Source organism: Amycolatopsis sp. NPDC051102 (assembly GCF_040682815.1).
In the GTDB taxonomy this organism is placed as follows: Bacteria; Actinomycetota; Actinomycetes; order Mycobacteriales; family Pseudonocardiaceae; genus Amycolatopsis.
The window spans coordinates 821,558-879,228 of record NZ_JBFBBT010000002.1; the positions used below are offsets into that span (position 1 = coordinate 821,558).

The window sequence follows — 57,671 nt, forward strand, 5'->3', positions numbered from 1 at the left end:
GCCGCCCGCGTGGGCGGGGGGGCGCGCCCCCCCCCACCCCCCCCCCCCCCACGGCGGCTCGCCTCGACGTCCCACGACCCAGGAGGATCTCCCTTGCGCACTGCCGCCCGGCTCGTCCCGACCCGGATTCCCCGGTCACCGGCCGGCGCGGTGCTCGTGCTGCACGGCGGCGGCAGCCGAGGGCGCGCCACGCCGGTCAGCCGCACCCAACCCTCGGTGCTGCGCATGATCCCCGTCGCCCACCGCGTCGCCCGCGCCGGCCACGCGGAGCTGGCCGTGTGGCGGCTGCTGAACTCGGTCCGCGGCTGGGACGGCGCCCGCACCCCGGTCGACGACGTCCGGTGGGCGCTGGACCAGCTGCGGCGGCAGCTGCCGCCCTCGACACCGGTCAGCCTGGTCGGGCACTCGCTCGGCGGCCGGGCGGCGATCCTGAGCGCCGGCGAGGACGACGTGTGCAGCGTCGTCGCGTTGGCGCCCTGGGTGTACGCCCACGACGGGGACGTCGACGCCGCGGGCAAGCGGATCCTGATCGTCCACGGCACGGCGGACCGGGTCGCCGACCCCCGCCGGGCGCTGGCGGCCGCGCAGCGCCTCGCCCGCACCGCGCGCGTCGGCGTGATCCAGGTGCGCGACGGCCGTCACGCCATGCTGCGCCGCCACCGCGTGTTCGACGGACTGGCCGCCGCCTTCACGACCGCGACCCTCCTCGGCCGGCCGCCGGCCCATCCCCGCGGCCCGCTGGGCCGGATATTGGACGGAGAGTCATGCGCAGTCGCCTGAAACCACGGAGCACCCGCGCCGCGCCCGGCCGGATCGTGCTCGTCGTCGGCGCTTCCAGCGGGATCGGCTTGGCCACGGCGCTCGCGTTCGCGGCCCGCGCCGACCACCTCGTCCTCGTCTCACGCAGCACCGAAGCCCTCAGCGCCGCCGAAACGGCCTGCCGACGTGCCGGCGCCGCCACGGTGGACGCCGTGTCCGAGGACATCGGCGACCCCGCGGCGGCCGGCCGGCTCGTCGCCCGGATCCTGGACCGGCACGGGCGCATCGACGTCGTCGTGCACACCGCGACGGTGATGGGCTACGGCAGCGTGGAGGAGATGCCGGGCGACGTGTTCACCACCGTCGTCGACACCGCCGTGCACGGCACCCTCCACCTGGCCCGCGCGGTGCTTCCGGTCATGCGCCGCCGGCACGCGGGGACGTTCATCGGGGTCAACTCGCTGCTGGGTTCGGTCACCGTGCCGCGAATGGGTGCCTACGCGGTGGCGAAGTGGGGACAACGCGCCGTGCTGCGCACCCTGCAGCAGGAAACCCGGGACGCGCCCGGGGTGTCGGTCTGCATCGTCAGCCCCGGCAGCATCAACACCCCCATCTACTACCAGGCGGCCAACTACACCGGCCACGCCGTCCGGCCACCGTGGCCGGTCCTCGCCCCGGAACGGGTGGCCGCGGCGATCACGCGGCTGGCGGACCGGCCGCGCCGGCACGTGTCCGTGCCGATCGGCCCGGGCAACCCCCTGGTCATCACCGGATTCCGGCTCCTGCCCCGGCTGTACGACCGCCTGGTCGGACCCCTGCTGAAGCTGGCGGTACTGACCCGCGCACGCCGCCGCCCGACACCGGGAACGGTGCACCACCCGGCGCCGGCGAACGAACGCGTCCACGGCCACTGGCCTGCGCCGCCCGGCGAACCGGTGGAGCTGCCGGACTGAGGGTTGTACACCTCGGAAGAATGCATCCGGATCGTGCTGGTGTACGGCGTCGAAAATAGGACACCGCCGCGGATGCGGATTTCGATGCCACGAAACTGAAGACGATGGCCTACCGGAAATGGGTTTCCATGATGTCCTCCCGGACCGAGACAGCTTTCCCAGCGATCGCTCGATGCCGGGCTGAACTCCGAAGCTAGCCCGCTGCGCCACGGGCCGGCGACGCCGATTCCGGTCCGAAAATCCGTGCAAGAACGCTGGACACCCGGGCGTCGAAGCGCTACAAGCTCAATGTCACGAGCGTCTCCCGCACTCCGTTCAGCGGCTTGCCACGGGCAGCGGATCGAGAGACGGTGGCTGCTCCGGACCCCGACGAAAAACTGCGGAACCGCCATGACGCCCACCACCTCGAAGCCGATCAGGAAGCGGCCGGCCGAACGGTCTGCCGCGTCGCCGCCTTCGGTTTCCGCGCGCGCTCGTGTCGGCTGGCTTCTGCGCGTCAACCGGACACTCGGCACCCGTTCACCGCAGCGGAGTCTCCACGGCTTCGCGCGGAACTTCGCTCCGGACCAGCGCATCGCCCCCAGCACGCTCTCGCGTTGGGAAACCGGGAAGGCCGCCATCCCGCACTGGGTGCCCGCGCGCTACGAAACGGCCCTTTCCTTGCCGCCCATGCTGCTTTCCGCCGCGGCGGACACGTCGTACCGGTACCACACGCCGCCTTCGGTGCTGATCCCGAACTGGGCACAGCGCCGGCGGCCGCCCGTGCCCGGACCGGGATTGGATCGGCTGGTGGACCGGGCGGTCGGCGACGACACGATGACCGCCGGCGACTGGGACCGGCTCATCGAGCTCATCGCCCGGCGGCCTCAGCTCGTGCTCTCCCCCGCCACGACCTGGTCACGGCTGACCGAGCGGTTGCTGACCGAGCTGAGCATCGCCGACGGCGTGCAGTGGATGGTCCGGGCCGAGTCCTACCACCGGCTCATCGCCCACCCCGACGGCCAGCAACCCGCGATCTCCACCGCCACCGCCGCGGCCGACGACAACTCGGCGCAGAGCATGATCGGCCACCTGTCGGTGTTCACGGCCAGCTCGCACCCGGCGGCCAGCACCTCGGTCGTCCGGCACGTCACCGACCCCGCCACGATCCGCACCTTCTACGGAGCCCTGCTGACCAGCGTCAAGAAGCTGCGGTACGGCCACTTCAGCCAGGTACAGGTCCGGTCGTTGATCCCCGTCCTGCTCGAACTGCTGTCCGGGAACCAGGAGGAAGCCGGGCTCGCGGCGCGCATGTTCGCCGCCCTGCCCGGAGACCTGCGCGCCCAGCTGCCCCGGCGAATCCGCACGGCGACCGGCCTCGCCGCGGCTGCCACCGCGGACGAATCCGTCATCCGCCTTTGCGACGGCGTACTGAGCACCGCAGCCGGTGAAGACCCGCTGCCAGCGGATCCCGTGCTCCCGGTACTGGTGCACGAGATGCTGGCCGACCCGGTCTTCGACGTCCGGCTGTGCGCCATGTTCCTGCTGTATGGCAGCCCCTACCGGCCACACCTCGCGGAGGCACTGGCCACCGAACTGATCACGCTGCTGCGGCGTCGCACCGAACGGCTTCGCACGCTCCGCATCCTCGAATCGTTGCGCGTGCTCGGCGGGCCGCCCCAACGCGCACTCGTCGAACGGCTTCTGCTCGCCCGAGACATGCCTGCCGAGATCCACGACATGGCCGCCTACACGCTCGGCCACATCGGCGGCCGAAGCACAGTCACGTTCTACCGCACGGCGTTCTCGCGATACTCGAACGACCGGGTCCGCGGTTCCGCGGCCAGCGACGCCAGCGTCCTCGACCGGCTCATCTACGCCTTCGGAATCCACCACAACGACGAATTGCTCCGCACGGCAGCCGCGAACCAGGCACTGCCGGGCAACGTACGCACTGCAGCGGCGTGGTGGCTCGGCTTGCCACCGCACCTGCGGCACAGCGCGACACTGTGACGACGTCGATCCGCCGCCGCTCGATACCCTTGCTGCTTGTGACATCGAACGACGAAACGCCGCGCCTGTTCCGTCCGCTCCCGGGGCGCACGGTCGACCGCTCGGCGGCCTATCGGTCACTGCTGCTGGAGCTGCTCGACCTGGTCGGCGCCGAGCGCCCGGACACGGACGAGCCGATGTGGCAGCACCGGGCCCGCAGGTCGGTCGGCACCACGGTGAAACGCCGCGCCAAGAGGCGGCGCCCGTGCCCGACGAGTGGTTCGAGCCGTTGCTGCGTGCCGCGGTTCACGAACCGAACCCGAGCTTCAACCGGCAGCTCGTCGAACCCGCCGTTGCGGCCTTCGGTCGCCGTCGCGTGCAACTCGCTCTTCTCGCCTACCTCGATTCCGATGTCACTTCCGACATCGCGGGCGCCGCACGGGCCTGGTACTGGGCCCAGCCCCACCCCACCTACGACCGTGGCTCCAACACCCCCACGGCCGACAGCGTCGCCGAGTACGAGGCGTACGGCGACCTGCGCGAGCGGTACCGCCGGATCGCCCTGCGCCGATTCGTCACCGAGACCGACCTCGACGTCCGGCGGTGCCTCCTCCCGGGCTTGCCGCTGGATGAGCGGCTGTACCCCGCCGAGCTGCACGACCTGGTGAGCCGAGCCGTGCGGATCGCCCGCACGTCGAGCGACGAATACCTTCGCCACCGCGTCGAAATCCAGGTCGCTCGCCGGCCGTGACAGCCGTGGGCGGCCGCGCTTTCTGTCGGTGCCGGCCGATACCTTGGGGCCGTGACGCTTCTGGGGGTTCTCGAAGACGACGAATACCTGCCCGACCACGGCGTGCTGGTGATCCGCGATCGCCACGTCTCCGACGCGGCCGAGCCGTGGGGCAACGAGCTGCTCGGTGAGCTGGCGACCGACGCGTTGTCCGGCACGATCGCCACCGCCGGGGACGGCTGGGTCCACGGGCGCGCCGGCGACCCGTACCAGGCGGTGCGGCTGGAAGCCCACGACGAGCCGCCGCCGGTCGTCCTCGCCGAATGGGAGGACGTCGTCGAGACGCCGTTCCACAGCCGCAGCGGCCGGCTCGCCTTCGCCAGCCTCACCGGCGGCGAGTACGAGGGCACTCTCGACCTGGGCCGGCGCGGGCTGTTCCGAGCCCGGGTGGCCCGTCGCGCGGCCGCGGCCGGGGAAGAAGGCGACGTCTGGCTGCTCCAGTTCTGGCCCTGCGACGGCGATCCGGGGTTGCCGCGCTGGGTGAAGCGGACGCGGCCGGCGGTCGATGCCCCGGATCCCGGCTGGCAGCTGGTCCTGGGCTACCCGGTGATGGAGGTGGCCTACTTCGCCGCCGGCTACGGGCCGCCGCGGCCGGAGTCGTGGCTCGACGAGCCGCTGCGCGGTGACCCGCCGGACGCGGCGATCTGCGCGCAGCTCGGCGTCACACCGCCGCAGTCGCCCCGCGAGGCCATCGAACTGCTCGTCGCGGCCGGTGTGCTCGTTCCCGACGGCACCCGGCACCGGCCGGCCGAGCGGGCGCCCTCCGCGGCCGACCGCCTCGACCTGCCCGGCCGGCTCGCCACCCAGGTCGAGCAGGCCGCCGCCCACGCCCGCTACGCCTGGGTCGCCGCGGACCTCACCCTCGTCGCCGCGTGGGGCCACCCCGCCGCGGTCGACGACCTCGCCGAACGGCTGCTCATTCCCGCCGGCGACGTTCCCGGGCTGCTCGCCTACGCCGCCACCCGGTACGTCGAGCCGGTCGACGGCGGGATCGTGGCGCGGCCCCGCCGGCCGCTGCCGTCATCGTCGGTCCCCGTGGCCGCGGTGCGGCGGCCGGTGCGGGCGGCGAACCCGGTCACGTTCGCGGGTGCACCACCGCGCGCCGGCGTGATCGGCGGCAACGGCGACGTCGTCGTGTGGCGACTGGACGGTCCCGTGGTCCTCGGCCACGTCCCCGACCAGTACCGCTACCGCGCGTACGAGACGCGCACCGGGATCGCGGTGGCCACCTCGTCCGGCCCGGGAGTGCTGGTGCGGTGGGACGGAACCGTCGAGCGGCTGCCCGTCGACCTGGGCACCCACCCGGTGCGCAGCGCCGACGGGCGGTTCCTCGCCGGGACCGAACTCCACGTCGGCCGCCGCTCGTGGGACCGGCCGCACCTGCTGGACCTGGTCACCGGCGAAGTCGCGAGCCTGCCCCCGGCCGACGAGCTGACCCGCCAGGTCCTGGGCGTCCACGACGGCACGGTGTACTACCGGCAGGGCTTCCACGCCGGCAGCCGCGCGTTCCGCTGGCGCCCGGGCACCGATCCGGAACCGCTGACCGCCGATCTCCAGCAGGTGGATCCCCTCTCGGGCGCCACCCTGGCAACCGATGGCGGGCAGACGATCTGGCGCACCCCGGACGGGGACCGGATCGCGGTGCCGGCCGGACGCCGCTACGAACTCGCCCCCGGCGGCCGGCAGCTGTACGCGTTCCGGTACGACCCGCCGTCGGCCTGGCTGCTGGACGCCGGCGCAGGCGAACCGCAGGAGCAGCCGCTCCCCGAAGGCTGCGACACAAGCACGGCCATCCCGGCGGCGCCGTTCTGGGAAACCCCGTCGACGCTGGTGTTCCACCACGAACGCGGCGGCGGCACCCGGCTGGTGCGCTGGCACCTGCGGGCGAACGACTTCGACCACTTCGACCTGCCCGCCCTGACCGGCTACCGGCCCTTCGCCATCCGGCCGATCCTGCGCGCCCCGGAGTGACCTGACGTCCCGCCCACGGGGCGGCCCCGGAACCGGAGCCGCCCCGTGGGGCGCGCAGGTCACCAGCCGACGGCGACCACCAGCCACTGCGGGTCCCCGTGCGAGACGAACGAGGACTGGCCGGCCACGTCGTCGTACGGGAAGCCGTACGCGAGGTGGTTGATGCCGTGGTCGTGCCAGAACTTCGCGTAGTAGTTCGCCGGCGCCGCCTGGTAGTAGCGCGACGGGTCCTGCCACTGCGACTGCGGCAGGTCGGCCGTGTGCCGGTTCAGCGCCGCGCACATGTCGGGGTTGCCGGCCAGCGACCCGGCGCACCCGGTGATGTTCGACGTGGGCTCGTTGACCCCCACCGACTGGGCGTAGGCGGTGAAGTAGTTCGCGTACCGGCCGCCGGCGCGGAAGTCGGGAGCGCTGCCCGGAGCCGGGATCCGGTACGGCGCGTTCACCGTCGCCAGGCCCTTGAACTCGGCGGGCACCTCGGCCTGGAACTTGGCGAACGTGGCCGAGCGGTCCTCCTGGAACGTCGGGTAGTCGTCGCCGACCTGCACGTCGTAGCCGTCGTGCGCGTGCAGCCGCATGGCGAGCTTCAGCGCGAACGCGTCCACCCGGGTGGTGTTGCCGTTGAAGACGTCCGGGCCGACGGTGAACTCGATGAAGTCGGCGTACTGGCCGTTCGGCGTGCCCAGGTAGAAGTACATCCGGCCGGCCGAGTTGGCCGGCATGTCGATGTAGGGCTGCTCGGCGATCGAGTGGGTCTGGCCGCCGAAGTTCCAGTACACCTGGCTGTCCGGGTACTTGCCGTTCGTCCGGTTGAGCACCTTGACCGTGAGCACGTTCCGCGCGGCCGGGATGGTGCTCGTGTCGCCCCAGAACGAATCGGGCGGGACGCCGGCGCCGGGCTGCGTGGTCCCGCCGCCGGTGCCGAAGACCTGGAACTCCCACAGCGAGACGCCGTAGGCGGTGGCCCGCGCGGTCGTGGACAACCGCACGTACCGGCCGGAGCCGGTGACGTTCAGGGTCTGCACACCACCGGTCCCGGTCGTCGTCTGGTACACAGTGGACCAGTCGGATCCGTTGCCGGACAACTGGATCTGGTAGGCCGTGGCGTAGGCCGCCTCCCAGCGCAGCACGACCTGGCTGACGGTCGCCGCACCGCCGAGGTCGATCCGGATCCACTGTGGATCGGCGAACTGCGACGACCAGCGCGTGCCGGTGTTGCCGTCCACCGCGGCCGTCGCCGGGGTGCCGGCGTTCTCGACCGACGACGCGGTGACGGATTTGCCCTGGGAAATCAGTGTGTCGGCGGCGGCCGCCGAGGGGACGGCGAAGCCGAGCGCGGCGACCGCGAGGGCCGCCGCCAGGATCGCCGAGCGGGTACCGGGTCCGCGGCGACGGCGCCGCGGCGGGGCGTTCGTGAACATCGTTTCTCCCTGGCTGGGACGTGGGCGGACCCGCCGCCCGGCCAGGGCACGGCGTGATCCGGCTCGTCGCCTGAACGCCGGGCGGATGCCCACGAGGGCCGGCTGGGACGATCGGTGAAAAGGTTCATACCACCACCCCCGCCCTGTCAACCCTTGACAGACCGGCGCCGCGCGGCGATCCTCGGAACCGGTTTCACCTCGATCCTCTGCGTGGCGCCGCCACCCGCTCAGGGGCCGGCTCGCCAGGAGTCAGCCATGCTCAGCAGCGCCGTTTCCGCCCGGGTCCCTTCGCCGACCCCCTCCGAGGCCACCCTGCGCGCACCACGAGCCCCCGGCCGCGAACGCCGGACGCCGGGCGACGCTCCGGCCGCCTCAGCCGGGTAGGTACCGGGCTGAGCCGAGCCACCGGCGCGAGGTGGTTGGATATCCGCTCACCGGTCTTGTCGGCGGCGAAGAATTTGCGCTACCTTGACTGGGAGCGCTCCCAGTCACGCGTATCCCACGCCTTGCGGCATCGTTCCCGGCGTGCTGCCGGCCGTTTCCGCCGGTGCTGACAAGCGAAGCTGTCTCGCATTCCGTGAGAGAGGAACACCATGCGAGCTACCGCGAGAAGGAATCGCACGGGCCTCCGAGTGATGGGCACAGCCGTGCTGGCGGCCCTGGGCGTCGTGCTCCCGTCCCCGGCGGCCTCGGCCGCCACCGTGGACCCGGCCGCCGCGTACGTCCTGGTCAACCGCAACAGCGGCAAGGCACTGGAAGTGGCCGGCGACGCGACCTACGAGGGCGCCCGGATCACCCAGCGCACGCGCGACAACCGCGCCGCGCAGCAGTGGCAGTTCGTCGATTCCGGCGGCGGCAGCTACCGCATCAAGTCCAAGCTCAGCGGCAAGGTGCTCGGTTTCCCCTCCACCGCCGACCGCGCGGGCCTGGTGCAGAGCACCGACGACGGCCGCTCCGGCCGGCAATTCCGGCTGGCCGATTCCGCCGGCGGCGACGTGCGCCTGCTGAACCGGGCCAGCGGCAAGGCCGTGGACGTGCTGAACTCCGCCACGACCGACGGCGCGCGGGTCGTCCAGCTGCCCGACACCGGCGGCGCCAGCCAGCGGTGGCAGCTGGTCAAGCTCCCCGCCGACACCACGCCACCGACCGTGCCGGGCGACCCCCGCACCTCGAACCTCACGTGCACCGGGGTGGTGCTCTCGTGGACGGCGTCGACCGACGACGTCGGGGTGGCCTTCTACGACGTCTACCACGACGGCCAGCTCATGACCTCGGTGCCGGGCACGGCGCTGTCGGCGGAGCTGACCGTCGTGCCCGGGGCCACCTGGGGTCTGTACGTCAACGCCCGGGACGCCGCGGGCAACGTCTCCCAGGCCAGTACCACGGTCACCATCGCCGTGCCGCAGTGCCAGGCCGACACCGAGCCGCCCACCACCCCCACCGGCGTGACGGCGACCGCGTCGGGCACCACGGTGACCGTGCGCTGGACGGCGGCCACCGACAACGTCGGCGTCACGGGCTACGAGGTGCTCCGCGACGGCGCTGTCGCCGGCTCGACCAGCGGCGCCGCTTCGACGTCGTTCACCGACAGCGCCCTGAGCGCCAACACCCTTTACCAGTACCAGGTGCGGGCGCGCGACGCCCAGGGCAACCGATCGGCCGCGAGCACGCCGATCGCGGTCACCACGGGCTCCGCCTGCGCCACGGCTTTGTGCTCGGTCACCCGGGTCACCACCGAGACCGACCTGCCCTGGGGACTGACCACCCTGCCCGACGGACAGGTGCTCTACAGCCGCCGCGACACCTTCGAAATCGTCCGCCTCGACCCCGCCACCGGCACGAAGACCGTCGTCGGACGGATGCCGGACGTGGCCGGGACCGACGGCGAGGGCGGGGTCCTCGGCATCGCCGTGGCCGCCGGCTTCGCGAGCGATCCGTGGCTGTACGTCATGCACACGACTTCGACCGACAACCGGGTGGTGCGCATCCGCTACACCGGCGGCGTGCTCACCGGCACCCCGGAGGTACTGCTCACCGGCATCCCGCGCAACAAGTACCACAACGGCGGCCGGCTGCGCTTCGGGCCCGACGGCAAGCTCTACATCTCGACCGGCGACGGCCAGAACAGCGCGTGGGCCCAGGACCTCACCGTCCTCGCCGGCAAGGTCCTGCGCATCAACCCCGACGGCAGCATCCCCTCGGACAACCCCTTCGGCACGCCGGTGTGGAGCTACGGCCACCGCAACCCGCAAGGCCTGGCCTTCGACGCACAGGGCCGCCTCTGGGAGCAGGAGTTCGGCAACTCCGTCATGGACGAGACCAACCTGATCGTCCGCGGCGGCAACTACGGGTGGCCCGCCTGCGAGGGCACCACCGGCGACTGCGGGCAAGCCGGCTTCATCGCCCCCAAGCACACCTACCCCGTCGCCGAGGGGTCGTGCAGCGGCATCGCCGTGGTCCGCACCGGTCTCTACATCGCCTGCGAGCGCGGGACGCGGCTGTACCGGGCCGAAATCTCGGGCGACAGCCTCACCGACGTCCAGCAGTACCTCAACGGCACGTACGGGCGGCTGCGCACCGTGGAACCGTCCGCCGACGGCGGGCTGTGGCTGACCACCACGAACTACGGCGACAAGGACAGCATCCCGAACAACAGCAACGAAAGCATCCTCAAGGTCGAGCTCGGCCGCTGAACCGCCGCCGCGGGCCGGTCTTCCCGGCCCGCGGCCGGTCCGCTCACGAAAGGAGAGCCGTGATGGCTCAGCGCAGGACGCCGCGTCACCGTCGCATGTGGACGGTTTCGGCGGCCGCGATCGTCGTCGCGGGCGTGGTGGCGCCGGCGGCGTCCGGCACCACCACGGCCGCACCGTGCACCCCGGGGGCGACCTACGGTCCGCCGTTGCCGGGCCGGACGGTGACGGCCCAGCTCATCCGGGGCGGGTTCACCTTCCTCGAGGGGCCCACCTGGGACCGGCGCACGGGCACCCTGCTGATGTCGGACATGCAGAACCCCACGGGCCTGCAAGGCGTGCAGCCGTCGTCCGTGGTCCGGTACACGCCGCCGGCCGGCTTCGACACGTTCATCGCCGGCTCCGGCAGCAACGGCCTGGCGATCACCGCCGACGGCACGCGGGTGCTCGCGGCCACCCACGACAACCGCACGGTTTCCGCCTACAGCCTGGCCGACCGCAGCCGGACGACCGTCGCCGCCGGCTACCTGGGCCGGGCGTTCAACTCGCCGAACGACCTGACCATCGGCGCGGACGGCACGACCTACTTCACCGACCCCGATTACCAGCGGGGCAATCGCGCCGACGAGCAAGGCGGCCGGACCAGCGTGTTCCGCGTCCACGACGGTGTGGTCAGCCTCGTCGACGACACGCTGCGGCAGCCGAACGGCATCGTCCTGTCCCCCGACGGCAAGACGCTCTACGTGGGCGCCACCGGCGGCGACGTGATCATGAAGTACACCGTCTTCCCCGACGGCACCACGGGCAACCGCACGACGTTCGCGACCATCCGCACCCCCGACGGCGCGACCGTCGACTGCGCGGGCAACCTGTACTGGGTCTCCAACTCCGAAGGGCTCGTCCACGTCTACTCCCCGTCGGGCGCCCAGCTCGGCACGATCTCCGCCGGCCGCCCCAGCACGAACGCGGCGTTCGGCGGACCGGACGGGCAGACGCTGTACATCACCTCGGGAGTGTCCGGCGGCGGGTTCGGCCTCTACCAGACGCACCTCGGCGTGCCTGGCAACCCCTACTGACCGGAGCCGCACTCTTCCGTCCACCGTATTCTTTGTATACATTGCATCCTATGGAGGTCTACGACGAAGTCCGCAGCCTGATCGTGCTCGGCACCTACCCCGCCGGGCGGCCGGTGACCGAGCTGGAGCTGTGCGAACGGCTCGGCGTCAGCCGCACGCCGGTCCGGGAGGCCTTGCGGCGCCTCGAGAGCGACGGCCTGGTGCGGGCCGCGCGGCGCGGTGTGACGGTGGTCGAGCTGGACGCCAAGGCGTTGCGGGACGCTTACCTCGTGCGCGCCGCCCTGGAGGCGCTGACCGCAGAGCTGGCCGCACGCCGGCAGCGGGACGGCGAGCTGTCCCCGGCGAACCTCGCCCGGCTCGCCGAGCACGCCGAGCTGGCCGATCAGGCCACGCGGCACGGGGATCTGGCCGCGGGTGTCCGGCACAACCGGGCGTTCCACCAGTACATCGCCACGCTGGCGGACAACCCGGCGGCACGGGAGGTGCTGGACCGGATCTGGGACCAGATCGTCGTCACCACGCGGGTCTCGCTGACCGCGCCGGCCCGGCCGGTCCTGGTGGACGACGAACACCGCCGGTTGCTCGAAGCCATCACCGGCGGCGATCCGCAGGCGGCCGCCACCCACGCGCGGGAACACGTCCTGGCCACGATGTCCGTCCTCGCCGGGCAAGGAGAAGAAGCATGAGCAAGCAGCACGACTACCGGGTCACGGTCCGCTGGAGCGGGGACACCGGGGCCGGCTACCGCGGCTACGGGCGCGACCACGACGTGCTCGTCGAGGGCAAGCCGGTCCTGAAGGGCAGCGCCGACCCCGCGTTCCGCGGCACGCCCGAGCGGTGGAACCCGGAGGAACTGCTGGTCGCTTCCCTCGCGGAGTGCCACATGCTCACCTTCCTGTCGCTGTGCGCGCGGGCCGGCGTCGTCGTGACCGGCTACGTGGACGCCGCCGGCGGTGTCATGCGGGAGGAACCGGGCCACAGCGGCCGGTTCACCGAGGTCGTGCTGCGCCCCGAGGTGACCGTCGCCGCCCCGGCCACGGCCGAGCGCGTCGAAGCGCTGCACAAGCAGGCGCACGACGGGTGCTTCATCGCCAACTCGGTGAACTTCCCCGTCCGGCACGAGCCGGTCACCTTCAGTTCGTGAGCGCGCTGCGCCCGGGAGTCGAAGCCCAGCGTCAGCGGAGCGCCGCCGGGACCGCGGGGATCGCGGCCGGCGCGGCCCCAGCCGGTGCCCGACTCCAAGCCACGATATGAGTCGCAAACTCAGAATGCGGGCGTGTGTCGCGCCGTCAACAGTGTGCGCCGCGGATAGACTGGGCGGCACACCACGGGCACGGGGCGAGGCGATGGCAGAGGAAGAACGCAGCGGCACGACGCCGGTGCTGGTGCTGCGCAAGTTCAAGCAGATCCTCGAGTCGTTCACGATCGACAACCCCGAGCTGACGCTGCAGCAGATCACCCGGTCGACCGGGCTGCCCGCCAGCACCTGCCAGCGGCTGGTGCACAACCTGGTGCGCGAGGGTTTCCTCGACCGCTACGACGACACCTACCGCGTCGGGCTCGGCCTGGTCCGCTGGGCGGCACCCGGCACGTTCGGCCTCGACCTGGTCCGGCTGACCCGGCCGGCACTGCAGCAGCTGCGCGACGAAACGGGCGAGACCGCGTGCCTGTACGTCCGCGACGGCGCCCACCGCACGGTGATCTCGCTGGCGGAGTCCCGCCACCCGGTGGTCCGGCTGTTCGTCGTCGGCATGGTGATGCCGCTGCACGCGGGCTCGGCCGGCAAGGTGTTCCTGGCGTGGGACAAGCTCGCCGTCAAGGACGCCATCGGGCACGGCCTGGCGCGCTTCACCTCGCGCACGGTCGTCGACATCGACCTGCTTTCCGAACAGCTCGAGCAGATCCGCGAGGCGGGCTACGCGGTGAGCTTCGAGGAACGCGACCTCGGCGCGGCGTCGTTGAGCGCGCCGGTGTTCGGCCTGAACGGCGAAGTCAGCGCGGCGATCGGGATCGGTGCACCCACCCAGCGCATGACGCCGGCGGACGTGCCGAGGCTGGCGCCGATCGTCGTCGAAGCGGGGCGGCGGGCGTCGGAGCGGCTGGGGTACCGGCCGGGCGTGGAGCGCGTCGCCGCGCTCTGATCCATCCGGCGTTCGCGCCGTGCCGGGGCGGAGCCGTGCCCTTGACGCCGCTCTCCAGCGGTCACATCATGGGTTGACGAACCACATAGTGGCGAGTCAAAGGAGACGAGGGATGGCGAACACGCCCGACGCCGCCGTGCCGGACACCGGCACGATCGCGGGCCGGCTCGACCGGCTGCCGATCACCCGCACGCACCGCCGGGCCACCGTCGCCGTCGGGCTCGGGCTGTTCTTCGACTTCTACGAGGTCTTCCTCACCGGTGTGCTCAGCTCCGTGCTCGTCCAGGAGTTCAAGCTGACCAAGGCGGATCTGCCGCCGCTGCTGGCGTCGACGTTCGTGGGCATGTTCTTCGGCGCCCTGCTGCTCGGCCGGCTCGCCGACCGGTTCGGCCGCCGCGGCGCCTTCCTGCTCAACCTCGGGCTGTACTCGTTCTTCTCGCTGCTCGGCGCGTTCAGCGGCAGCGCGCTGATGCTGCTGGCGACGCGGTTCTTCGCGGGCATCGGCCTCGGCGCGGAGCCGCCGCTGGCCGACACCTACCTCACCGACCTGCTCCCGGCTCGAAAGCGCGGCCGGTTCATCGCCTGGGCGTACACGCTCGCCTTCTGCGGCTTCCCGGTCGTCGGCTTCCTCGCCCGCGGGCTCACCGAGCACGAGATCTTCGGCATCGCGGGCTGGCGCTGGCTGTTCGTGCTCGGCGCGCTGGGCGCCGGCGCGGTGTTCCTGCTCCGGCGCGGCCTGCCGGAGTCGCCGCGGTGGCTGGAGTCCGTCGGCCGCACCGAAGAGGGCGAGCACCTGGTGGCCGGCCTCGAAGCCGAGGCTCGCGGCGGCGTCAACGAGAACTTCGCCCCGCCGCGCGGCACCACCCGCAAGCGCGCCGCCGCGCCCGTTCGCGAACTGTTCGACCGGGGGATGCGCCGCCGCACCGGGATGATGGTCGTCTTCCACATCCTGCAGACCCTCGGCTACTACGGCTTCGGCACGCTGGTGCCGCTGGTGCTGGCGGCCAAGGGGTACGCCGTTTCGCAGTCGCTGCTGTTCGCCGCCCTGACCTACCTCGGCTACCCGGTCGGCTCGGCGCTGTCGCTGCCGATCGTGGAACGCGTCGAGCGCAAGTACCTGGTGGTCGGTTCGGTGCTGGCGATGGCGGTGTTCGGCATCGCGTTCGGCTACGCGGGTTCGATGGCGCTGATCCTCGTGTTCGGCTTCCTGTACACGGCGACCAGCAACCTGTTCTCGAACGCCTTCCACATCTACCAGGCCGAGATCTTCCCGACGGCGCTGCGTTCGACGGCCGCGAGCGGCACCTACTCGCTGTCGCGGCTGGCCAGCGGCGCGATGCCGTTCGTGCTGGTGCCGCTGCTGAACTCGCACGGCCCGACGGCGCTGTTCCTGGTCGTGGCGGCCGCGATGGTGGTGGTCGCGGCGGACGTCGCGGTACTCGGCCCGCGCACCACCGGCCGGCGGCTGGAGAGCGTCAACGACGAAGCCGCGCCGCTGCGTCGATGACGCCCATGGCCGTCCTGCGTCATCTCGCGGCGGTGAGCCCGCTGTTCTTCCAAGGGGTGCCCCGGCGTTCGTACTCGAACAGCTCCTCGACCGCGTGCGCGACCCGCGGCCCGAAGTCGCGTTCGAGCAGGTAGAGCCCCAGGTCGAGGCCGGAAGTGACGCCGCCGGCCGTGACGAGGTCGCCGTCGTCGACGACGCGGGCGCGGATGGCGGTGACGCCGGCCGCCGCGAGGGGTTCGATGCCGAGGACGTGCGTGGTCGCCGTGCGGCCCGCCAGCAGCCCGGCCATGGCCAGCGCGAGCGATCCGCCGCAGACCGTCGCGACGGTGACGGCATCGTTGTCCAGGCACTCGCGCAGGAGCGGGGCGGCGCCGGTCGCGAACCGAGCAAGCAGCGCCGGGATGGTGTCGACTTCGCCGGGGTCGCCGTCGGCCGGGGCGGACGCGCCGGGGACCACGACGTAGCCGGGGGCGGACGGGTCCAGCTCGGCGGTGGCGCTGAGGGTGATGCCGGGAATGCCGGAGACGACGTCCCGGGGACCTTCGGCCGACACGAACGCGATGTCGAGCGCGCCGCCCAGGAAGCCGCTCCCGGCCGCCAGGACCTCGTACGGCGCCACGGCGTCGAGCGGGTCGAAGCCGTCGAAGAGCACGAACTGGGCTCGCGAGCGGGGCATGGCCGATCCTTTCGCCGGGGATGATCACCTGCCATGCTCCGCACTTCCCGCGTGGCCGCCCAGTGGCTATCACGACAGAAGGCACCTGGATCTCGCCAGACCGCCTCTGCGGTACTTTTCCCGGTATGTACACGGTTGTGGTGCTCGCCCTCGACGACGTGATCGCGTTCGATCTGGCCACTCCGGTCGAGGTACTCGGGCGGGTCCGGCTGCCGGACGGGCGCCCGGGCTACCGGATCGTCGTGGCCGGCCCGGACCCGGTCGTCGAGGCCGGTCCGCTGCGGATCGGCGTCGGTGCCGGGCTGGCCGAGGTGGACCGGGCGGACCTGGTCATCGTCCCCGGCCGCAACGATCCCGCCCGGGCGGCGCCGCCCGCGGTCGGCGAAGCCCTGCGGGCGGCCGTGGCCAGGGGCACGCGGGTGGCGTCGATCTGCGTCGGCGCGCTGATCCTCGCCGAGTTCGGCCTGCTCGACGGGCAGCGGGCGACCACGCACTGGCTCGCCACCGACGAGTTCGCCCGCCGCCACCCGGCCGTCCACGTCGACGCGGACGCCCTGTTCACCGACAACGGGCAGATCCTGACGTCGGCGGGCGCGTCGGCCGGCCTCGACATGTGCCTGCACATCGTCGAGCGCGACTACGGCGTCGCCGTCGCCGCCGATGCGGCCCGCCTGGCCGTCGCGCCCCTGCAGCGCACCGGCGGGCAGGGCCAGTACATCCTCCGCAACCGCCCGACCTACCAGACCGCGACGCTGGAGAAGGCGCTGGCCTGGATCGAGGAGAACGCCCACCGCCCGCTGACCCTCGCGGACATCGCGGCCGCGGCCGGGATGAGCAGCCGCACCCTCGCCCGGCACTTCCACGCGGAAACCGGGCAGAGCCCGATCCAGTGGCTCACCGGCGTGCGCGTCCGGCACGCCCAAGAGCTCCTCGAGATCACCGACCACACCGTCGAGCGCATCGCGGCGCAGGTCGGGTTCCCGTCGCCGAGCAACTTCCGCACCCAGTTCACCCAGACCGTCGGGGTCAACCCGGGTGCGTACCGGAAGACCTTCCGGCCGGCTCGCGGCGAGCGAACGCCGGGGCCCGTTCCCGCCGGAAGCCCACGCCGACGAGGTACGCCGGGAAGACGTGCAAGGCCGGGAGCCGCAGGAACGCCGTGATGAACGGGCCCGGCGGACCGGCCGGTCCGCCCGACCGGATGGGCCCGGCGAAGTCCCGGTGCATGATCCGCTGCAAGGTCTGCACCAGGAGCGTCGGCAGGGCGCGGCGCTTCCGCACCCGGGCGAGGTCCTTCGCCGTCACCACCCCGCGGCGGAGCGGCCCGGCCAGCAGGCCGGCGGCGGCCACGGCGTCCTGGACGGCCAGGTTGATCCCCATCCCGCCCACCGGCGACATCGCGTGGGCGGCGTCGCCGAGGCACAGCAGCCCCTCGACGTGCCAGCGGCGCAGCCGGTCGAGCCGCACTTCGAGGTGCTTGACGTCGTCCATCGATCCCAGTACCCCGACCCGGTCCGCGCACTCCGGGAGCAGCCCGGCGACCTCGTCCCGGAACGCCTCGATCCCGCGGGCCCGCAGCTGCGCGTCCGTGCCCTTCGCCGCGACGTACCCGATCTGGAAGTAACCCTCCCGCGGGATGACCACCGCGAAACAACCCCGTCCGGCTCGCCGGGTCAACACCCCGTCCTGCTCCTCCTGCCGCCGGGAGAGCCGGAACCACCACGTGTCGAACGGGACGTCGAACTCGGCCACCGGCAGCCCGGACGCCCCCCGCAGCACCGAGCGCCGTCCATCGCAGGCGACCGTCAGGTCGGCCCGGATCTCACCGACGGCGCCGGACGCCGTGCGGTAGGCGACCCCGGCGACCCGGCCACGCTCCCGGACCAGCGACGTCGCTTCGGTGGCCATCCGGAGGTGGAACGCCGGCTCGGCCCGCCCGGCTTCGGCCAGGAGGTCGAGCAGGTCCCACTGGGGCACGATCGCCACATAGGGATGCCGGACACCGAGCCGGCGCAGCTGCCCGAAGTCGCCGATCCGCCGCAGCCCACCGCCGCCGTCCGGCAGGAGCACCTCGGTGACCCGCGACTGCGGCAGCTGCTCGAACCGCTCCCCCAGACCGAGATCGTCGAGCACGTCGAGCGTCGCGGGGTGGACGGTGTCCCCGCGGAAGTCGTGCCGGAAGTCCCCGTGCTTTTCCAGCACGGTGACGTCCACTCCGGCCCGGGCCAGCAGCAGCCCGAGCATCATCCCGGCCGGCCCCCCGCCCACGATGCAACACGTCGTCCGCTCCATTGCCGCTCCCCCTCCGGTGCTGTCCCGTACGACCGAACCGATCAGGGGAGAACATCATTCCGGCGGAACGAGCCGGTGGCGGCCCATCGCTTTCGGTGCGGATCGCTCCGCACCCGGTTCCGCTTCGCCTCGACCGTCGAAGGCTTCGACGGGCGCCTCGCGGGTATCCGCCGATGGCAGGCCGACGGGAAGGGTGCTGGGATGTGTCGTCTGTTCGGGTTGTCCGCCGCGCCGCAGCGGGTGCACGCCACCTTCTGGCTCCTCGAGGCCCCCGACAGCCTCGCCGCGCAGAGCCGGCGCGAACCCGACGGAACCGGCCTGGGGACCTTCGACGCCGACGGGAAGCCGCACGTGTCGAAACAGCCGCTGGCTGCCTACGCCGACGAGAAGTTCGCGTACGAGGCCAAGCAGCGCGAATCGACGACGTTCCTGGCCCACATCCGCTACGCCTCCACCGGCGGTCTCGAGGCCGCCAACACCCACCCCTTCGTCCAGCACGACCGCCTCTTCGCCCACAACGGCGTCATCGGGGACCTGCCCACGCTGGAGAACCGGCTCGGCAGCTACCGCGGCCTCGTCGAAGGCGACACCGACTCCGAACGGTTCTTCGCCCTCGTCACCAAGGAAACCGACGCCCACGACGGCGACGTCGGCGCGGGCATCACCGCCGCCGCCCGCTGGGCCGCCGAGCATCTGCCGATCTACGCGCTCAACCTCGTCCTGACCACGCCGGCCGAACTCTGGGCGCTGCGCTATCCCGGCACCCACGACCTGTTCGTCCTGCACCGCTCCCCCGGTGGCCCGCACGGCGACCGCCACCTCAAGCACTCCAGCGCCGCCGGCCGCATCCGCGCCCGGTCCGGCCCGCTGGCCCGCCACGGCGCCGTCGTCGTCGCCAGCGAACGGATGGACGAGGACCCCGGCTGGCAGAACCTGTCACCCGGGCAGCTGCTGCACGTCGGCGCCGACCGGGTCGTCACCCGCCGGACCGTCCTGGAACACCCGCCGAAGCACCTGCTGACCCTCGACGACCTCGGCGCCCACGCCGCCGCGTCCCAGCAAGGCCGGTGAGGAAGACCGTGGCGCCGGCCGGACACAACGGCGACCCTGCCGGGCCTGGGTTTAGACCCGGCAGGGTCTAGACCCGAAGGAGCCCGTACGGGAGATCCGGATCTACGGTCCCGTTACCCCGCTTTCGTGCGCTGAAACCCGAATTGCTCTCGGCTCCCGTTCGTTGCGTCCCGCAAGTGTGAAGGGCTCGTAGCGGCCGGGCGTCCCGGCGGACTACGTTGGTCGTCGCGATGGTTGAGAAGGCAGCCGTCTTCCGCGGCAACTCGGGGAGACCGGCATGAGCAGTGACCAGGACTGGCAGCGCGACAAAGCGGAGTTCGTCGCCGACTTCGAGTCCCGGCCGCTCGCGCCAGGGCCGCTGGCCCGGCAGTTCGCCGAGCTGACCCGCACCCTGCTCGCCGCCCCCACGGTGGAAGACATCCTGCAACGCGTGCTCGAAGCCACCACGGTGATGGTCCCGGCCGCCGACCTCGCCAGCTTCACCCTGCTCGGCACCGGCGGCCACTTCCACACCCCCGCCGAAACCGACGAGGTCGCCACCGAACTCGACCGGCTGCAGTACCGGTTCCAGGAAGGCCCCTGCGTCGAAGCCGCCGAACCCGGCGGCCCGGCCGTGGCGATCGCCCCGGACCTGACCGCCGAGCCACGCTGGCCCCGCTGGGCACCGGCCGCCACGCAGCTCGGGATGGGCTCCGTGCTCTCCACCGCGCTGATCAGCGGGCCACCCAGCGCCGAGTCCCGCGGCGCGCTCAACGTCTACTCCCGCTCCCGCCACGGTCTGGACGCCGCCGATCGCGACGTCCTGCTGCTGCTGGCCACCCACGCGTCCCTCGCCCTGGCCGCCACCGACGCCGTCACGCGCGCGGAACTGAAGGCCGCCCACCTGCGCAAGGCCATCGACAGCCGGGACGTGATCGGCCAGGCCAAGGGCATCATCATGGCGCGGCGCGGGGTCTCCGCGGACGCCGCCTTCGACGTCCTGCGGCGGACCTCCCAGGACCTCAACGTCAAGCTCGCCGACCTCGCCCGGACGCTCGCCGACCGCCACACCGAGATCGACGTGCCCACCCGCTGAGCTCTCCGCCGGCCGCTGCTTGACCGGCGGAGAGCACCGCGCACCCTGGGGGCGCGAAGGAGTGAGCCCGGTCCGCTTACCCTGCGGCGGGCCGGCCAATCGCCGTCCCGGCAACTCGACGGCGGTTCCCCCGATCGGACGCCCATCCGATGCCCACCGTGCACCGAATGCCGTGCGGTGGACCGGAGGGAAGCAGGCGGCGTGAATCTCAGCAACAACACCGAAGACACCAGCGTCACCGACGGGAGCGGTGGCGCGACGGTCGATCTCACCGGCCGGCCGGATCTGCGCTCCGTGCGAGCGGCGATCCAGGCCGAGCTGGTGCTCACCGCGCCCCCCGACGATCGGTTCGGCGCGGTGCTGCTGGTGCTCGACGAGCTCGTCGGCAACGCCTACCGCCATTCGACGGCACCACGGCTGCTGCGGGTCGGCCGGACGCCCTCGACCGTGTTGATCGAAGTCAGCGACCGCGACGCCGTCGCGGGCGCCGTCCGGCTCCGGCCGGCCGGGTTCGGGCTGCGGTTGATCGGCCAGCTTTCGCTGGACTGGGGTGTCCGCACCGACGCCCACGGCAAAACCGTCTGGGCGCTGGTCCCCCTCGACCTCTGCCCCGGCGGTCCGGATCAGCCGTGAGCTCCGCCGAAACCCCGCTCGCGAAGCCGCTCGTGTAATTCACACGATCAGGGGTACCCGGTCTCTATGACTGTCTGTGCTCCCGACCACGCGCCGGCGAACGACGCGCTGACCGTCCCGACGCCGCGACGGTCGAACGAATACGCCCACTGCGTGCCCCTGTTCGACGAACGCAGCCGCCTGGCCGCCGAAGACCCTCGCCGGACCGCTCTCCGCGCACGGCTGATCACCGAGCACCTGCCGCTCGCCGAGCACATCGCGCGCCGGTTCACCGGCCGCGGCGAACCTTTCGAAGACCTGCTGCAGGTGGCGCGGACGGGGCTGATCCACGCCGTCGATCGCTACGACGCCGACCGCGGCAGCGACTTCGTGTCCTTCGCCGTGCCGACCATCATGGGCGAGGTGCGACGGCACTTTCGCGACGCCGGCTGGTCGATGCGCGTTCCGCGGGCGCTGAAGGACCTGAAGCAGAAGCTGGCCAAGGAAAGCGACGTCCTGGCCCACGAGCTGGGCCGGGCTCCCACGCCCAGCGAGCTCGCCCGCCACCTCGACATGGCCGTCGAGACCGTCCGCGAAGGACTGCTCGCCGCCCACGCCTACCGTGCCGGCTCCATCGACACCCCCACCCGGGGAGCCGAGGACAACCTGACCGTCGCCGACCAGCTCGCCGAGGACGACAGCGGCTTCGAGCGGTTCGAGAACCACATCGCCCTGCGCGCGGCCATGGCCACCTTGGAGCCCCGGGAACGCGCCATCGTCAAGATGCGCTTCGTCGACGAGCTCACCCAAAGCCAGATCGCCCAGCGGGTCGGCATTTCGCAGATGCACGTCTCCCGGCTGCTGGCCAGGTCCCTCGAAAAACTGCGGCAGCACATCGACGCCGAGTGACGAGACGGCCGAGGTCGCTGCGGCCGGCAGGTTCACCGCCTCGGCAACCGGGTAACCACTGTCCACGATCGACTCCGCGTACCGAACGCGGAGTCGCGGACAGGAAGGGCCTGCTTCGATGCCCACCGAACAGCGGACGACCCGGCTGGACGACTCGCTGCGCGTGATCGCGCTCGAAGTCGCCGACGACCTCGCCGAGCTGGCCAGGGTGCGAGCCTGGGCGGACCACCTGCTGCAGGACTTGCCCGAGGACCAGCGGGTCGACGCGCTCATGGTGGTCGACGAGCTGACGTCGAACGCGCTCCGGCACGGGAGCCCGCCCCGCCAGGTCCGCCTGCTGCGCAAACGCGACTGGCTCTCGGTCGAGGTCGACGACACCTGCATCGATCCCGCGTGCCCGCGGCCGCCCTCCCCCAGCGGCGGCCACGGGCTCAAGCTGGTGGCCGCCACAAGCGTGTCCTGGGGTCAGTGGCAGCGGCCCACCGGCAAGACCGTGTGGGCCGAACTCGACCTCAGCCCCACCGCACCCGGACACGCGCGCTGAGCCGTGGCCTCCGCCGGCCGAACCGGCGGAGGCCACGGCATCACCCGGTCATCAGTTCCGCGTCCACTTCTGGTTGCTGCCGCCGCTGCAGGTGGCGAGGTCGATCAGCGTTCCGTTGCCGGTGCCGTTCCCGATCGCGTCCAGGCACAGGCCGGACTGAGTGCCGACGATCGTGCCGTCGGACCTGAGCGTCCACTTCTGGTTGCCGCCGCCGGTGCAGGTCCAGATGATCGCCTTGGTGCCGGGGGTGGTGCCCTGCCCGCTGGCGTCGAGGCAGGCGCTGCCGTAGACCCGCAGCTCGCCGGCGGCGGTCGAGGTCCACTGCTGGTTGGCGCCGCCGTTGCAGTCCCACAGTTCCACCTGGGTGCCCGACGTCTGCGAAGCGTTGGGCACGTCCAGGCAGCGGCCCGAACCGGCGCCGACGACCGTCGACGTCGTGCCGCCGTTCCCGCCGCTGCCCGGGGTGATGGACAGGTTGTCGAACTGCGCCGTCTCGCCCTGGCTGGTGGCGTAGCCGATCTGGCCGGCGCCCCAGGTGGAATCGTTCGCCGAACCGGCGGTCGCGCCGTCGACGACGGCGGTGATGGTGCTGCCGGAGAAGGTGAGCGCGAGGGTGTGCCACCGGTTGGTGCCCAGCGCCGCGATCGTGCCGTGCGCGATGGTGGAGACCGTGCCGTTGGTGTTCGAGCTCAGGATCGACCAGTTGCCGGTGTCGCTCACGCGCAGGTGGTAGGCGTTGAGCCCGGCGGCTCCGGTGTAGCTCTGGCTGCCGGCACGCCCGATCAGCTCGGCGTAGCCGGACTTTTCGAGCAGGACGTCGGAGGAAACGGTGTAGTTGCTCCAGCCGAGCTCGCCGAGCAGCGTGTGCGGGTCGGTGAGCGGGTCCCAGGTGATCGGCGCCTGCGCGCTCATCTGCCGCACGCACTGGCCCGAGCGGCCGCCGCCACAGGCCGCCACCTCGAAGGAACCCTGCCAGTCCTGAAGGTACTTCGCCTCGGTGCCGGTGGCGTCGCTGTCGAAGGAGTCGTTGTAGGGCAGGCTCAGTGCGCCCGACGCCGGGCCGGCCGCAGTGCCCTTGCCCTGCCCGGTCGTGGTGGTGAGCGTGTAGACGTAACCGGGCTGCACGGTCAGGCTGTAGCTGCCGCCGGCCGGGGTGAGGTCGGTGGTGTGCACGAAGTAGTCGGCCGAGTTGCCGGAGTTGACGTTGGTGGCCCACACGTGCACGGCGCCCGTCGACAGGCCACCGGTCGCGGTGAAGTTCAGCGCCTGCGGCCCGCCCGCGTCGATCGTTTCGATGACCGTGCTGTAGTCGGTGTTGTCCGGCGACTTCAGCGAGACGTAACTGCCGTTGTTCCGGTTGCCGCCGAGGTAGCCGCTGGAGCTGTCGAGGTACTTCCAGCCGGGCGCGGTGAACTGGCTCGTCTGGGCCATCACCCAGGCGTTCTTGCCGATCGAGTAATGGCCGGACCACGGCTGTGCGGCCAGCGCGACACCCATGGTCGGCCACGGCAGGTTCGGGGTGATCGCGGCGACGATCGGCCAGTTGAGGTAGGCGGTCATCTTCCCGTCGATGTACCCGCGGTTGAGGCCGCGGGCCATCGCCTGCGCGCCGCCGTTGTAGTCGTCCGAGCCGTTTTCGCTGGCCCACAACGGTTTACCGGACGAAGTGGCGGCCGACGGGACGCTGCAGTTCGACTGGGCCGAGCGGTAGCCGCACGGGTAGTGCGCACCGATGATGCTGATGGCCGAAGCGAAAGCGGAGTTCGAGTTGACGTCGTTGGCGATCGACCAGTCGGAGTCGGCGCCGACGATCTTCACCGCCGAATAGCCGTTGGAGTTGAGTGAGGAACGCAGGTTCTCGTACCAGCCGACGTTGTAACCGCGCTCGTTCCAGCCGCCGAGGTAGTCGATCGCCAGGTTGTGCTGCTTCGCGCAGCCCAGCCAGGTCGTCAGGTAGCCGATCGTGTCGGTGGACCAGAAGTTGCCGCCACCGATCCAGCCGGGCGCTCCCCAGGCCAGCCCGTAGAGCTTGATGTTCGGGTTGCGGGCCTTCGCCTGCTCCGCGAGCCAGAACTCGTAGCCGACGTCGCAGTTGACACTCCCCCGCGTGTGCTCGACGCTCGGCTCCGCGCCGGAGGTGGAGTTGGTGTCTCCGCCGATCTCGATCTTGAGGATCTGCACCGAAGCGCCGTAGCCGGGCTTGAACAGGTAGTCCAGGATCTGGCCGCGCTCCGGCTCCGGGTAGTCGATCAGCAGGCGGGAGTTGCCGCCACCGCCGCTGATCGCCCCCACGCCATCGAAGGTGCGCCCGCCCGAAGAGCCGTTGATCGTGATCGAAGTCGCGGCTTCGGCCGGTGCGGCCGCGAAGGCCACGACACCACCGGTGGCCAGGGCGAGGCAGCCGGCCATGACCGCCGCCGCCCGCCAGCCCCGGGCCAGCCCGCTGAACCTTGACATGAAGAGTTCCTTTCCCGGCAGGGACGGGGTGGTTACGCGGCTAGCCGAGCGTCCATTGCTGGTTGCTCCGGCCGGTGCAGGTCCACAGTTCGACGAGGGTGCCGTTGGCGGTGGCGGCTCCGGTGACGTCCAGGCAGAGCCCGGACTGCGCGCCGGTGACCGTCCCGTCGGCGTTGACGGTCCACTGCTGGTTGGCCTGGCCGTTGCAGGGCCAGATGATCACCTTGGTGCCAGGGCTCGTGCCCTTCCCGCTGGCGTCGAGGCAGTCGCCGCCGTTGTACACGCTGAGCGCGCCCGACGAGTCGTGGGTGAAGGTCTGGTTCGCCCCGCCCGAGCAGTCCCGGATCTGCAGCTGCGTGCCGGCCGTGGTGGTCGAGTTCGGCACGTCCAGGCACTTGCCCGCGCCCACGGCGTGCACCGGCCCGGTCCCGCCGCCGGTGGGCGGCGGGCCGCCCAGCGCCGTCGCGGTGGCGTTGTAGGCGGGCTTGGGCTGGTAGTTGTTGTCGTACATGCTCGCGGCGCCGTAGCCGGGGAAGGTCCCGGGAATCCAGGAATCGGCGTCGCCGACGCCCCACTGCGAGACGCCGGGGCAGCGGGTGACCGCGAGGCAGTCCTTCACCACGGTGGCGTAGTCGTTGGCCTGCTGCTGAAGGCTGCTGCTGGAGGCGGGCAGCTGGATGCGGTCGTCGAGCTCGGTGACGGCGACATCCAGTCCCAGCGCCGCGAAGCGCTGCATGTTCGCCAGCATGGACGAGGGCACCTGGCCGACGATGAAATGGCTTTCCAGGCCGATGCCGCCGAGCGGAACGCCTTGGGACAGCATGGATTGCGCGAGACTGTACAGAGCGTTGCTCTTGGCGTTCTGGCCTTCGATGTTGTAGTCGTTGATGTACAGCACGGCGTTCGGGTCCGCGTTGTGCGCGGTGCGGATCGCGTCGGCGAGGTAGCCGGTGCCCATCGCGCTGGTGAAGGCGTCCTGGCGCAGGCTGCCGTCCTCGTTGAAGGGTTCGTTGATCACGTCCCAGGCGTAGATCTTGCCCTTGTAGTGGTTCACCTCGGTGGTGATGTGGGCTTCCATCGCGCCCTGGACCTGGGTGCGCGGCAGGCTGTTCACCCACCCGGGCAGCTGGGCGTGCCAAACCAGGTTGTGCCCGCGCACGCGCATGTTGTGCGACTGCGCGAAGGACACGACTCTGTCGCCGGGACCGAAGTTGTAGGAACCGTTGCCGGGCTCGGTGGTGTCCCACTTCATCTCGTTGCCCGGGGTCACCATGTCGAACTGGGTGCCGGCGAGCGAGGTGATCGTCGCGTTGTTCACCATGTTGCCGGTCAGCTCGGTGCCGATGTACTTGTGCTGGGCCTCGGCCAGCGCACGCAGGGTCGAGGCCGCGTCGGCGGGCGGTGCCGCGGCCAGCGGCGCGACGGCGAGCGCCAGTGCGACGGCGAGCGTGCGGGTGGTGGGGCGCATGCGACCTCCGATGGCGTCGTGGACATCTCTGCGGGTGGCGCCGTGCGGAAGGCGGCGATGAGCAGGGGTGCGGGCACAGGGCCGGATGCGGTCGTGGGCGGCCGATCCCGGCGTGATCGCTGAGTCAGGTAACTCCCCGGCGGCGATCGGTGTCAAGGGACCGTGAAAGGTGCACGGGCGGAACCGCCCCGCGTCGAACCGGTTCCTCCTCCGCGGAAAGCCCGCCGGTCCGGCGCCGGGTGAAACTTACCTCGGCGTCCAGGCGAAGTCCTGCGGCAGCGCGGTTTTCCGCGATCCGCCAGTTGACCGGTCCCGGCGCACGACGTAACGTCCGCCCGAGCTTGCCGGTCGAACCGGTTCGATCCGGTGGTCGCGTCCCACGCAGGAGGACCCATGAGTACGAGAACCCGGCGCGGCCGGCTGTGGCCGGCGGTGGGTGCGGCGCTGGTGCTGACCTGGTCGCTGCTCACCCCGGCCACCGGCCACGCGGCCGGCGAGGCGTTGTCGGTGAACCTTTCCGCGACGCGTGGACCGGCGACCGGTGTGGGGGAAGGCTTCCTCTACGGCATCACCCAGGACGGCAGCCAGCCGGCCGACTCGCTGCTCCAGCCGTTGGACATCAACGCTTTCCGCGGCGGCGGCTGGTTCTCCGGCGGCTGGATCCGGGACGGCTACCAGAACGGCGCCGCGACCCGCGCCGACCTCGACTCGATCATCGCGCAGGCCAAGCGGCTCACCCGGCCGCCCTACCACGCGCAGTACCAGGTGCTGGTCACCGACATCTACGGCCTCAACGGCGGGCAGCCGTCGAACACGGTGTACCCGTGCGACAACGGCGACTGCTCGAACTGGCTGAAGTTCATCGACGCCACCGTGGGCGCGCTGCAGGCGTCCGGGCTGAAGTTCGCCTACGACATCGACAACGAGCCGGACATCTCGGTGTTCTGGAAGCGGGGGGTGAACAGCCCCCAGTACTTCCAGATGTGGGACACCGCCTACCGGGAGATCCGCCGCATCGCGCCCGGCGCGCAGATCGTCGGGCCGTCGTTCGGGTTCACGCCCCAGCGCAGTCCCGGCGAGTGGCAGACGTGGCTCGCCCACGTCAAGGCGGCCGGGACCGTGCCCGACATGATCACCAACCACAACGAAGGCGACGTCGACGACCCGGTCAGCGTCGGGAACACGCTCACCGGCGACCTGACCGCGGCGGGGATCGGCCCGCTGCCGCTGTCGTCGAACGAGTACCAGCCCGCCGACCGGCAGAGCGCCGGGGTGACCGCGTGGTACCTCGCGCGGTTCGCGCAATCCCGCTACACCAACGCGATGCGCGGCAACTGGGTCTGCTGCGTCACGCCGAACCTCACCGGGATCCTCACGCAGAGCGGCGGGACCTGGCAGCCGACCGGCAACTGGTGGGTGATGCGCGACTACGCCGACCTCACCGGAACGCTGGTCGACACCGCCGGCCAGGTCGGCTCGACGGCGATCTCGGCGGCCGAGGACGCCACCGCCAGGCGTGCGGTGGCGATCATCGGTGACTCCAACGGGTACACCGGCGCCGCGTCCGTGACCTTCAGCGGCTTGGCGTCGGTGCCCTGGCTGGCGAACAACGGCAGCGTGAACGTCACGGTGCACCGCATCCCCGACCAGGCGCCGTTGACCGCACCGCAGGTGGTGTACAACCAGAACGTCGCCGCGGGCGCCTCGATCACCGTGCCGCTCACGTTCCAGGCGTCGCACGACGCGTTCGCCGTCTACCTGACCCCCGGATCGGGTTCCGGCGGCGGGTTCCCCGCCGGCTACCACCGGCTCGTCGCCGCCCACGACAACCTGTGCCTCGACGTCTACGGCAACACCTCGGCCGCGGGCGCGGCGATCGACCAGTGGACCTGCAACGGACAGGCCAACCAGCAATTCCAGTTCGTGCCGGGCAGCGGCGGCTACGGCGAACTGCGGGCGCAGAACTCCGGCCAGGACGTGGCGGTGTCGGGCGGGTCCACCGCCCAAGGCACGCCGGACATCGTCCAGCAGCCCCCGGACACCGCCACCGGCAACCTCTGGCAGCCGGTCCCCCAGTCCGACGGCTCGTACGAATTCCGCAACCAGCACAGCGGGTTGTGCCTGGACGTGCCCAGCGGCGGCAGCAGCGCGGGACAGCAGCTGGACCAGTGGCCGTGCAAGGACGCACCGGGCACGAACCAGGACTTCCTGGTCGGCTGACCGCTCGCCCCGCCGGCGACCGGCGTGGCGAGATCCAGGCGGCTTCTGTCTCGGCAGCCGGTTGCCGGGGACAGCGGGAGTGCGCAGCATGGCGGGTGATCACCTCCGGCGAAAGGATCACCCGTGCCCCACCCGCAAGCCCAGTTCGTGCTCTTCGACGGGCCGGCCCCGTCGACGTGGACTCCTCCGCCGGGGCGCCCCGGCGGCACCGGGGAACGGACGGGCGCGTGAAGGCCTTCCTGCTGTCCGTGCACGTGCTGGCCGCGATCCTGGCCGTGGGGCCGGTCGCGGTGGCCGCGAGCATGTTCCCGCCCGCCGCCCGCGCCGCCCACCTGACGCCGGACGACCCCCGCAAGAGCGCCGTTCCCGGTGTGCTGCACCGGATCACCCGCGTCTACGCGGTCATCGGGATCTTCGTGCCGGTCTTCGGCATCGCCACCGGAGCCGCCCTCGGCGTGCTCGGCGAAACCTGGCTGATCGTCTCGATGGTGCTGACCGCGGCCGCCGCCGCGCTGCTGATCGGCCTGATCCTGCCCGGCCAGCAACGGGTGCTCGGCACCGGCGACCCGGACCGCCGCCTGGCGATGTCCACCGGGCTGTTCAACCTGCTGTGGGCGGCGGTGGTCGTGCTCATGATCGTCCGGCCCGGCTCGACGACCGGGGTCGGCCGGTGAACCCGCGCCGCACCCTGCACGTCCTCGGTTCGGTCGAACTCGGCACGCTGGCACTCCTGCTGCTCAACCTGGTGACCGTCCACCACCGCACGATCTCCGGCGTCCTCGGACCCGTGCACGGTCTGGCCTACACGGCCACGATCATCACGGCGGTCCTCCTGGCCGGCGGCCGCACCCAGGTCTGGCTGCGCGCTTTCGTCCCCGGGATCGGCGGGCTGCTGGCCGCCCGCGCGGTCGGCTCCCGCCCGGTACCGGAGTAGCCGAGTGCGCCTTCAGGGGCGCGACTGATCGCCGGCCGCGGATACACCCGGAACCGCCGAGCAGGCGACGGAGCCGACGATCCGCGACCGCTGCTCGGCTTGGGACTCTGCAGCGAGCGGTGCCGCGACCGTCACCGGCTGAAGCGCCAGCCACTTTCAGCCGCACGCGGGCTGCCGGTAGAGCCCGTCCGGCCCCGGCCGCGCACCCCGATTACCGGTGCCCGGGCGTTGCCGGAGCGTCACCGATGACGGCCTCCGGGAAGCTATTTGCCTTCCTGGGCCAGGATTTCGACCAGCTTGGGCAGCATGCCGAGCGCCCGGGCGCCGGTGATCGGGTCGGTGTGGTCGCGGGAGTGCACGATCTTGCCGTCCCGGACGGTCATCACGCAGATGTAGTGCAGCACGAACCGGTCTCCGGTCGCGACGACCTTGCCGTGGATGTCGTACTCGACCACGACGACCTCGGGATCCCGGGTTTCGTGGATCAGCACGCCGTCGACCTTCTCGTACTCGCGGGCACCGGCGCCCGCCTCGAACCGGGCCCGCAGCTCCTCGGCGCTGGTCTCGCTGCGCTGCGGGAACCCGGGCGGCGCGAACGGCATCTCGATGACGACCGAGTCGCCGTACAGGTCGGCCAGGCCGGCGCCGGCCGGGTCGACGGCCGCGGCGAGGAACCGCTCGACGACTTCCCGCGCGGAGGTCTTGGTCTGTTCGGTCACGCTTGTCTCCAACCTGACGTTCATCGGTGGACTGACGGAGCTCAGACGGAACGGCCGCCCCGTTTGCACGATACGGACTACGCACTCCGATTTCAAGCCGATCCCCGCAGCACTCGTTGACCGTCGTGGTCCGGACTCCGTAGGTTCGGTACCGAACGAGGAGGTCCGGATTGAGCCACCTGGTGCGATTCGCCGACGCGACCGGCAACGTCCGGATCGGCCTGCTCGCCGACGAGCAGCTGCGGCCGCTCGCGGTGGCGTCGATGAGCGACCTGCTGCGCCGGCCCGTGGCGGAGATCCGCGAGCTGGCCGAGGCCGCCGGGGAGCCCGTCCCCTCAGCCGGAGCGCGCCTGCTGCCGCCGCTGGACGGGCGGATGGAGGTGTGGGCCGCCGGGGTGACGTATCTGCGGTCCGAGGAGGCCCGCCGCGAGGAGAGCGCCGACGAGGACGTCTACGCACGGGTGTACCGCGCGGAACGGCCGGAGCTGTTCTTCAAGTCGGCCGCTTGGCGCGTGGTCACCGACGACGAGCCGATCGCCGTCCGCGCCGACTCCGCCAACAACGTGCCGGAGCCGGAACTGGGCCTGCTGCTGACGAGCGGCGGGGAAATCGCCGGGTACGCGGTGGTCGACGACGTCAGCTCCCGCAGCATCGAAGGCGAGAACCCGCTGTACCTCCCGCAGGCCAAGATCTACACCGGTTCGTGCGCGGTGTCGGCGCGGGTGCGGCCGGCGTGGGAGGTGCCGGACCCGCTGTCGCTCGAGCTCCGCATGCGCATCCTGCGGGACGGTCACGAGGTGTTCGCCGGCGAAGCCAGTACCGCTCAGCTCAACCGCGAACCGGCCGGGCTGGTCGAATACCTGTGGCGGGACAACGACTTCCCCGACGGCGCCGTGCTCTCGACGGGCACGTCGGTCGTGCCGGGACTCGATCTCGGGCTGCGGCCGGAAGACGTCGTCGAGATCGAGATCGGCGAGGTCGGATCGCTGCGCTCCCCCGTGGTGCTGGGGGCGGACGAGGTGCGCCGGGTGCTGGCGGCCCGCTGAACGCGCGCCGGACGCGGGTCGCCCGGCGGGGTCATGCTCCGTTTCGATTTCGAATTCGACAATTACCGCGGCCGGACCGCCCGGCCGGGATCACCGGCCGGGCCGTCCTGACTAGGCCACCGAAGCGACTCCGGCTTCGGCAGAACTACACCTGCCGGTTCAGGGCTTCTCGAAGTGCTGGTAGTCGATCGGGGTGTCCCACGAGCCGCCCCAGGTCCAGCCGCGGGAGGTGAACGCGTGCTCGGTGACGTCGCCCGCGTGGATCATGCCCGGCGTGGTCTGCGTGCGGTCGACGTAGGGCGCGCCGTTGGGCGGGTAGACCGCGCCGCTGCCGGAGATGTACGGGTTCTGCACGGTGTTGATGTCGATGGCCCGCCCGTAGGAGTGGTTGGACCAGGCGGTGCCGCCGGTGATCGCGCGGCAGTTGAACGCCGAGGTGTTGTTCGCCGCCATCGACGCGTCGTCGTCGGAGTCGTACTTCTCCACCGTCTCCATCCGCTCGATGGGGAACCGGCCGAAGTACAGGTCGGCGAAGACGCGCGCGACCTCGGCCGCCCGGTCGGCGTTGACGACCAGCTCGCCCCGGTGCACCGCACCGTCGAAGCCGACGAAGTTCAGGCTCACCAGCCGCGGCTGGTCGGGACCGACGGGGCAGCCTTCGTGCCAGCTGGACGCGAGCCGCGCCGCGGTGACCGGCGTGATGATCGCGACGTAGGGTGCCTGCCCGCTCCCGGCCGGCGCGGCGACCTCCACGGTCTGGGCCGTGGCGGCCGGCGCCTGCGTGGCTCCGGCCAGGACCACCGACAGCGTGAACGTGATGACAGCAAGAACTCTGGTTCTCGGATTCGTTGCGAATGGTTCGCTTTCTCTCGAATTTCCTGCGGCGGAGGGAACTGCCGCCGCAGCCGAGCCACCTCGGACGTACCGAACGGCGCTGCGGGCCGCGTCCGAGGTCGACCGTCGGACGGCCCTGCCGAGTGGCTGTCACCGGCACCAGAGCAGTACCGGCGACGCGAAGACCGGCTTGTCCGCCGGCGTGGGTGAGTCAGGTGAGGGGGCGCATCACCTCATGGGCGACCGGCACGCCGTGCTGCGCCACGGCAGGCTTTCGTTGCTCGCCATGCAGTTTTCCGCCTTCCCCGGAAACCCACCGAAGTTACGACGAGCGCCAAAATTGTCACCGCTGCCGTCCCCCAGCCGGGTGATCCACTCGTGCCAGGCCGACCGTGCCAGCGGCGACCGAACCGCGTCAACGGGCCCGAAAACGATTCAGCCCTGCCCGAAACGTCACTTCGCGGGTCCAAAAGCGACAACCTTCCGGCGTCTCGCCGGGGCCTGCGAAAACGGGCGTGCCGAACGGGATTCGCCGGAGTTTCCGGCAGCGGTGCCACAGCCGGCCGGGGTCCCGGCGTCTGACTTGATGTGCCCTTCGAAGAGTTCGCGAAGCTGCCCCAGGCTCGGCGGAAGCCGGTGCGGAGACCACGACAGAGCGTCACCTTGGTGGTGAGCCTCCTCATCGCGACCGGGATCATGCCCGCCGCGCCGGCGTTCGCCGGCGAACCGGCGCGCATACCCGTCCCCGGTCTGGAAGGCACGCGGACCTCGCATGTGGTCCCGGAGGGGACCGACACCGGGCCGGCCGATCCGGCGGCCCAGGTCACCGCCCAGGTGTTCCTCGCGGGTGACACCCGGCGGCTCGCCGGCTACGCACGCGCGGTGTCCGACCCGCGTGATCCCCGCTACGGGCACTACCTGAGCCCCGAGGAGACACGCGACCGCTTCGGGCCGGCCCAGGACCGCATCGACGCGGTCGGCGACTGGCTCCGCGGGACCGGCATGACGATCGTCAGCGCCGGCTCCCGGGCCGTCGTCGCCCGCGGCACGGTCGCGCAGGCGGCCGAGGCGTTCGGCACCCGCTTCCACGACTACACCTACCAGCACATCGCGTTCCGGGCGGCGGTGGACCCGATCACGGTGCCCGCGGCGGTGGGCCGGGACGTCCTGACCGTCACCGGGCTCACCGTCGCGACCGGCTCCCGTCCGTCCGGGCCGCCTCCCGGGACCCGGTCACGCACCGCGGCCCGGGCCGCGGCACCCACCAGCCCCTGCCCGGACCACTACGGCGACACCCCGGCCACGGACCTCCCGCCCGCCTACGGGCACCCCGTGCAATGGGCGCCGTGCGGGTACACGCCGCGTCAGGTGCGCGACGCCTACGGGATCACCGGGACCGGGCTCACCGGCAAGGGCGTGACGATCGGGATCGTCAGCATCGGCAACGAGATCAACGCCCTGCCCGACGCCGATCGCTTCGCGACCGAGCACGGCGAGCCGGCGTTCGCCCCGGGCCAGTTCACCGCCTACGTCCCGGCCGACGCCCGCCCCGAGGAAGCCAGTGGCGAGTTCGCCATGGACGTCCAGGCCGCGCACGCGATCGCGCCCGAGGCGAACATCGCTTTCGTGGTCGGTTCGCCGGCCCGCTACGGCGACGACGTGCTGGACTCGATCGTGCAGATCGTCGACCGGCACCTGGCCGACGTCGTATCGGGATCGATCATCGTCGGCAGCACCCCCGGCTACGCCCCGGACGCCATCACCGCGTACGAACGCGCGTTCCAGGAGGCTGCGGTCGAGGGCATCACGTTCACCTTCGCCAGCGGCGACTCCGGCGGCAGCAGCGAAGACGGCACCCGAACCGTCGAGTACCCGGCGTCCAGCCCGTGGGTGACGGCGGTGGGCGGCACCACCCTCGCCATCGGGCCCGGCAACACCCACCTGTGGGAGGTCGGCTGGGCGACCGACGAAACGTCCCTCTCCGACGACGGCAAGTCGTGGGATCCGGCCCCGCCCGGCTACCAGGGAAAGGCCTCCGGCGGCGGGACCAGCACCGTGTTCCCGCAGCCGTTCTACCAGCGGGGTGTCGTGCCCGCGTCGTTCGCCGGGTCACCGCCGATGCGCACGGTGCCCGACGTCGCCGCCCTGGCGGATCCTGACCTGTGCCTGCTCGTCGGCGAAACCGACTACAACCTCGACGGCAGCCTGTCCTACAAGGTGGGCAACGGGGGTGGGACCAGCCTGTCCTCCCCCGCCTTCGCGGGGCTCGAGGCACTCCTGGTCCAGGAACACGGTCTCCTCGGCTTCGCGAACCCGGCCTTCTACGCCCGGCCCCGGTCGGCCTACCACGCCATCGGCGACAATCCGGCGGGGACACCGCAGACGGTGGCGTTCGCGGTCGAGCACCGCGGGTTCGTCGACTTGATCACCCCGGCGCAGTACGCGGACTCGAACCTGGTCTACGCCCCCGGCTACAACACGGTCACCGGCCTCGGCTCCCCGACCCGGGAACTGATCGACTCCTTCCGCCGTCGGCCGTAGGACGTGGATCGTGGTGCCCGAGCCGCGTGCCCGCGACGAAACCGCCGAGAAGGCCAGCAGCCCGGTGCGGCCTTCTCGGCGGACTTTCCGCAGTATCCGGCGCGCTCTCCAATTGAGCTGGTGTGGCCCGAATGGACGGAGCTCGCTGGTGTCGGGCATCCTGCTCGCTTTCCTTCGGTGGCGGCGACGCCCTGCGCGTCACCCCAGCCGTCGACGACGACGTCCGCGGATTTCACCGCCTCCGGCCCGAAATCACCGGGCTTCGCCGCGGCCGCGGGACTGGGCCGCGCGGCGGGCGCGGGAACCGCCTGCGCGGCCGAAACCACGCCGGTCGTCATGGCGGCCACGGTCACGATGAGCGTAAGAATCCGGGCAAACCGCCCCCGAAAGGCAAAGCCCGCAATTCACGGACATCAACCGCGCTTTAAGAGAGTGGCCATTTCCGGCCGTTACTTGAGCACGCTGACCGCGCGGGCGATGACCAGCAGCGAGGTCAGCAACGCCGCGACGCTCTGCACCGCCATCAGCGCCTTCGCCCGCGACGACAGCGGCATCGTGTCGGTGGGGCTGAACGCCGTCGAGTTGGTCACCGAGACGTACAGGTAGTCCACCAGGGTCGGCACCCAGTCGGAGTTGACGCTGGCGCCCGCGGCGACCTCCTCGACGGTGTCGCCGTTCTCGTCCTGCGAGAACCGGAAGTCGGCCAGCGGGAGGTCGGAGCGCGCGGCCTGGGTGCGCTTCACCGGGCCGCCGCGGTCCAGCTCCCAGTAGGCCAGGCCGAACGCGATCACGTTGGTCAGCCACACCTGCAGCGCCCCCAGCAGCAGGGCCTGGCCGCTGTCGGCCGCCCCGGCGACCAGGTCGTGGATGAGCAGCGCCAGCGCACCCAGGTTGGTGACGCCGATGACCACGACCAGCGCCAGGGACAGCGTCCGGGAAAGCCGGGTCTGCCGGGTGACCCGCCGCGGGTTGATCGCGATCAGCGAGACCAGCAGCACGATCTCCAGCGCGGGCACCAGGAACCGCGGAGCGACCAGCAGCTGTTCCGGCAGCGCCAGGTAGAGGGCGATGGCCACGAGCGTCGCGACGGAGGCCGGCAGCCGCGCCTCACCGCGGCGCTGGTGACGCGGATGACGGGTACGGGCCTCGGGCCGATCGGCTGACATGGCAGCGGCTCCTCGCGCACGGCCGCGGACCGGCCCCTGGTCGTTCGAGGCGCCAGCCTAGCGGCCCCCGTGAACCACCGCCGATCACGCCGGCCGGAGCTACGTGCCGGGTTCTCCGGCGAGTGCCCGGTACACCGGCCGGAGCAACTCGGCGACGTCTTCGCCGCCCACCGTGATCGCGAACGGCGGGGCCTGGTCCAGCAGCGCGCCGGGCGCCGTTCGCGGGCCGTGCAACGGCGCCGCGCCGTCCAGGCCCGGGGCTTGGCCGCCGTCGAAGTAGGTGTCCATGGCCTCGGCCAGGGCCGGGGTCCCGTCGCCGGGATCGAGCGGCTCGGCCGAGATGAGCCGGTTCTTGAGTTCCTCGAGCAGCGCTTCGCGGTCCCGGCCGCGCAGCGCGAGGATGGTGAACGGATCGTCGGCGACCCGCTCCACGAGCGCGGAGAACACCGCGTTCAGGTGACCGCAGGGCACCTCGGCGTCCGGGCAGGTGCAGTCGAGCGAGACCTCCCGCGCCGACGACGGGAACAACGGCAGCCTGAGCGCCTTGAAGGTCTCCTCGACGTCACGGGGCAGCTCGCCGCCGAGCAGCAGGACCGTGAGGGACGCCTTCGCGGCGAGCGCACGGGTGATCACCGCCCAGTCCGCTTTCCCGAACGCCGTCAGCCCGATCCGCACCCGGTGCGGCCCGCCGTCCCGCACCTCGGCGTCGACGCGCCCGGCCCCGATTTCCAGCGACACGACGCTTCCCCGGCCCGGCGCGGGCAGGAGGACGCCGATCGCCGTCAGCGCCCGGATGAACCGGGTCGGCCACCACGGGAGCGGTTCAGTCATCGATCGCCTCCTCCCCCAGCGCGAGCACCCCGCGCAGCGTGTCCGTGGACAGTCCGGTGAGCCACCCTTCGCCCTCGCCGACGACCATTCCGGCCAGCGCGCGTTTCCGGGTGATCAGGGTGTCGATGCGGTCCTCGATGGTGCCCGGGCAGACGAACTTCCGGACCTGGACGTTGCGTCCCTGCCCGATGCGGAACGCCCGGTCGGTGGCCTGGTTCTCCACGGCCGGGTTCCACCAGCGGTCCAGGTGCAGGACCTGGCTCGCCGCGGTCAGGGTGAGCCCGGAGCCGCCCGCTTTGAGCGAGAGCAACAGGATCCGCGGCCCGTCGCCGGCCTGGAACCGGTCCACGATCGCGTCGCGCGCCCCTTTTGCCAAGCCACCGTGCAGGAACGCGACTTCGGTGCCGAGCCGGTCGGTCAGGTGGGGCACGAGCAGGTGGCCGAACTCGGTGTACTGCGTGAAGCACAGCACCCGGTCGCCCGCGGCCAGGATCTCCGCCAGGACCTCTTCGAGGCGGCTGACCTTGCCGGAGCGCTGCCCGAGCGGGGAGCCGTCGTGCAACAGGTGCGCGGGGTGGTTGCAGACCTGCTTGAGCTTCGTGATCGCGGCGAGGACGTTGCCGCGGCGCTTGATGCCCTGGCTGTTCTCGATCTTCGTCATCATCTCGTCGACGACCGCGCGGTACAGCGTGCCCTGTTCGCGGGTGAGCCGGTACTCCTGCCGGATTTCGATCTTCTCCGGCAGCTCGGGGACGATCGCGGGGTCGGTCTTCACCCGGCGCAGCAGGTACGGCTGGGTGAGCCGGCGCAACGCGGCGGCCGTGGCGGTGTCGCCCCGGCGCTCGATCGGGGCCGCGAACCGCTGCCGGAACTCGAACCGGCTGCCGAGCAGTCCCGGGTTGAGCAGGTCCAGCACCGACCACAGGTCCGCCAGCCGGTTCTCCACCGGGGTGCCGGTCAGCGCGAGCCGGTGCCCGGCGGTGAACCGGCGCACGGCCTTGGCCGTCGCGGTGTCGGCGTTCTTGATGGCGTGCGCTTCGTCGAGCACCAGGCGCCGCCAGGTGAACGTCTCGAGTTCGCCGGCGTCCCGGGTGGCGGTGGCGTAGGTGGTGACGACGAGGTCGGCCGCGGCGACCTGCCCGGCGAGCGCGTCCCCGTGCGCGCGGGCGCTGCCGTGGTGGGCGAGGACCCGCAGGCCCGGGGCGAAGGTCGCCGCTTCTCGCTGCCACATCCCCACCAGCGACATCGGGCACAGCACCAGCGTCGGCCGTCGATCGTCGTCGGCCCGCTCGAGTGCCTCGAGCGCCAGGGTCTGGACGGTCTTGCCGAGGCCCATGTCGTCGGCCAGGCACGCACCGAGCCCCAGCGCCGACATGAACGCCAGCCAGGAGACACCCCGCTGCTGGTACGGGCGCAGCGTGGCGCGGAACGACGGCGGCAGCGCGACCGGCCGCAGGGTCTGGTGGACCCGCCCGGCCAGGATGTCCCCGACCCAGCCGCCGGCGCGGACGTCGGTGACCGGGAGCGGTGTCTCCCGCGTGAGCTGGACGAGCTCCAGCAGCTCGGCCGCGGTGGGGCGCCGGTGCGGGTCGCGGCGGAGGTATTCGAGCCCGGCGCGGAGCCGGTCGGGGTCGACGCTGATCCACCGCCCCCGCAGCCGCACCAGCGGCGTCTTCGCCGCCACCAGCCGCGCCAGCTCCTCCTCGCCGAGTTCGTCGTCGCCCACCGCGATCGACCAGCGGAACGCGGCCAGCTCGTCGCGGCCGACCCGGCTGCGGGTGACGACCTGCTCGGCCGGTGTGCTGCGGACCGACAGCCGCAGCCCGAGCCGCCGCCTGCCGTCCCAGGTGGCCGGGAGCTGCACCTCGAACCCGGCTTCGACCAGCCGGTTCGCGCCCGAGGTGAGGAACTGCTCGGCTTCCTCGACAGTCAGGTCGTACTCCGACGGCTGCGTCCTGCGCACGGCCGGCGCCAGCACCGGTTCCACCAGCGCGGCCCGGCCCAGCTCGGCGGCGAACAGCCCCCGCGGGTCCCGGACCAGCCCGTTCGCCTCGCCGGACCAGATCTGCCCCGCCGACAGCAGCAAGCTCGGATCGGCCGTCGCCCGCAGCAGAAACTGCAGCTGCCACTTGGTGCCGTCGCCGGTCTGGTCGTCGGGGTCGTCCGCGTCCGGCTGGCGCAGCGTGCCGACTTCGGCCAGCCGGAAGCACGCGCGGCCGTCGACGACGTCGGTGTCGGCGACCTCGTCCCACTTGGCGACGGCGTCGGCCAGCACACCCAGCTCGTCCAGCGGCAGCTCGACGCGGGCACCGCCGCCCTGCAACGCGGCCAGCCACACCCCGGCCACTCCCCCGCTCCCCCGCAGGTCGACGGGCAGATCGGCGCGAGCCAGCCGGTCACGGACGGCCGCGTCGACGAGGGTGTGGAGGGCATCGGTGACGAGCGCGCGCGGCGAGGCACCGGTGAGCGGCGCGACCTGCTCGGCCCGCCCGACCGGCGGCATGGCCGCGACCAGTGCGTCGAACGCGGCGAAATCCACGCCCTGGAGCACCGGGCGCCACCGGGCCTCCGCCGTGTCGCCCCGGCGGACGAGCGTCGGCAGGACCCGCCCGCGCCGCACCAGATCCGCGGCCAGGCGGGCGACCGCCCGCAGGTAGGTGACCGAAGCGCCGTACGAGGCCGAGCCGTCGAGGTCGTCGAGCTCGGTGGCGTCCACGATCAACGCCGGCACCGACCACGGCCGCAATGACGGCGCCGGGCCACGCCGGTTGCCGCCTGCCGCCGCCTCGGTGGAGGCGAGCGGCCGGTTCGCCCGCGACGGGAGCAGCACCGTCGCCGAGGTGGGCTTGCCGGGATGCAGGGCGGTCAGGTCCGCGCTGGAGACGGCGAACGGGTGCGGAAGGGCGATCCGCGCCGAGCGGCTCGACGTGCCGGCCGGGCCCCGGTCACGCTCGGCCCAGAGCAGCAGACCCCGCCCCGGCGACCACAGAGCGTGCACGACGGGCAAGGTCTGGCGCTCCTTCGTCCGATCCGGGTTCCCCGCGAATCGTCGCACGGCGGACGCGGCGGCGTGCGGCGCCGGTCGAGCTCGGGTGTGCCCGGTCACCTGGGCCGCGACGTGCCGCCATGGGCGATGAGCGCGACGAGCAGGAACGGGACCGCGGCCGGCTGGACGGTCCGGAACGACATCGCGTCGGAGATCACCTGGCCGACGACCGGCGCGAGCACCCCGAGCCCGGCGAGCACGCCGGCGACGAGACCGCGTCCGCCGTGCGCCGTCATTCCCGCCGAACACTTCGGGATCGATTCAGTGAAATTCTGCTAGCCTCGCCCTCGTCTCGCGGCTCAGCGTGGCGCCGCCCCGCTCGACGAACTCACGAGGAGTGCCATGACTGCCATCGTCCGGGTCAAGGGCCGCGAAGTGCTGGACAGCCGCGGGAACCCGACCGTCGAGGTCGACGTCGAACTGGCGGACGGCTCGCTCGGCCGGGCCGCGGTGCCCTCGGGCGCCTCCACCGGCACCCGCGAAGCCGTCGAACTGCGGGACGGGGACAAGGCCCGGTTCCACGGCAAGGGCGTGCGCAAGGCCGTCGACGCGGTCAACACCGAGATCGCCGACGCGATCGTGGGCCTGGACGCCGAAGCCCAGGCGACCGTCGACCGCACGCTGATCGACCTGGACGGCACCGCCAACAAGGCCCGGCTCGGCGCCAACGCCACCCTGGGCGTGTCGCTCGCCGTGGTCAAGGCGGCCGCGGCCGCCAACGGGCTGCCGCTGTACCGGTACGCCGGCGGCGTGTTCGCGCACCTGCTGCCGATGCCGATGATGAACATCATCAACGGCGGCGCGCACGCGGACAACCCGATCGACTTCCAGGAGTTCATGATCGGCCCGGTCGGCGCGGAGACGTTCGCCGACGCGGTACGGATGGGCTCGGAGGTGTTCCACACCCTGCGCAAGTCGCTGCACGACGCCGGGCACAGCACCAACGTCGGCGACGAAGGCGGGTTCGCGCCCCACCTGAGCTCGGCCGACGAGGCACTGGAGTTCGTGCTGCGGGCCATCGAGCAGTCCGGCTACACCCCCGGCGAGGACATCGCCCTGCTGCTCGACCCGGCCGCGTCGGAGTTCTACACCGGCGAGGTCTACGACTACACCGGCGAAGGTCGCAAGCGCAGCGTCGAGGAGCACGTCGCCTACCTCGCCGAGCTCACCGCGCGCTACCCCATCGTGTCCATCGAGGACGGTCTGGCCCAGGACGACTACGCCGGCTGGAAGCAGCTCACCGACACCATCGGCGACCGGGTCCAGCTCGTCGGCGACGACGTCTTCTGCACCAACGTCACCCTCCTGACCGACGGCATCGAGCGCGGGATCGGGAACTCGATCCTGGTCAAGGTCAACCAGATCGGCACCCTCACCGAGACGCTGACCACCGTCGAAACCGCGCACAAGGCGGGCTACTCCGTGGTCATGTCCCACCGCTCCGGCGAAACCGAGGACACCACGATCGCCGACCTCGCGGTCGCCACCAACTGCGGCCAGATCAAGACCGGCTCGCTCTCGCGCGCCGACCGCACCGCCAAGTACAACCAGCTCATCCGCATCGAAGAAGAGCTCGGCGCCGAGGCGCGCTACGCCGGCGCGAGCACGATCAGCGGCCGGCGCTGACACCCACCGCGACCCGGAGGCGGACGGCCGTCTCCGGGCCGCTGGGTGTTCCCTTCTGAGTGATTTTGAGCGATAGTGGTCGAGTCTGGGTTTTACAACGTTGTAAACCGAGGAGGACCGATGCGCCGGCGACTGTCCCGGGGAAGCACCTGGCTGGCCGTCCTGACCCTGTCCGGGCTGATCGGCATCGCTCCGGCGGCCGAAAGCGCACCCGCCGCGGGGACGCACTTCCTCGACCACTCGGCCGCACTCGCCGGGTACGCCGATCCCGCCTGGTACGAGGCGAACATCCCGTTCGTGGACCTGCCCGACGCCACGATGCAGAGCGTCTACTACTACCGCTGGCGCGTCTTCAAGGAGCACCTGCGCTACACGAACCCCGCCGACGGCTGGATCTCGACGGAATTCCTCGACTGCTGCGGTTACGCCGCGCCCTACCAGGCGATCAACGCGGCCGCCGGGCACCAGCTGACCGAGGGGCGCTGGCTGCGCGACCCGGGCTACGGCCGGGACTACCTCCGGTTCTGGCTCACCGGCCCCGGCGCGGGCGCCAAGCCCGCGAGCGACGACGTCAACGCCGACACCACCGACTGGGCGCACGAGTACAGCGTCTGGCTGGCCACCGCGGCCTACGGCCAGGCGCAGGTGACCGGCGACTTCGGCCCGCTGCGCGAACTGCTGCCCGCCCTCGTGCGCCAATACCGCGGCTGGGACAAGCAGTTCTCCGCCGACCTCGGGCTGTACTGGTCGGTCCCGGTGTGGGACGCCATGGAGTACTCCGCTTCCTCCTACGAGTCGCCCCAGCCTTACCACGGCGGCGCCGGTTACCGGCCGACGCTCAACTCCTACCAGTACGGCGACGCCCTCGCGATCAGCCGCATCGCCGGCTCGGTCGGCGACCACTCGCTCGCCACCGAATACGCCCAGCGCGCCGCGAACCTGAAGGCAGCGCTGCAGAAGTGGCTGTGGGACCCGCAACGGGGCTTCTACTACGCGATGCCCCGCGACGACAACCCGGGCCACCGGCTCTCCGGCAGCCGCGAGCAGATCGGCTACCTCCCCTGGATGTTCGGCGCCGCCCAGCCTGCCGACAGCGCCGCGTGGTCCCAGCTGCTCGACCCCGCCGGGTTCGCGAGCGCCTACGGCCCGACCACGGCCGAGCGCCGCAGCCCGTTCTTCATGAAGGAAGCCGGTGCCTGCTGCCGCTGGGACGGGCCGAGCTGGCCCTTCGCCACCGCGCAGACGTTGACCGGCATGGCGAACCTCCTGGACGACTACCCGGCCCAGGCCGCGGTGTCCAAAGAGGACTACGCGGCGGCGCTGGCCAGGTACGCCCGTACCCAGACCAAGAACGGCAAGCCCTACGTCGCCGAGGCCCACGACCCGGACCGGGACACGTGGCTCTACGACGGGCAGAACCACAGCGAGGACTACAACCACTCCACCTACACCGACCTCGTCCTGTCCGGGCTGCTCGGCCTCCGCCCGCAAAGCGACAACACGCTGCGGATCCAGCCCCTCACTCCGTCCACATGGGACCACTTCGCCGCCGAGAACGTCCCGTACCACGGCCACGACGTCACCGTGCTGTGGGACCGCGACGGCACGCACTACGGTCAGGGCGCCGGGATGCGGCTCTACGTCGACGGCCGGCTCGTCCAGAACTCCCCCACGCTGCGCGCCACCACCCTCGACGTCGGCAGCAGTGTGCTGCCCCGGCCGGGCAATCTCGTCAACGACGCCGCGAACCCCCTGCGCACCGGCTATCCCCGGCCGATCACGTCCTACACGTGGCCCGGTGACAACCCGTGGAACGCCCTCGACGGCAAGGTCTGGTACAACGAGGTTCCCGAGAACACCCGCTGGACCAACTACGCCTCGCCGAACCCGAGTGACTTCTACGGCGTCGACTTCGGCGCGCCCACACAGGTCGGCGATATCCGGTGGCACGGCTACGACGACGGCGGCGGCGTCAAGCCGGCCGCGGCCTACCGGCTGGAATACTGGACCGGCTCGGCCTGGCAGGAAGTCCCCGGCCAGGTGCGCCAGCAGGCGAACCCGGTGGGCAACGGCGTCAACCGCGTCACCTTCCCGACGCTGACGACCAGCCGGATCCGGCTCGTGTTCACCAACCCGCCGGGAGCGTTCGTCGGGGTGAGCGAACTGGAATCCTGGACGCCGTCGAGCCGGGACGCCCGGATCACCGCCGGTCCGGCGAACGCCGGCGGCGTCATCACGGTCAGCCGCAGCACGCCGGTGACCGTGACCGTGCGGAACACCACCTGCGGCCCGCTCGTCGCGCCGCGGGTGAGCGTGGCCGTTCCGGACGGCTGGTCGGTCGCGGCCGGCGGCCGCCCGCCCGCCGCGATCGCGCCCGGTCAGAGCGGCACCTGGACCTACACGCTGACCGCGCCGCCCGGGGCCGAGCCGGGCAGTGCCGCGGCGTTGTACGCGACGGCGTCCTACCGCGGCCCCGGCGGTGGCACGGAAACGACGCACCAGCGGCAAAGCCTCCGGATCGCCTACCCGGCCGGTCAGCAGGACCCGGTCGGTGCCTGGCACCTCGACGAGGGCGGCGGAACCGTCGCCCACGACAGCGCGGGAACGCACGACGCCACCCTGACCGGCTCGCCCGCGTGGGTTCCCGGCGCGTCCGGAACGGCCCTGCAGCTCGACGGCTCGGGCCAGTACGCGGCGACCGCCGGCCCGGTCGTGGACACCGCCGGGAACTTCTCGGTCAGCGCCCGGGTCCGGCTGGATCGCACGGGTTCCTGGGCGACGGCGGTCAGCCAGGACGGCGACCCGAGCAGCGGGTTCTACCTCCAGTACTCCGCGGCCGACGACCGGCTGGCGTTCTCCACCAGTTCGGGCCGTGCCCTGTCGGACGTCGCCCCGCAGGCCGGGCGCTGGTACCACCTCGTCGGGGTGCACGACGCCGACGCCGGAACCTACGTCCTCTACGTCGACGGCGTGGCTCAGGCCCGGACGTGGACCCAGGCCACCGGAGACGCCGCCCCCGGCCCGCTGGCGATCGGGCGGGCGGTCTCCGGCGGGCGCCACAGCGACTTCTGGCCGGGCAGCGTCGACGAAGTCCAGGTGTGGAACCGGGTCCTGACCGCAGCCGAAGCCGGCCGGGTGCGGTGACGGCGGTCCGGGCCTGCTCACCGCCTGCAGCCGAGAGTTAATCTTCGATGAGAGTTCGGTACCGCAGCGGAAACCTCAACTAAAGTCACCGTGTGTCATCGCCCCAGGGACGAAGGGACGCCCGGTGCACCTGGTGATCGTCGACGACGAGACGGCCGTGCAGGACTCCCTGTCGCGCACGCTGCGGTTCGAGGGCTACACCGTCTCCATCGCGGGTGACGGCGCCGCCGGGCTCGCCGTGATCCGCGGCGAGAACCCCGACGGCGTGCTGCTCGATGTCACGATGCCGGTGCTCGGCGGCCTGGAGGTGTGCCGGGTCCTGCGCGGGGAAGGCAACACCGTGCCGGTCCTGATGCTGACCGCGCGGACCGCGGTGACCGACCGGGTGGCCGGCCTCGACGCGGGGGCCGACGACTACCTCGTCAAGCCGTTCGCGCTGCAGGAGCTGCTGGCCCGGGTGCGCGCGCTGCTGCGCCGCACCGAGTACCACCTCCCGCCCGCGCCACCCGCGGCCGCGCCGCTGCGGTTCGCGGACGTCACCCTCGACCCGGCGACCCGGGAGGTCTTCCGCGGCGACCGCCCGCTGCACCTGACCCGCACCGAGTTCGCGATGCTCGAGACGTTCCTGCACCACCCGCGGATCGTGCTGACCCGGCCGGTCATGTTCGAGCACGTGTGGGGCTACGACTTCGGGGCCGCGTCCAACGGCCTCGACGTCTACGTCAGCTACCTGCGCCGCAAGCTGGAAGCCGGCGGCGGATCGCGGCTGCTGCACACCGTGCGCGGCGTCGGCTACGTGCTGCGCGAGGAGCCGCTGTGAAGCGGCCACGCTGGCGGAAGCTGTCCCTGCGGGCGCGGCTCGGCGTCCTCGTCGCCACCGCGGTCGCGCTCGCCGTCGTGACGGTCTCGGCGATCTCCTGGGGCATCACCCGGGCCGACCTCTACGACCAGTTCGACGCCCGGCTGCAGTCCTACGCCCAGCTCGCCGCGAAAGCGTCCTCGCCCGAAGAAGCGCTTTCGACCCTGCGCTCGACCACCAAGCCCGGGCCCGACCGGAACAACGGCCTGACCGTCCAGTTCAGCTCGGCCGGCGGCGCCGTCACCGGAATCGCGGGCGCGATCCCGGAACTGCCGTCCCCGCCGCCGCAGGCGCCGTTCTCCCTCAGCCGGGCGGCCAGCGTCCACCTCGACGGGGACCGGTTCCGGATGTGGACGGCCCCGCGGGCCGACGGGGGCACGGTCCAGGTGGCCCAGGACTCCGAAGACGTCGAGGACGCCTTGGGCCGGCTGGGTTTCTGGCTGCTCGCGGTGTCCGCCGCGGGGGTGCTCGGCGCCACGGTGGTGGGCCGCGCGGTCGCCCGCTCGGCGCTGCAGCCGGTCGACGACCTCACCTCGGCCGCCGAAAACGTGGCCCGCACGCAGGAGCTGTCGGCGGCGATCGACGTCACCGCGGCCGGGGAGATCGGGCGGCTGGCGACGTCGTTCAACGCGATGCTCGGCGCGCTGAGCCGCTCCCGCGACGAGCAGCGGCGGCTGGTCGAGGACGCCGGGCACGAGCTGCGGACGCCGTTGACGAGCCTGCGCAACAACATCGAGCTGCTCATCCACGCGGACGCGAACCCCGGCCGGCAGCTGCCGGCCGAGGACCGGTCCCGGCTGCTGACCGACCTCGACACCCAGGCCGTCGAACTGACGGCGTTGATCGGCGAGCTGGTCGACCTGTCCACCGGCGAGCGGCCGACCGAAGCCGAGGAGCGCCTCGCGCTGGCCGACGTCGTCACCGCGGCCGTCGAACGCACCCGGTCGCGGTGGCCGAACGTGGTGTTCGAAGCCGGGCTGGCGGAGGCCGACGTGCTCGCGCGCCCCGCGGCCGTCGAGCGGGCGGTGCTCAACGTGCTGGACAACGCGGCCAAGTGGTCGCCACCGGGCGGAACGGTGCGCGTGACCATGACGGCGGGGAGCGGATCGGTGCGCGTCCGCGTCGACGACGAAGGTCCGGGCGTTCCCGAAGCGGATCTGCCGCACGTGTTCGAGCGGTTCTACCGGGCCGACGCCGCCCGCGCGCTCCCGGGCTCCGGGCTCGGGCTGGCCATCGTCGAGCAGGTCGTCACCCAGCACGGCGGGCAGGCCACGGCCGCCAGCGCCGACGGCGGGGGCGCCCGCTTCGACCTCGTCTTCCCGCTGGCCGCTTCTTAAGGAAACCCAGCGCGATCTTCATCGAACTCTCACGCACGGGCGACACCGTCTGAAGGGTGACTCCACGGACCGCGCTCGCGCCGACACTGACCCTGGTCACGGCCGCGCTCGCGCAGGCGATCATCACGGGCCTGACCATCGGGTTCGCCGGCGACGTGAGCCCCTGGCGCGACCCGGTCAGCGACTACGCCTGGCACCGCGGCGGCCGGCCGCTGTTCACGATCGCCATCCTGCTGCTGCTCGCGTCCGCGGCCGCGCTGGCGATCGCGGCGCAGCTCGCGGCGTTGCCCCGCGACCCGCTGGTGAGCACGCTCTTCGTGCTCTGGACGGCCGGGATCGCGGTGGTCCTCTGCTTCCGCAGCAACGTCAGCGCGGCGGAGCCCACGGTGTCGGGCGGGCTCCACCGAGCGGGCGGAGCGGTGTTGTTCGCCAGCCTCCCGCTCGCGGCCTGGGCGTTGAGCGCCCGGCTCCGGACCGAGCCACCCTGGACGGCCGCGGCACCGGCGCTCCGGCGGGCAGCGATCGCCGGCACACTGACGGCGGCGACGTTCGGCGCGGCACAGGTGATCAGCCGGCTGCCGGCCGGTTTCCTCGAACGGGCCGCCCTGCTGGCGGAGTTCTCGATCATCACCACGACGGCGATCACCCTGCGGCGCGCGGCTTTCGAGGTTGACCCGGCGGCGGCAGCTCGGCAGACCGAAGCCGCGGCGGCGACCGGTGAGACCCGGCGGGCCGCCCGATGACCCTCCCCGCGACCACCCTCCAGAGCGCCACCCACGAGGTCCGCCCGGCGGCTACCACTGAGACTGCCGCGGCGGCCACCGCCACCCGGCGGGCCGCCCGATGACCGCCGTCGCGATGGCCTGTGCCCTGGTGGCCGCCGTGTTGTTCGCCGTCGGCGCGGTCCGGCAGCACGCCGAGGTCGCCGAGCTGGCCGTGGCGGGCACCCCCGGGTTGCGCACCCTCGCCCGGCTGCTGCGGTCCCCGGGCTGGTGGGCGGGTACCGGGCTGGCGGTCGGCGGCAGCCTGCTGCACCTCGTCGCCCTCGCCCTCGCGCCGCTTCCGGTGGTCCAGCCGCTCGGGGTGTTCAGCCTGGTCCTGACCGTCCTTTTCGGACGCCGCGCCCGCAGTCCCCGTGTCGTCGCCGCGGTCGTGCTCGTCGTGGCGGGGGTGGCCGGGTTCGTGGCCCTCGCGGCGTCGGCCACCCCGGCCGTAGCGATCAGCGCCGGGACCGCCGAAGGGGTCGCGGTCACCGGGTTCGCCGTCGCGGCCCTCGCCTGGTTCGCCCGGGCCGGCTGTGCCGTGCTCGCCGCCGCGTCGGCCGTCCTTTTCGGGCTCGGCTCGTCGGTCGTGCACGCGGCCGCGGCCCAATCGCCGGCCACGGCGGCCCTTCTCGGTGGGCAGGCGCTGCTGCTGCTCGGTGCCGGTGGTGTGATCCTGCACCGCGCGTACGCCGCCGGACCCACCGCGGTCGTCGTCGGTACGACGACCGTGCTCGATCCCCTGACCGCCGTCGCCGTGGCCGCGCTGGCCTACGGCGAGGTGCCCCGGCCCGCGGCCGCACTCGCCGCGGTCCTCGCTCTCGCCGGCGTGCGCGTGCTCGCCGGTGCCGTTCCGCAAGCCCACCGAACCGTCGAGGAGAACCCCGTGCACCCGACCGGCCTTCGCGTCCTGATCGGCGCCGACACGTTCCCGCCCAACATCAACGGCGCGGCGTTCTTCGCCGAGCGCCTCGCCCGCGGGCTCGCCAGCCGCGGCCACGACGTCCACGTCGCCTGCCCGTCCGGCGACGGCCCGGCCCGCACCGAGCAGCGCGACGGCTACACGGTCCACCGGATCCGGTCGCACGCCATCCCGTTCCACGGCGGCTACCGCTTCTGCACCCCCGGCAGCGCCCGGACGGCCGCTCGCGAGCTCCTCGACCGGGTCCGCCCGGACGTCGTCCACGTCCAAGCCCACTTCGGCGTCGGCCGCGCGCTGCTCGAAACCGCCGCCGGACGCGACGTCCCGGGCATGGCCACGAACCACTTCATGCCGGACAACCTCCTCGGCTACACGCCGTTCCCGCGGCGGGTGAAGGACGCGCTGGCCCGCTGGGCGTGGAAGGACCTCGTCCGCGTCTACCGCGACGCCCGGATCATCACGACGCCGACCCCGCGGGCGGCGGAGGTCCTCGCGGCGATCGGCCTCGGCCGGCCGGCGCGGGTCGTGTCGTGCGGCATCGACCTCGTCCACTACGCGGCTCCGCCCCGCCCAGCCGACCGGCCGATGTCGGTCCTGTTCGTCGGCCGCCTCGACGCGGAGAAGAACCTCGACCAGCTGCTGCGCGCGCTGGTCCCGCTCCCCCACGTCCGCGCGGACCTCGTCGGCGACGGCACCCGCCGCCAGGAGCTCGAAGACCTCGCCGCCGGGCTGGGCGTGTCCGGCCGCGTGACGTTCCACGGGTTCGTCCCCGACGCCGAGCTCGTCCACCGGTACGCGGCGGCCGACGTGTTCTGCATGCCCGGCACGGCGGAGCTGCAGAGCCTGGCGACGATGGAGGCCATGGCGGCGGGCCTCCCGGTGATCGCGGCCGACGCGCTCGCCCTCCCCCACCTCGTCCACCACGGCGAGAACGGCTACCTGTTCGAGCCGGGGGCGATCACCACGATCTCCCGCTGGATCGCCGACCTGGCCGCGGATCCGGCCGCCCGCGCGCGGATGGGCGAAGCGTCCCGGGCCATCGTCGCGCGGCACGACATCGCGGACGCGCTCGACGCTTTCGAGACGCAGTACCGGATCCTGCTCGGGCTGCCCGCGGCCGCCCCGGTCGGGCAGGTCGCGTAGCCGAACAGCGACCCTCGGCGGGCCGGCGCCGTGCCGAGGGTCACTGTTCGGCGATCCGGCTCCTGGGTAACCCCGGATCGTCGAAAGGACGGACGTGAACGACAACCCCATCTCCACCAACGTCGCCAACCCGAACCGCATCCGGATCCGGACCGAAGCGGACCTCCGCCGCAACGCGCAGCCCGCCGCTCCGGAACCCGAGACGGTGGCCGAAGAACGCTGAGGCACGCCGCCGGCCGGTAGCCTCGGTGGCATGGTGTTCGACTCGGCGCGGTTCGACCTCCGGCCCTACACCGGGTTCGAAACCGATCGCTTCGTGCGGCGGACCTTCTGCAGCTGGGAGCACGCCGGCTGGCGGTCGCTGCTGGTGCAGCGCTTCGAGCACGTCCCGGTCGCCGAGGACATGGCCCTGCCCGGCACCGCGGACCTGCACCTCGTCCTGCCCCTCTCCGGGCGGGCCGAGCTGGAGACGCGCGAGGGCGGCCGCGCGGTCCGCGGCCGCTGGCTGCCGGGCCGGGCCGAGCTGCTCGTCCCGCAGCGGCCCACCGTCCGCAGCTATCGCGGGGACGCCGAAATGCGCAGCGTCCAGGTGCACATCCCCGGCGGCACCGTCGGCTCGGTCGTCGCCGAGCTGGGTGGCGACGGCCCGGACTTCGAGGCCATGGCGGCCTCCGTCGCCGCCGGTGATCCGCTGCTCGAACAGGCGGCCCGGACGCTCGGGGCGCCCGGCAGCGCCGACGACCTGTACGCCGAGACCGCCGCCGCCTTCCTGGCCACGCACCTGGTCACCCGCCACGGCCGGGTGCGCGCCGGCCGGCCACCGGCCCGGGAAGACGCCCGCGTGCGCGCCGCCGTCGCGTACCTGCGCGAGCGGCTGGCCGAGCCGGTCACCCTCGCCGACGTCGCCGCCGAAGTGCACCTGTCGGTCTTCCACCTCGTGCGCGTCTTCCGGGCCGCGACCGGGCAGACCCCGCGCCGGTTCCTCACCGAGCTGCGCGTCGAAGAGGCGAAGCGCCTGCTGCGCACCACGGACCTGGCCCTCGACCGGATCGCGCCGCGGTGCGGGTTCGCCAGTCCCGGCGCCCTTTCCACGGCGTTCGTGCGGCACACCGGGATCCGCCCGTCGGTCTACCGCAATTCCTGACCGCCCCACCGCAATCCGGCGCATGGGCCGCGCCGGAGGCCGGCCCTAACCTGCGTGCATGACCCGGCTTTCCTACGACGTCACCGCCGATTCCGCGGCCCCGCCAGCGGTCCTGTGGGCACTCCTGCTCGACCCGCACAGCTGGCCGGCCTGGTCACGGGTCGACGCACTGGACACCGGACGATCGGCCGGGCTTTCCGCGGACGGCCGCGACGCCGTCGGCGCGGTCCGCGCCTTCCGGACCGGGAAGGTCGTCACCAAGGAACGGATCACCGCGCTGGAGCCGGAGCGCCGGTTCGCCTACGAAGGGGCCGAGAACCCGCAGCTGCGCGACTACCGGGCCGAGGTCGAGCTGACGGCCCTCCCGGGCGGCGGAACGCGCATCCGCTGGCACGGCAGCTACTCGGCGCGCTGGGGGATGCGCTGGTTCCTCCGGTGGTACCTGCGCCGGTTCATGCAGGCCATGGCGGACGGGCTGGCCGCCGCTTCGCCTTCGTGAGCGCTGAGCGGTTTCAGCCGGTGCGCATCGCCGCGCGGGTGGCCCGGCCGGCCAGCTCGGCGAAGGCCGTCCTCAGCTCCGGCGGGCCGACCACGTCGACGTCGCATTCGAACCGCAGCAGGCCCGCGGCCAGCGCCGCCCAGGACCACGAGCCGGTCAGCAGCCTGGTCTTGCCGGAGGCGGCTTCCTCGGCGACGCCGTCCCCGGCGAACGGTGCGACCGCGGTGACCGGCAGGGCCAGGACCACTTCGCCCCGGCACGGCCACGCATCGGCGGTGCCGGAGCCCTTGAACCGGGCGGCGAGGAACGTTGCGACGTCGCCGCCCGGCACCTCCCGCGGGCTGAACCGCGGCCCGTTCGGCACCCGCAGCCGCAGCCGGTCCACGCGGTAGGTGCGCCAGTCCGCCCGGTCCGCGTCCCAGCCGACCAGGTACCACCGTCCGCTTCGGACGACGAGGTGGTGCGGCTGCACCCGGCGCGGTGGCCGGGGCTCGGCATCCGCCGGGCGCGACGGCGAGTCGTAGTCGAACCGCACCTCCTCGGCGGCCCGGATCGCCGAGCTCAACGAGAGCAGGACGTCGGTGCCGACCTGGGTTTCGCGCCCGGCCGCGGTGATCTCCAGCTGGTCGACGCGCTGCCGCAGGCGCGCCGGCATCACCTGGCGGACCGTGGCCAGTGCTCGGGCAGCGGCCTCCTCGATCCCCGCGCCGGTGCCGACCGCGATCCGCAGCGCCACCGCGAGCGCGACCGCCTGCTCCTCGTCGAACAGCAGCGGCGGCATCCGGCCGCCGGCTTCGAGCCGGTAACCGCCCTCCGGGCCCTTGACCGCCTGCACCGGGTAGCCGAGCTCGCGCAGCCGGTCGACGTCGCGGCGCACCGTCCGCTCGCTGACCCCCAGCCGGCCGGCGAGCAGCGCGCCCGGCCAGTCCCGGCGGACCTGCAGCAGGGACAGCAGCGAGAGCAGGCGACCCGAAGTCGCCGTCGACGACGCGATCGGCATGACTTTCATGGTGCCACGAGAAGCGGACGTTCCCTGACCGCTACCGCTGTCATCGTGGCTTTCGTCGCCGGAACCCACCGGCGGCGAAACCACCCGAGAAAGTCTGCGAACCCATGTCGCTCACCGCTGTCGCCCACCTCAACTTCACCGGCCAGGCCCGCCAGGCGCTCGAGTTCTACCAGTCGGTCTTCGGCGGCCAGGCCACCGTCGTCACCTACGGCGACTTCGGCATGCCCGCCGGGCTGCCCGACGCGGCCAAGGTCGTGTTCGGCCAGGTCACCGCGGAACACGGCTTCAGCGTCATGGCCTACGACGTCCCCGGCACCGGCGGACCGGCCACCCCGGCCGCGCCCACGACCCGCCGCGAGAACGGCACCACGATCACGAAGGAGCCGTTCTTCCTGTCGGTCCGCGGCGCGACCGTGGACGAGGTCTCGCCGGTGTGGAAGGGCCTCGCCGAGGGCGCCACCGTCGTCGAAGAGTTCGGCCCGGCGCCGTGGGCACCGGCGTTCGGGATGCTGGTCGACCGCTTCGGCGTCACCTGGATCATCGACGTCGCGGCCGCGCACTGACCCCTTCCCGCACGGCGGTGGGATGCCCCGGCATCCCACCGCATCCCGGCATCCGGAGACTTCCTTTGCAGACCCGCGCCCTCGGCCGCACCGGCATCCGCGTCAGCACGTTCACCCTCGGCACGATGATGTTCGGCCCCTACGGCAACCCCGACCCGGACGCGTGCGCCCGCATCGTCCACCGGGCCCTCGACCACGGCATCACCACCATCGACACCGCCGACGTCTACGGCGGCGACGGGGAAAGCGAGCGGATCGTCGGGAAGGCGATCCGCGGCCGTCGCGACGACGTCGTCCTCGCCACCAAGGGCAACGGCCCGATGGGCCCGGACCGGCGCGGCAACTCGCGGCGCTGGATCATCGCCGCCGTCGAAGGCTCGCTGCGCCGCCTCGGCGTCGACCACCTCGACCTCTACCAGCTCCACCACCCCGAACCGGACACCGACATCGAGGAGCCGCTGAGCGCGCTGACCGACCTGCTGGCCTCGGGCAAGGTGCGGGCCATCGGGCACTCCAACCTGCCGGCGTCGGAGATCGTCGAAGCCCAGTGGGTGACGCAGCGGCGTGGCCTGGCACGCTTCCGCACCGAGCAGCTGCACTACTCGATCCTCAACCGCGGTGCCGAGCGCGAGATCCTGCCCGTCTGCGACCGGTACGGCCTCGGCGTGCTCGTGTGGAGCCCGTTGGCGATGGGCCTGCTCACCGGCAGCTACCGCACGGAAACCGCCTCGGCCGGGCGCCTGCACTGGGCGCCGAAGCACATGACCGACCCCCGCAAGCTCGACGCCGTCGAAGCCCTCGTCCCCCTCGCCGGCCAAGCCGGGATCCCGTTGCGGCACCTCGCTCTGGCCTTCGTCACGGCCCACCCCGAGGTCACCTCGGCGATCATCGGTCCCCGCACCGAAGAGCAGCTGGCCGATCTGCTCGCCGGGGCCGGGACGGCCATCGGGGACGATCTCCTCGACCGGATCGACGAGATCGTCCCGCCCGGCACCGACCTCGGGCCGGTCGACGTGGCCTACGTGCCACCGCACCTCGCGCGGCCGCACCTGCGCCGCCGGCCCGCCCCTCAGACCAGGGACGCCGTCAGCCCGCCGTCGAGGACGTAGTGGCTGCCGGTGATCCAGGTGGCCCGGTCCGAGGCCAGGAACGCCGTCACCTCCGCGATGTCCTGCGGGGTGCCCAGGCGGCCCTGCTTGGCCGCGACGAGGTCGCCGAACGGGACCTGGGTGGCCGCCTCGAAGTCCGGGACCAGGCGCTCCACCATCGCCGTGTCGGCGAAGCCCGGGCAGACCGCGTTGACCCGCACTCCCGCCTGGCGCATCTCGACCGCCGCCACCCGGGTCAGCTGGATCACCGCCGCCTTCGTCGCGCAGTAGGAGCCGAGCAGCGGGCTGCCGCCGATGCCCGCGATCGAGGCGATGTTGACGATGTTCCCCTTCGACTCCACCAGGTGCGGGATCGCCGCCTTCATCGTCACGAACGTGCCACGCACGTTGACCGCGAAGATCTTGTCGAAACTGTCCGTCGGCTGCTGCAGCAGCGGGGACGACACCTCGATCCCGGCGTTGTTGACCAGGACGTCGAGGCCGCCGAGCAGGTCGACCGTCTGCTGGATCGCCGACTGGACCTGGATTTCGTCGGTGACGTCGCAGTTGGCGACGCCGGCCGCGCCGATCTCGTCGGCCGCTTGCTTGGCCGAGAGGGAATCGAGGTCGCTCACGACCACCCGCGCGCCGCGTTCGGTGAACAGCGCCGCAATCGCCTTGCCGATGCCGGCGCCGGAGCCGGTGACGAAGACGCGCTTACCTTCGAGTTCGGACATGCTGGTCCCTTTCACATCGCGTCGATCTTGGGGAGGATTTCTTCCTTGAGGCGCTTCATGTCGTCGAGTGTCTTCGCCACCGGGACGTCCTGGAAGGGCGGCCACAGGAACGGCATGGTCAGCCCGGCTTCCCGGTACCGCTTGAGCTGGTCGGTGATCTGCGCCTGCGAGCCGACGAGCAGGTTGGTGCCCTTGCCCAGCGGGCTCTGGTCCATGTCCTCGTCGGTGATGACGAACCAGATCATGCTGGCGATCTCGAGGTCGTCGACCGACCGCGGGGTGTCCAGTGCTTCGAGCTCGCGCTGGATCTCGATGCGCCACCTCGCGATGTCCTCGGGCGAGTCCTGGATGCCGATCCAGCCGGACAGGCCGTACTTCGCGATCCGGCTCGCCGACCGCTTCGCGTCCTTGAGGCCGCTGAAGAAGATCGGCGGGTGCGGTTTCTGCACCGGTTTCGCGCCGAACCCGCTGCGCTGGAAGTCGGCGAACTCGCCGTGGTACTCGAACAGGTCGTTGGTCCAGATGCCCTGCATGATCTCCAGGGTTTCCCGGACGTGCTTGTGCCGCTTGGGAAAGATGTGCGACGCGCTCGCGGCGGCGAACTCCTCGGGCATCCAGCCGGAGCCGACGGCCACGTTGAGCCGCCCGCCGGACAGGTGGTCGATGGTGGCCAGCTCGGCGGCGAGCACACCGGGCGAGCGGTAGGGCGTGTCGATGATGCTCATCCCGATCCGCACCTTGGACGTCTTCGCCGCGAGCCACGGGATGAGCGGCATGCCCTGGAGGAACTTGCCCCGCGAGCTGACCGGCAGGCCCTTGGGGAAGCCCTCGATCATGCCGAAGGCGTACTGCATCTCCTGGGTGTCCGACGTCTCCGGGACGATGATCCGGTCGAGCGTCCAGACGGAGTCGAAGTCGAGGTCCTCGGCCAGTGCGGCGAGGTCCCCGAGTTCCTGCACGGTGACCTCGTCCCGGAAGTTCGGCAGGTAGAGCGCGAGTTTCATGGTGTTCCCTTTCAGCCGGCGGTGAGGGTCGTGCGGATTTCGGCCTTGAGGACCTTGCCGACGGTCGAGCGGGGCAGGTCGGGCCAGACTTCGATCTGCTTCGGCGCTTTCACGCTGCCGATGCGGTCCTTGACGAAGGCGATCAGCTCGCCGGGGTCCAGCCGGCGGCCGGGCCGGAGCTGGACCACGGCGGTGACGCGCTCGCCCCACTTGTCGTCGGGCAGGCCGATCACGGCGCAGTCGCGGACCGCGTCGTGGGCCAGCACCGCCTGTTCGACCTCGGCGGAGTAGACGTTGAAGCCGCCGGTGATGACCATGTCCTTGGCGCGGTCGACGATGTGGAGAAAGCCTTCTTCGTCGAGGAATCCGATGTCGCCGGTGTGGTGCCAGCCGTGGGCAGAAGCTTCCGCGGTGGCCTCGGGGTTGCGGTAGTACCCGGCCATCACGAGCGAGCCGCGCACGCAGATTTCGCCGCGTTCCCCCTGTGGCAGGGCGTTGCCGTCGTCGTCCAGGATCGCCACGGTGACCAGCGGCGCAGGCCGGCCGGCGGACGACAAACGTCCGGTGTGGACGGTGCCGTCCGGCCGGCGGTGCTCGGCCGGGGACATCGTCGAGATCATCATCGGCGCCTCGGACTGGCCGAACAGCTGCGCCATCGGCCCGATCCGGTCGAGCGCCTCGGCGAGCCGGGCCGTCGACATCGGGGCGGCGCCGTACCAGAAGCACTGCAGGGACGACAGATCCGTCCCGTCCAGGGCTTCGTGCCCGAGGACCAGGTAGATGAGCGTCGGCGGCAGGAACGTGTGGGTGACGCGGTGCCGTTCGATCAGCTCGAGGAACCGGCCGACGTCGGGTTTGGCCATGATCACGACTTCGCCGCCGCGGGCCAGGACCGGGAAGCACAGGACACCGGCCGCGTGCGTCAGCGGCGCCAGCGCCAGGTAGACCGGGCGTCCCTCGAACGGGTAGCTCATCAGCGTGATGGCCGACATCGCCTCGAGGTTGCGATCGGTGAGCATGACGCCCTTGGGGCGCCCGGTGGTACCTCCCGTCCCGACGAGAGCGACGACGTCGTCGGGCGGGTCGGCCACCGCGGCGGGGTCGTCTTTCGCCTGGTCGAGCCAGTCGCGGAAGCCAGGCGCGAAGCCGTCGCCGTCGCCGAGGCGGACGAGCGTGGTCAGCTTCGGCAGCTGCGGCGCGATCCGGGCGACCAGGTCGTCGAAGGCCGGCTGGTAGATGAGCGTCCCGCAGTCGAACAGGTCGAGCAGCTCGGCGTTCTCCCCCGCCGCGTTGCGCGGGTTGACCGGGCACCAGACCGCCCCGGCGCGGGCGATGCCGAAGACGCAGGTGAACGCGGTCGGGTCGTTGGCCGAGAGGATGCCGACCTTGTCCCCGGGCGCGACGCCCGAGCGCCGCAACGCGCGGGCGACGGCCTCGGTGAGCTCGACGACCTCGCCGTAGGACCGGGAGACCCCGTCGAGGGTCAAGCAGGGCGCCCCGGGGTCCAGGGAGGCGCCTTTTTCCAGGTAGAAGAACAGAGACATCGTCGTCCCTCCCGACTTCGCCGGCGGCTGGTGACGACCATGACCGCCGTTTGGACGAATGTCAAGATTTTCTTGGACGGTTGGTCAGAAAACGGCCGGATGGTATCTTCGAAGCTGTGACCAGCGCACCCGCCGTGAGGCGCCGGACCCCAGCCGACAAGTTCGAGGACCGCCGCCGGGAACTGGCCGACGCGGCGCTCCTGGCCCTGGCCGACCTCGGCTACGCCCGCACCAGCCTGCGCACCATCGCGGAGCACACGAAGTTCTCCCACGGGCTGCTGCACTACTACTTCGCCGACAAGGTCGAGCTGATCACCTACTGCGTTCGGCGCTACAAGGCCGCCTGCGTGCAGCGGTACGAAGGCGGCGTCGGCGACGCGGCCACCCCGGGCGAGCTGGCCGTCGCCTGCGCGGACGGCCTCGCCGCCGCGCTCGGCGAGGCGCCCCTCATGCACCGCATGTGGTACGACCTGCGCACGCAGTCGCTGTTCGAGCCGGCCTTCCGCGACGACGTCGCCGAGATCGACGAAAGCCTGCGCGACATGATCTGGCGCAACGTGAGCGCGTACGC

Annotated in this window: 48 protein-coding genes and 1 pseudogene (1 of these 49 cut by a window edge); 34 read left to right on the forward strand and 15 right to left on the reverse strand. The window is 72.1% G+C overall.

Features of this window, described 5'->3' with window-relative positions; all coding sequences use genetic code 11:
• Positions 1 to 93 precede the first annotated feature (93 nt).
• The 5 genes from AB0M93_RS09790 to AB0M93_RS09810 all read left to right on the forward strand — a co-directional run bounded on the left by AB0M93_RS09790 (position 94) and on the right by AB0M93_RS09810 (position 6,444).
• Positions 94 to 780 carry an alpha/beta hydrolase gene (locus AB0M93_RS09790; RefSeq protein ID WP_364270333.1) on the forward strand — a complete coding sequence of 229 codons (687 nt, stop codon included), beginning with the start codon at positions 94 to 96 and terminating at the stop codon, positions 778 to 780.
• Positions 765 to 1,712 carry an SDR family NAD(P)-dependent oxidoreductase gene (locus AB0M93_RS09795; RefSeq protein WP_364270336.1) on the forward strand — a complete coding sequence of 316 codons (948 nt, stop codon included), beginning with the start codon at positions 765 to 767 and terminating at the stop codon, positions 1,710 to 1,712. The genes AB0M93_RS09790 and AB0M93_RS09795 overlap by 16 nt, the downstream gene beginning before the upstream one ends.
• Before the next feature lie 390 nt (positions 1,713 to 2,102).
• Entirely contained in the window at positions 2,103 to 3,704 is a 1,602-nt protein-coding gene (locus AB0M93_RS09800) for a hypothetical protein (protein ID WP_364270339.1), read from the forward strand.
• A 244-nt stretch (positions 3,705 to 3,948) separates the two neighbouring features.
• The gene (locus tag AB0M93_RS09805; protein WP_364270342.1) at positions 3,949 to 4,434 is read left to right on the forward strand and encodes a hypothetical protein; all 486 of its coding nucleotides are present in this window, start codon (positions 3,949 to 3,951) and stop codon (positions 4,432 to 4,434) included.
• A gap of 51 nt (positions 4,435 to 4,485) precedes the next feature.
• Complete coding sequence (locus AB0M93_RS09810) at positions 4,486 to 6,444, forward strand: hypothetical protein (protein WP_364270345.1); 1,959 nt, start codon at positions 4,486 to 4,488, stop codon at positions 6,442 to 6,444.
• A 59-nt stretch (positions 6,445 to 6,503) separates the two neighbouring features.
• On the opposite strand, the gene AB0M93_RS09815 is transcribed toward AB0M93_RS09810, so the two are convergent.
• Positions 6,504 to 7,865 (reverse strand): beta-1,3-glucanase family protein, encoded by a 1,362-nt coding sequence (locus tag AB0M93_RS09815; protein WP_364270348.1) that lies wholly within the window; start codon positions 7,863 to 7,865, stop codon positions 6,504 to 6,506.
• A 635-nt stretch (positions 7,866 to 8,500) separates the two neighbouring features.
• On the opposite strand from AB0M93_RS09815, the gene AB0M93_RS09820 reads away from it, so the two are divergent.
• From AB0M93_RS09820 to AB0M93_RS09845, 6 genes are all read left to right on the forward strand, one after another.
• The gene (locus AB0M93_RS09820) at positions 8,501 to 10,558 is read left to right on the forward strand and encodes a PQQ-dependent sugar dehydrogenase (protein ID WP_364270351.1); all 2,058 of its coding nucleotides are present in this window, start codon (positions 8,501 to 8,503) and stop codon (positions 10,556 to 10,558) included.
• Positions 10,559 to 10,620: 62 nt separating this feature from the next.
• Entirely contained in the window at positions 10,621 to 11,631 is a 1,011-nt protein-coding gene (locus AB0M93_RS09825) for an SMP-30/gluconolactonase/LRE family protein (RefSeq protein WP_364270354.1), read from the forward strand.
• A gap of 50 nt (positions 11,632 to 11,681) precedes the next feature.
• Positions 11,682 to 12,317, forward strand: coding sequence for a GntR family transcriptional regulator (locus tag AB0M93_RS09830; RefSeq protein ID WP_364270357.1), 636 nt, complete (start codon positions 11,682 to 11,684; stop codon positions 12,315 to 12,317).
• Positions 12,314 to 12,775 (forward strand): OsmC family protein, encoded by a 462-nt coding sequence (locus tag AB0M93_RS09835; protein ID WP_364270360.1) that lies wholly within the window; start codon positions 12,314 to 12,316, stop codon positions 12,773 to 12,775. Before AB0M93_RS09830 ends, AB0M93_RS09835 begins: the two co-directional genes overlap by 4 nt.
• Positions 12,776 to 12,977: 202 nt before the next feature.
• On the forward strand, positions 12,978 to 13,772 hold the full coding sequence (locus AB0M93_RS09840; protein ID WP_364270363.1) for an IclR family transcriptional regulator: 795 nt from the start codon (positions 12,978 to 12,980) through the stop codon (positions 13,770 to 13,772).
• 112 nt (positions 13,773 to 13,884) lie between these two features.
• Positions 13,885 to 15,279, forward strand: a complete 1,395-nt coding sequence (locus AB0M93_RS09845) for an MFS transporter (protein ID WP_364270366.1) — start codon at positions 13,885 to 13,887, stop codon at positions 15,277 to 15,279.
• 19 nt (positions 15,280 to 15,298) lie between these two features.
• On the opposite strand, the gene AB0M93_RS09850 is transcribed toward AB0M93_RS09845, so the two are convergent.
• Positions 15,299 to 15,955 (reverse strand): DJ-1/PfpI family protein, encoded by a 657-nt coding sequence (locus AB0M93_RS09850; protein WP_364270369.1) that lies wholly within the window; start codon positions 15,953 to 15,955, stop codon positions 15,299 to 15,301.
• Positions 15,956 to 16,080: 125 nt separating this feature from the next.
• On the opposite strand from AB0M93_RS09850, the gene AB0M93_RS09855 reads away from it, so the two are divergent.
• Positions 16,081 to 17,118 (forward strand): helix-turn-helix domain-containing protein, encoded by a 1,038-nt coding sequence (locus AB0M93_RS09855; protein WP_364270372.1) that lies wholly within the window; start codon positions 16,081 to 16,083, stop codon positions 17,116 to 17,118.
• Here AB0M93_RS09855 and AB0M93_RS09860 read toward each other — a convergent pair.
• Positions 17,006 to 18,247: pseudogene (locus AB0M93_RS09860) on the reverse strand (FAD-dependent oxidoreductase); the annotation flags it as partial. The gene AB0M93_RS09855 and the pseudogene AB0M93_RS09860 overlap by 113 nt on opposite strands.
• Before the next feature lie 201 nt (positions 18,248 to 18,448).
• Here AB0M93_RS09860 and AB0M93_RS09865 point away from each other — a divergent pair.
• The 5 genes from AB0M93_RS09865 to AB0M93_RS09885 all read left to right on the forward strand — a co-directional run bounded on the left by AB0M93_RS09865 (position 18,449) and on the right by AB0M93_RS09885 (position 22,458).
• A complete protein-coding gene (locus AB0M93_RS09865) occupies positions 18,449 to 19,318 on the forward strand; it encodes a class II glutamine amidotransferase (protein ID WP_364270375.1) in 870 nt (289 codons plus the stop codon).
• 277 nt (positions 19,319 to 19,595) lie between these two features.
• Positions 19,596 to 20,393, forward strand: coding sequence for a GAF and ANTAR domain-containing protein (locus tag AB0M93_RS09870; protein ID WP_364270378.1), 798 nt, complete (start codon positions 19,596 to 19,598; stop codon positions 20,391 to 20,393).
• A gap of 201 nt (positions 20,394 to 20,594) precedes the next feature.
• Complete coding sequence (locus AB0M93_RS09875) at positions 20,595 to 21,026, forward strand: ATP-binding protein (protein WP_364270381.1); 432 nt, start codon at positions 20,595 to 20,597, stop codon at positions 21,024 to 21,026.
• Between the two features lie 66 nt (positions 21,027 to 21,092).
• On the forward strand, positions 21,093 to 21,914 hold the full coding sequence (locus AB0M93_RS09880) for a SigB/SigF/SigG family RNA polymerase sigma factor (protein WP_364270384.1): 822 nt from the start codon (positions 21,093 to 21,095) through the stop codon (positions 21,912 to 21,914).
• 118 nt (positions 21,915 to 22,032) lie between these two features.
• Positions 22,033 to 22,458, forward strand: coding sequence for an ATP-binding protein (locus AB0M93_RS09885; protein WP_364270387.1), 426 nt, complete (start codon positions 22,033 to 22,035; stop codon positions 22,456 to 22,458).
• 51 nt (positions 22,459 to 22,509) lie between these two features.
• Here the strand turns inward: AB0M93_RS09885 and AB0M93_RS09890 are convergent, their stop codons facing one another.
• Positions 22,510 to 24,915: a ricin-type beta-trefoil lectin domain protein gene (locus tag AB0M93_RS09890; protein WP_364270390.1), complete on the reverse strand. Its 2,406-nt coding sequence runs from the start codon at positions 24,913 to 24,915 to the stop codon at positions 22,510 to 22,512.
• A 40-nt stretch (positions 24,916 to 24,955) separates the two neighbouring features.
• Positions 24,956 to 26,383, reverse strand: coding sequence for an endo-1,4-beta-xylanase (locus tag AB0M93_RS09895; RefSeq protein WP_364270393.1), 1,428 nt, complete (start codon positions 26,381 to 26,383; stop codon positions 24,956 to 24,958).
• 393 nt (positions 26,384 to 26,776) lie between these two features.
• On the opposite strand from AB0M93_RS09895, the gene AB0M93_RS09900 reads away from it, so the two are divergent.
• The 3 genes from AB0M93_RS09900 (at position 26,777) to AB0M93_RS09910 (ending at position 29,537) form a co-directional block, all read left to right on the forward strand.
• Positions 26,777 to 28,603, forward strand: coding sequence for an RICIN domain-containing protein (locus AB0M93_RS09900; RefSeq protein ID WP_364270396.1), 1,827 nt, complete (start codon positions 26,777 to 26,779; stop codon positions 28,601 to 28,603).
• 227 nt (positions 28,604 to 28,830) lie between these two features.
• The gene (locus AB0M93_RS09905; protein ID WP_364270398.1) at positions 28,831 to 29,277 is read left to right on the forward strand and encodes a hypothetical protein; all 447 of its coding nucleotides are present in this window, start codon (positions 28,831 to 28,833) and stop codon (positions 29,275 to 29,277) included.
• Positions 29,274 to 29,537 carry a hypothetical protein gene (locus tag AB0M93_RS09910; RefSeq protein ID WP_364270401.1) on the forward strand — a complete coding sequence of 88 codons (264 nt, stop codon included), beginning with the start codon at positions 29,274 to 29,276 and terminating at the stop codon, positions 29,535 to 29,537. Before AB0M93_RS09905 ends, AB0M93_RS09910 begins: the two co-directional genes overlap by 4 nt.
• A 263-nt stretch (positions 29,538 to 29,800) precedes the next feature.
• On the opposite strand, the gene AB0M93_RS09915 is transcribed toward AB0M93_RS09910, so the two are convergent.
• Positions 29,801 to 30,256 carry a nuclear transport factor 2 family protein gene (locus AB0M93_RS09915; protein WP_364270404.1) on the reverse strand — a complete coding sequence of 152 codons (456 nt, stop codon included), beginning with the start codon at positions 30,254 to 30,256 and terminating at the stop codon, positions 29,801 to 29,803.
• 170 nt (positions 30,257 to 30,426) lie between these two features.
• Between AB0M93_RS09915 and AB0M93_RS09920 the strand changes: the two genes are divergently transcribed.
• Positions 30,427 to 31,302, forward strand: coding sequence for a fumarylacetoacetate hydrolase family protein (locus AB0M93_RS09920; protein ID WP_364270405.1), 876 nt, complete (start codon positions 30,427 to 30,429; stop codon positions 31,300 to 31,302).
• Between the two features lie 159 nt (positions 31,303 to 31,461).
• Here the strand turns inward: AB0M93_RS09920 and AB0M93_RS09925 are convergent, their stop codons facing one another.
• Positions 31,462 to 32,103, reverse strand: a complete 642-nt coding sequence (locus tag AB0M93_RS09925) for a M15 family metallopeptidase (protein WP_364270408.1) — start codon at positions 32,101 to 32,103, stop codon at positions 31,462 to 31,464.
• 699 nt (positions 32,104 to 32,802) lie between these two features.
• On the opposite strand from AB0M93_RS09925, the gene AB0M93_RS09930 reads away from it, so the two are divergent.
• Complete coding sequence (locus AB0M93_RS09930) at positions 32,803 to 34,677, forward strand: S53 family peptidase (protein WP_364270411.1); 1,875 nt, start codon at positions 32,803 to 32,805, stop codon at positions 34,675 to 34,677.
• A 449-nt stretch (positions 34,678 to 35,126) separates the two neighbouring features.
• Here AB0M93_RS09930 and AB0M93_RS09935 read toward each other — a convergent pair whose 3' ends face one another.
• The 4 genes from AB0M93_RS09935 to AB0M93_RS09950 all read right to left on the reverse strand — a co-directional run bounded on the left by AB0M93_RS09935 (position 35,127) and on the right by AB0M93_RS09950 (position 39,956).
• The gene (locus AB0M93_RS09935; RefSeq protein ID WP_364270414.1) at positions 35,127 to 35,843 is read right to left on the reverse strand and encodes a hypothetical protein; all 717 of its coding nucleotides are present in this window, start codon (positions 35,841 to 35,843) and stop codon (positions 35,127 to 35,129) included.
• Positions 35,844 to 35,942: 99 nt separating this feature from the next.
• Complete coding sequence (locus tag AB0M93_RS09940) at positions 35,943 to 36,674, reverse strand: hypothetical protein (protein ID WP_364270417.1); 732 nt, start codon at positions 36,672 to 36,674, stop codon at positions 35,943 to 35,945.
• Positions 36,667 to 39,681, reverse strand: coding sequence for a DEAD/DEAH box helicase (locus AB0M93_RS09945; RefSeq protein ID WP_364270420.1), 3,015 nt, complete (start codon positions 39,679 to 39,681; stop codon positions 36,667 to 36,669). Before AB0M93_RS09945 ends, AB0M93_RS09940 begins: the two co-directional genes overlap by 8 nt.
• A gap of 95 nt (positions 39,682 to 39,776) precedes the next feature.
• Entirely contained in the window at positions 39,777 to 39,956 is a 180-nt protein-coding gene (locus AB0M93_RS09950) for a hypothetical protein (protein WP_364270423.1), read from the reverse strand.
• A gap of 106 nt (positions 39,957 to 40,062) precedes the next feature.
• Between AB0M93_RS09950 and eno the strand changes: the two genes are divergently transcribed.
• The 9 genes from eno (at position 40,063) to AB0M93_RS09995 (ending at position 51,155) form a co-directional block, all read left to right on the forward strand.
• Complete coding sequence (gene eno, locus AB0M93_RS09955; RefSeq protein ID WP_364270426.1) at positions 40,063 to 41,346, forward strand: phosphopyruvate hydratase; 1,284 nt, start codon at positions 40,063 to 40,065, stop codon at positions 41,344 to 41,346.
• 120 nt (positions 41,347 to 41,466) lie between these two features.
• Positions 41,467 to 44,490: a LamG-like jellyroll fold domain-containing protein gene (locus AB0M93_RS09960; protein ID WP_364270429.1), complete on the forward strand. Its 3,024-nt coding sequence runs from the start codon at positions 41,467 to 41,469 to the stop codon at positions 44,488 to 44,490.
• A gap of 124 nt (positions 44,491 to 44,614) precedes the next feature.
• On the forward strand, positions 44,615 to 45,310 hold the full coding sequence (locus AB0M93_RS09965) for a response regulator transcription factor (protein ID WP_364270432.1): 696 nt from the start codon (positions 44,615 to 44,617) through the stop codon (positions 45,308 to 45,310).
• The gene (locus AB0M93_RS09970) at positions 45,307 to 46,686 is read left to right on the forward strand and encodes a HAMP domain-containing sensor histidine kinase (RefSeq protein WP_364270434.1); all 1,380 of its coding nucleotides are present in this window, start codon (positions 45,307 to 45,309) and stop codon (positions 46,684 to 46,686) included. The genes AB0M93_RS09965 and AB0M93_RS09970 overlap by 4 nt, the downstream gene beginning before the upstream one ends.
• A 56-nt stretch (positions 46,687 to 46,742) precedes the next feature.
• Positions 46,743 to 47,429, forward strand: a complete 687-nt coding sequence (locus AB0M93_RS09975) for a DUF998 domain-containing protein (protein ID WP_364270437.1) — start codon at positions 46,743 to 46,745, stop codon at positions 47,427 to 47,429.
• Positions 47,430 to 47,529: 100 nt separating this feature from the next.
• Positions 47,530 to 49,512: a glycosyltransferase family 4 protein gene (locus tag AB0M93_RS09980; protein WP_364270440.1), complete on the forward strand. Its 1,983-nt coding sequence runs from the start codon at positions 47,530 to 47,532 to the stop codon at positions 49,510 to 49,512.
• Positions 49,513 to 49,606: 94 nt separating this feature from the next.
• The gene (locus AB0M93_RS09985; RefSeq protein WP_364270443.1) at positions 49,607 to 49,735 is read left to right on the forward strand and encodes a hypothetical protein; all 129 of its coding nucleotides are present in this window, start codon (positions 49,607 to 49,609) and stop codon (positions 49,733 to 49,735) included.
• A 30-nt stretch (positions 49,736 to 49,765) separates the two neighbouring features.
• A complete protein-coding gene (locus tag AB0M93_RS09990; RefSeq protein ID WP_364270446.1) occupies positions 49,766 to 50,656 on the forward strand; it encodes an AraC family transcriptional regulator in 891 nt (296 codons plus the stop codon).
• A gap of 58 nt (positions 50,657 to 50,714) precedes the next feature.
• Positions 50,715 to 51,155, forward strand: coding sequence for an SRPBCC family protein (locus AB0M93_RS09995; protein ID WP_364270449.1), 441 nt, complete (start codon positions 50,715 to 50,717; stop codon positions 51,153 to 51,155).
• A 13-nt stretch (positions 51,156 to 51,168) separates the two neighbouring features.
• On the opposite strand, the gene AB0M93_RS10000 is transcribed toward AB0M93_RS09995, so the two are convergent.
• Positions 51,169 to 52,155 carry a WYL domain-containing protein gene (locus tag AB0M93_RS10000; protein ID WP_364270451.1) on the reverse strand — a complete coding sequence of 329 codons (987 nt, stop codon included), beginning with the start codon at positions 52,153 to 52,155 and terminating at the stop codon, positions 51,169 to 51,171.
• 113 nt (positions 52,156 to 52,268) lie between these two features.
• On the opposite strand from AB0M93_RS10000, the gene AB0M93_RS10005 reads away from it, so the two are divergent.
• Positions 52,269 to 52,727: a VOC family protein gene (locus AB0M93_RS10005; protein ID WP_364270454.1), complete on the forward strand. Its 459-nt coding sequence runs from the start codon at positions 52,269 to 52,271 to the stop codon at positions 52,725 to 52,727.
• 65 nt (positions 52,728 to 52,792) lie between these two features.
• Positions 52,793 to 53,836, forward strand: a complete 1,044-nt coding sequence (locus AB0M93_RS10010) for an aldo/keto reductase (RefSeq protein ID WP_364270456.1) — start codon at positions 52,793 to 52,795, stop codon at positions 53,834 to 53,836.
• Here AB0M93_RS10010 and AB0M93_RS10015 read toward each other — a convergent pair.
• From AB0M93_RS10015 to AB0M93_RS10025, 3 genes are read right to left on the reverse strand one after another with little or no spacing between them, the layout of a single operon-like run.
• Positions 53,797 to 54,552 (reverse strand): SDR family oxidoreductase, encoded by a 756-nt coding sequence (locus AB0M93_RS10015; RefSeq protein ID WP_364270458.1) that lies wholly within the window; start codon positions 54,550 to 54,552, stop codon positions 53,797 to 53,799. The genes AB0M93_RS10010 and AB0M93_RS10015 overlap by 40 nt on opposite strands.
• 11 nt (positions 54,553 to 54,563) lie before the next feature.
• The gene (locus AB0M93_RS10020; protein ID WP_364270461.1) at positions 54,564 to 55,556 is read right to left on the reverse strand and encodes an LLM class flavin-dependent oxidoreductase; all 993 of its coding nucleotides are present in this window, start codon (positions 55,554 to 55,556) and stop codon (positions 54,564 to 54,566) included.
• 11 nt (positions 55,557 to 55,567) lie between these two features.
• Complete coding sequence (locus AB0M93_RS10025) at positions 55,568 to 57,100, reverse strand: long-chain fatty acid--CoA ligase (RefSeq protein ID WP_364270464.1); 1,533 nt, start codon at positions 57,098 to 57,100, stop codon at positions 55,568 to 55,570.
• Positions 57,101 to 57,216: 116 nt separating this feature from the next.
• On the opposite strand from AB0M93_RS10025, the gene AB0M93_RS10030 reads away from it, so the two are divergent.
• Positions 57,217 to 57,671: the 5' portion of a TetR/AcrR family transcriptional regulator gene (locus AB0M93_RS10030; protein ID WP_364270467.1), read on the forward strand. 163 nt of this gene lie beyond the right edge of the window; the window shows 455 of its 618 coding nt (coding positions 1-455); it begins with the start codon at positions 57,217 to 57,219; the stop codon falls past the right edge of the window.

Bases quoted from the DNA above. Each gene is read 5' to 3' on its own strand.
- AB0M93_RS09795 (WP_364270336.1), top strand. From the start codon at position 765: ATGCGCAGTCGCCTGAAACCACGGAGCACCCGCGCCGCGCCCGGCCGG.
- AB0M93_RS09800 (WP_364270339.1), top strand. From the start codon at position 2,103: ATGACGCCCACCACCTCGAAGCCGATCAGGAAGCGGCCGGCCGAACGG.
- AB0M93_RS09815 (WP_364270348.1), bottom strand. From the start codon at position 7,865: ATGTTCACGAACGCCCCGCCGCGGCGCCGTCGCCGCGGACCCGGTACC.
- AB0M93_RS09820 (WP_364270351.1), top strand. From the start codon at position 8,501: ATGGGCACAGCCGTGCTGGCGGCCCTGGGCGTCGTGCTCCCGTCCCCG.
- AB0M93_RS09825 (WP_364270354.1), top strand. From the start codon at position 10,621: ATGGCTCAGCGCAGGACGCCGCGTCACCGTCGCATGTGGACGGTTTCG.
- AB0M93_RS09830 (WP_364270357.1), top strand. From the start codon at position 11,682: ATGGAGGTCTACGACGAAGTCCGCAGCCTGATCGTGCTCGGCACCTAC.
- AB0M93_RS09835 (WP_364270360.1), top strand. From the start codon at position 12,314: ATGAGCAAGCAGCACGACTACCGGGTCACGGTCCGCTGGAGCGGGGAC.
- AB0M93_RS09840 (WP_364270363.1), top strand. From the start codon at position 12,978: ATGGCAGAGGAAGAACGCAGCGGCACGACGCCGGTGCTGGTGCTGCGC.
- AB0M93_RS09845 (WP_364270366.1), top strand. From the start codon at position 13,885: ATGGCGAACACGCCCGACGCCGCCGTGCCGGACACCGGCACGATCGCG.
- AB0M93_RS09850 (WP_364270369.1), bottom strand. From the start codon at position 15,955: ATGCCCCGCTCGCGAGCCCAGTTCGTGCTCTTCGACGGCTTCGACCCG.
- AB0M93_RS09855 (WP_364270372.1), top strand. From the start codon at position 16,081: ATGTACACGGTTGTGGTGCTCGCCCTCGACGACGTGATCGCGTTCGAT.
- AB0M93_RS09865 (WP_364270375.1), top strand. From the start codon at position 18,449: ATGTGTCGTCTGTTCGGGTTGTCCGCCGCGCCGCAGCGGGTGCACGCC.
- AB0M93_RS09870 (WP_364270378.1), top strand. From the start codon at position 19,596: ATGAGCAGTGACCAGGACTGGCAGCGCGACAAAGCGGAGTTCGTCGCC.
- AB0M93_RS09880 (WP_364270384.1), top strand. From the start codon at position 21,093: ATGACTGTCTGTGCTCCCGACCACGCGCCGGCGAACGACGCGCTGACC.
- AB0M93_RS09885 (WP_364270387.1), top strand. From the start codon at position 22,033: ATGCCCACCGAACAGCGGACGACCCGGCTGGACGACTCGCTGCGCGTG.
- AB0M93_RS09890 (WP_364270390.1), bottom strand. From the start codon at position 24,915: ATGTCAAGGTTCAGCGGGCTGGCCCGGGGCTGGCGGGCGGCGGCGGTC.
- AB0M93_RS09895 (WP_364270393.1), bottom strand. From the start codon at position 26,383: ATGCGCCCCACCACCCGCACGCTCGCCGTCGCACTGGCGCTCGCCGTC.
- AB0M93_RS09900 (WP_364270396.1), top strand. From the start codon at position 26,777: ATGAGTACGAGAACCCGGCGCGGCCGGCTGTGGCCGGCGGTGGGTGCG.
- AB0M93_RS09935 (WP_364270414.1), bottom strand. From the start codon at position 35,843: ATGTCAGCCGATCGGCCCGAGGCCCGTACCCGTCATCCGCGTCACCAG.
- AB0M93_RS09940 (WP_364270417.1), bottom strand. From the start codon at position 36,674: ATGACTGAACCGCTCCCGTGGTGGCCGACCCGGTTCATCCGGGCGCTG.
- AB0M93_RS09950 (WP_364270423.1), bottom strand. From the start codon at position 39,956: ATGACGGCGCACGGCGGACGCGGTCTCGTCGCCGGCGTGCTCGCCGGG.
- eno (WP_364270426.1), top strand. From the start codon at position 40,063: ATGACTGCCATCGTCCGGGTCAAGGGCCGCGAAGTGCTGGACAGCCGC.
- AB0M93_RS09960 (WP_364270429.1), top strand. From the start codon at position 41,467: ATGCGCCGGCGACTGTCCCGGGGAAGCACCTGGCTGGCCGTCCTGACC.
- AB0M93_RS09980 (WP_364270440.1), top strand. From the start codon at position 47,530: ATGACCGCCGTCGCGATGGCCTGTGCCCTGGTGGCCGCCGTGTTGTTC.
- AB0M93_RS09990 (WP_364270446.1), top strand. From the start codon at position 49,766: ATGGTGTTCGACTCGGCGCGGTTCGACCTCCGGCCCTACACCGGGTTC.
- AB0M93_RS09995 (WP_364270449.1), top strand. From the start codon at position 50,715: ATGACCCGGCTTTCCTACGACGTCACCGCCGATTCCGCGGCCCCGCCA.
- AB0M93_RS10000 (WP_364270451.1), bottom strand. From the start codon at position 52,155: ATGCCGATCGCGTCGTCGACGGCGACTTCGGGTCGCCTGCTCTCGCTG.
- AB0M93_RS10005 (WP_364270454.1), top strand. From the start codon at position 52,269: ATGTCGCTCACCGCTGTCGCCCACCTCAACTTCACCGGCCAGGCCCGC.
- AB0M93_RS10015 (WP_364270458.1), bottom strand. From the start codon at position 54,552: ATGTCCGAACTCGAAGGTAAGCGCGTCTTCGTCACCGGCTCCGGCGCC.
- AB0M93_RS10020 (WP_364270461.1), bottom strand. From the start codon at position 55,556: ATGAAACTCGCGCTCTACCTGCCGAACTTCCGGGACGAGGTCACCGTG.
- AB0M93_RS10025 (WP_364270464.1), bottom strand. From the start codon at position 57,100: ATGTCTCTGTTCTTCTACCTGGAAAAAGGCGCCTCCCTGGACCCCGGG.